The sequence below is a fragment of the Campylobacteraceae bacterium genome (genome assembly GCA_013215945.1).
GTDB lineage: Bacteria > Campylobacterota > Campylobacteria > Campylobacterales > Arcobacteraceae > NORP36.
Genome location: JABSOM010000013.1, coordinates 1 through 57,671, shown reverse-complemented (window position 1 = coordinate 57,671; position 57,671 = coordinate 1). Strand labels below are relative to the sequence as shown.

56 protein-coding genes, 3 tRNA genes and 1 pseudogene (1 of these 60 running past the window's edge) are annotated in these 57,671 nt (G+C 28.1%); 36 read left to right on the top strand and 24 right to left on the bottom strand.

Annotation, left to right across the window (positions count from 1 at the left end; all coding sequences use genetic code 11):
• The 8 genes in view from HRT41_13000 to HRT41_12965 are tightly spaced (at most 1 nt apart) and all read left to right on the top strand, a layout consistent with a single transcriptional unit that may run on beyond the window.
• Positions 1-939, top strand: the 3' portion of a protein-coding gene (locus HRT41_13000) for a TIGR00303 family protein (GenBank protein NQY24940.1). Its footprint begins 129 nt before the window's first position; 939 of the gene's 1,068 nt are visible here — the last part of the coding sequence; its start codon lies beyond the left edge, outside the window; its stop codon occupies positions 937-939.
• A gap of 1 nt (position 940) precedes the next feature.
• Positions 941-1,537, top strand: coding sequence for a MarC family protein (locus tag HRT41_12995; GenBank protein ID NQY24939.1), 597 nt, complete (start codon positions 941-943; stop codon positions 1,535-1,537).
• 1 nt (position 1,538) lies between these two features.
• On the top strand, positions 1,539-2,030 hold the full coding sequence (locus HRT41_12990; protein ID NQY24938.1) for a bifunctional adenosylcobinamide kinase/adenosylcobinamide-phosphate guanylyltransferase: 492 nt from the start codon (positions 1,539-1,541) through the stop codon (positions 2,028-2,030).
• Positions 2,027-2,767: an adenosylcobinamide-GDP ribazoletransferase gene (locus HRT41_12985; protein NQY24937.1), complete on the top strand. Its 741-nt coding sequence runs from the start codon at positions 2,027-2,029 to the stop codon at positions 2,765-2,767. The genes HRT41_12990 and HRT41_12985 overlap by 4 nt, the downstream gene beginning before the upstream one ends.
• The gene (locus HRT41_12980) at positions 2,764-3,786 is read left to right on the top strand and encodes an aminotransferase class I/II-fold pyridoxal phosphate-dependent enzyme (GenBank protein ID NQY24936.1); all 1,023 of its coding nucleotides are present in this window, start codon (positions 2,764-2,766) and stop codon (positions 3,784-3,786) included. The genes HRT41_12985 and HRT41_12980 overlap by 4 nt, the downstream gene beginning before the upstream one ends.
• A complete protein-coding gene (locus HRT41_12975) occupies positions 3,779-5,173 on the top strand; it encodes a cobyric acid synthase (GenBank protein ID NQY24935.1) in 1,395 nt (464 codons plus the stop codon). The genes HRT41_12980 and HRT41_12975 overlap by 8 nt, the downstream gene beginning before the upstream one ends.
• The gene (gene cobD / locus HRT41_12970) at positions 5,158-6,051 is read left to right on the top strand and encodes a cobalamin biosynthesis protein CobD (GenBank protein ID NQY24934.1); all 894 of its coding nucleotides are present in this window, start codon (positions 5,158-5,160) and stop codon (positions 6,049-6,051) included. The genes HRT41_12975 and cobD overlap by 16 nt, the downstream gene beginning before the upstream one ends.
• Complete coding sequence (locus tag HRT41_12965) at positions 6,029-6,448, top strand: hypothetical protein (protein NQY24933.1); 420 nt, start codon at positions 6,029-6,031, stop codon at positions 6,446-6,448. The genes cobD and HRT41_12965 overlap by 23 nt, the downstream gene beginning before the upstream one ends.
• Here HRT41_12965 and HRT41_12960 read toward each other — a convergent pair.
• From HRT41_12960 to ilvD, 4 genes are all read right to left on the bottom strand, one after another.
• Complete coding sequence (locus HRT41_12960) at positions 6,438-7,700, bottom strand: HAMP domain-containing histidine kinase (protein NQY24932.1); 1,263 nt, start codon at positions 7,698-7,700, stop codon at positions 6,438-6,440. The genes HRT41_12965 and HRT41_12960 overlap by 11 nt on opposite strands.
• Positions 7,697-8,374: a response regulator transcription factor gene (locus HRT41_12955; protein NQY24931.1), complete on the bottom strand. Its 678-nt coding sequence runs from the start codon at positions 8,372-8,374 to the stop codon at positions 7,697-7,699. The genes HRT41_12960 and HRT41_12955 overlap by 4 nt, the downstream gene beginning before the upstream one ends.
• A gap of 10 nt (positions 8,375-8,384) precedes the next feature.
• Positions 8,385-9,812, bottom strand: a complete 1,428-nt coding sequence (locus HRT41_12950) for a Do family serine endopeptidase (GenBank protein NQY24930.1) — start codon at positions 9,810-9,812, stop codon at positions 8,385-8,387.
• A gap of 160 nt (positions 9,813-9,972) precedes the next feature.
• A complete protein-coding gene (gene ilvD, locus HRT41_12945; protein ID NQY24929.1) occupies positions 9,973-11,664 on the bottom strand; it encodes a dihydroxy-acid dehydratase in 1,692 nt (563 codons plus the stop codon).
• A gap of 237 nt (positions 11,665-11,901) precedes the next feature.
• Here ilvD and HRT41_12940 point away from each other — a divergent pair.
• The 9 genes from HRT41_12940 (at position 11,902) to HRT41_12900 (ending at position 18,947) form a co-directional block, all read left to right on the top strand.
• Positions 11,902-11,988: transfer RNA gene (locus HRT41_12940), tRNA-Leu, on the top strand.
• Between the two features lie 155 nt (positions 11,989-12,143).
• A tRNA-Ser gene (locus tag HRT41_12935) sits at positions 12,144-12,232 on the top strand.
• An 18-nt stretch (positions 12,233-12,250) separates the two neighbouring features.
• A tRNA-Cys gene (locus HRT41_12930) sits at positions 12,251-12,325 on the top strand.
• A 280-nt stretch (positions 12,326-12,605) separates the two neighbouring features.
• Positions 12,606-13,865: a tyrosine-type recombinase/integrase gene (locus HRT41_12925; protein ID NQY24928.1), complete on the top strand. Its 1,260-nt coding sequence runs from the start codon at positions 12,606-12,608 to the stop codon at positions 13,863-13,865.
• A complete protein-coding gene (locus HRT41_12920; GenBank protein NQY24927.1) occupies positions 13,865-14,521 on the top strand; it encodes a hypothetical protein in 657 nt (218 codons plus the stop codon). Before HRT41_12925 ends, HRT41_12920 begins: the two co-directional genes overlap by 1 nt.
• A 327-nt stretch (positions 14,522-14,848) precedes the next feature.
• The gene (locus HRT41_12915) at positions 14,849-15,055 is read left to right on the top strand and encodes a helix-turn-helix domain-containing protein (protein ID NQY24926.1); all 207 of its coding nucleotides are present in this window, start codon (positions 14,849-14,851) and stop codon (positions 15,053-15,055) included.
• 207 nt (positions 15,056-15,262) lie between these two features.
• Positions 15,263-15,607, top strand: a complete 345-nt coding sequence (locus tag HRT41_12910; protein NQY24925.1) for a hypothetical protein — start codon at positions 15,263-15,265, stop codon at positions 15,605-15,607.
• A 203-nt stretch (positions 15,608-15,810) separates the two neighbouring features.
• Complete coding sequence (locus HRT41_12905) at positions 15,811-16,482, top strand: hypothetical protein (protein NQY24924.1); 672 nt, start codon at positions 15,811-15,813, stop codon at positions 16,480-16,482.
• Between the two features lie 275 nt (positions 16,483-16,757).
• On the top strand, positions 16,758-18,947 hold the full coding sequence (locus HRT41_12900; protein ID NQY24923.1) for a hypothetical protein: 2,190 nt from the start codon (positions 16,758-16,760) through the stop codon (positions 18,945-18,947).
• A 141-nt stretch (positions 18,948-19,088) separates the two neighbouring features.
• Here the strand turns inward: HRT41_12900 and HRT41_12895 are convergent, their stop codons facing one another.
• Both HRT41_12895 and HRT41_12890 read right to left on the bottom strand, forming a co-directional pair.
• On the bottom strand, positions 19,089-20,177 hold the full coding sequence (locus HRT41_12895; GenBank protein NQY24922.1) for a hypothetical protein: 1,089 nt from the start codon (positions 20,175-20,177) through the stop codon (positions 19,089-19,091).
• A 635-nt stretch (positions 20,178-20,812) separates the two neighbouring features.
• Positions 20,813-21,340, bottom strand: a complete 528-nt coding sequence (locus tag HRT41_12890; protein ID NQY24921.1) for a hypothetical protein — start codon at positions 21,338-21,340, stop codon at positions 20,813-20,815.
• Between the two features lie 426 nt (positions 21,341-21,766).
• Here HRT41_12890 and HRT41_12885 point away from each other — a divergent pair, with 426 nt between their 5' ends.
• Both HRT41_12885 and HRT41_12880 read left to right on the top strand, forming a co-directional pair.
• Positions 21,767-22,825, top strand: a complete 1,059-nt coding sequence (locus HRT41_12885) for a DUF4935 domain-containing protein (protein ID NQY24920.1) — start codon at positions 21,767-21,769, stop codon at positions 22,823-22,825.
• Between the two features lie 334 nt (positions 22,826-23,159).
• Positions 23,160-23,846, top strand: a complete 687-nt coding sequence (locus tag HRT41_12880; protein NQY24919.1) for a hypothetical protein — start codon at positions 23,160-23,162, stop codon at positions 23,844-23,846.
• Between the two features lie 67 nt (positions 23,847-23,913).
• Here HRT41_12880 and HRT41_12875 read toward each other — a convergent pair.
• The 3 genes and pseudogenes from HRT41_12875 to HRT41_12865 form a co-directional block, all read right to left on the bottom strand.
• Positions 23,914-24,132: pseudogene (locus tag HRT41_12875) on the bottom strand (XRE family transcriptional regulator).
• Between the two features lie 759 nt (positions 24,133-24,891).
• Entirely contained in the window at positions 24,892-25,215 is a 324-nt protein-coding gene (locus HRT41_12870; GenBank protein NQY24918.1) for a hypothetical protein, read from the bottom strand.
• Entirely contained in the window at positions 25,208-25,432 is a 225-nt protein-coding gene (locus HRT41_12865) for an XRE family transcriptional regulator (protein NQY24917.1), read from the bottom strand. The genes HRT41_12870 and HRT41_12865 overlap by 8 nt, the downstream gene beginning before the upstream one ends.
• Positions 25,433-25,579: 147 nt before the next feature.
• Here HRT41_12865 and HRT41_12860 point away from each other — a divergent pair, with 147 nt between their 5' ends.
• The 6 genes from HRT41_12860 to HRT41_12835 all read left to right on the top strand — a co-directional run bounded on the left by HRT41_12860 (position 25,580) and on the right by HRT41_12835 (position 27,798).
• The gene (locus HRT41_12860) at positions 25,580-25,720 is read left to right on the top strand and encodes a hypothetical protein (GenBank protein NQY24916.1); all 141 of its coding nucleotides are present in this window, start codon (positions 25,580-25,582) and stop codon (positions 25,718-25,720) included.
• Positions 25,721-25,731: 11 nt separating this feature from the next.
• A complete protein-coding gene (locus HRT41_12855; GenBank protein NQY24915.1) occupies positions 25,732-26,001 on the top strand; it encodes a DUF2693 domain-containing protein in 270 nt (89 codons plus the stop codon).
• 10 nt (positions 26,002-26,011) lie between these two features.
• The gene (locus HRT41_12850) at positions 26,012-26,224 is read left to right on the top strand and encodes a hypothetical protein (GenBank protein ID NQY24914.1); all 213 of its coding nucleotides are present in this window, start codon (positions 26,012-26,014) and stop codon (positions 26,222-26,224) included.
• Between the two features lies 1 nt (position 26,225).
• On the top strand, positions 26,226-26,477 hold the full coding sequence (locus HRT41_12845; protein NQY24913.1) for a hypothetical protein: 252 nt from the start codon (positions 26,226-26,228) through the stop codon (positions 26,475-26,477).
• A gap of 79 nt (positions 26,478-26,556) precedes the next feature.
• Entirely contained in the window at positions 26,557-26,877 is a 321-nt protein-coding gene (locus HRT41_12840) for a hypothetical protein (protein NQY24912.1), read from the top strand.
• A 669-nt stretch (positions 26,878-27,546) separates the two neighbouring features.
• Positions 27,547-27,798: a hypothetical protein gene (locus HRT41_12835; protein NQY24911.1), complete on the top strand. Its 252-nt coding sequence runs from the start codon at positions 27,547-27,549 to the stop codon at positions 27,796-27,798.
• A 393-nt stretch (positions 27,799-28,191) separates the two neighbouring features.
• On the opposite strand, the gene HRT41_12830 is transcribed toward HRT41_12835, so the two are convergent.
• The 3 genes from HRT41_12830 to HRT41_12820 form a co-directional block, all read right to left on the bottom strand.
• On the bottom strand, positions 28,192-29,313 hold the full coding sequence (locus HRT41_12830; GenBank protein ID NQY24910.1) for a Fic family protein: 1,122 nt from the start codon (positions 29,311-29,313) through the stop codon (positions 28,192-28,194).
• A gap of 175 nt (positions 29,314-29,488) precedes the next feature.
• Positions 29,489-29,773: a hypothetical protein gene (locus tag HRT41_12825; protein NQY24909.1), complete on the bottom strand. Its 285-nt coding sequence runs from the start codon at positions 29,771-29,773 to the stop codon at positions 29,489-29,491.
• Between the two features lie 249 nt (positions 29,774-30,022).
• The gene (locus HRT41_12820; GenBank protein NQY24908.1) at positions 30,023-30,175 is read right to left on the bottom strand and encodes a hypothetical protein; all 153 of its coding nucleotides are present in this window, start codon (positions 30,173-30,175) and stop codon (positions 30,023-30,025) included.
• Between the two features lie 379 nt (positions 30,176-30,554).
• On the opposite strand from HRT41_12820, the gene HRT41_12815 reads away from it, so the two are divergent.
• The gene (locus HRT41_12815; protein ID NQY24907.1) at positions 30,555-32,495 is read left to right on the top strand and encodes a hypothetical protein; all 1,941 of its coding nucleotides are present in this window, start codon (positions 30,555-30,557) and stop codon (positions 32,493-32,495) included.
• 119 nt (positions 32,496-32,614) lie between these two features.
• On the opposite strand, the gene HRT41_12810 is transcribed toward HRT41_12815, so the two are convergent.
• Positions 32,615-33,055 carry a DUF1295 domain-containing protein gene (locus HRT41_12810; protein ID NQY24906.1) on the bottom strand — a complete coding sequence of 147 codons (441 nt, stop codon included), beginning with the start codon at positions 33,053-33,055 and terminating at the stop codon, positions 32,615-32,617.
• Between the two features lie 177 nt (positions 33,056-33,232).
• Between HRT41_12810 and HRT41_12805 the strand changes: the two genes are divergently transcribed.
• On the top strand, positions 33,233-35,143 hold the full coding sequence (locus HRT41_12805; protein ID NQY24905.1) for a cache domain-containing protein: 1,911 nt from the start codon (positions 33,233-33,235) through the stop codon (positions 35,141-35,143).
• Between the two features lie 82 nt (positions 35,144-35,225).
• Here the strand turns inward: HRT41_12805 and HRT41_12800 are convergent, their stop codons facing one another.
• Positions 35,226-36,092, bottom strand: a complete 867-nt coding sequence (locus tag HRT41_12800) for a GyrI-like domain-containing protein (protein ID NQY24904.1) — start codon at positions 36,090-36,092, stop codon at positions 35,226-35,228.
• 201 nt (positions 36,093-36,293) lie between these two features.
• Here HRT41_12800 and HRT41_12795 point away from each other — a divergent pair, with 201 nt between their 5' ends.
• The gene (locus tag HRT41_12795) at positions 36,294-37,133 is read left to right on the top strand and encodes a PhzF family phenazine biosynthesis protein (protein NQY24903.1); all 840 of its coding nucleotides are present in this window, start codon (positions 36,294-36,296) and stop codon (positions 37,131-37,133) included.
• A gap of 118 nt (positions 37,134-37,251) precedes the next feature.
• On the opposite strand, the gene HRT41_12790 is transcribed toward HRT41_12795, so the two are convergent.
• From HRT41_12790 to HRT41_12775, 4 genes are all read right to left on the bottom strand, one after another.
• Positions 37,252-37,551 carry a DUF1330 domain-containing protein gene (locus HRT41_12790; protein ID NQY24902.1) on the bottom strand — a complete coding sequence of 100 codons (300 nt, stop codon included), beginning with the start codon at positions 37,549-37,551 and terminating at the stop codon, positions 37,252-37,254.
• Between the two features lie 60 nt (positions 37,552-37,611).
• Positions 37,612-38,172, bottom strand: coding sequence for a TetR/AcrR family transcriptional regulator (locus HRT41_12785; protein NQY24901.1), 561 nt, complete (start codon positions 38,170-38,172; stop codon positions 37,612-37,614).
• 90 nt (positions 38,173-38,262) lie between these two features.
• On the bottom strand, positions 38,263-40,137 hold the full coding sequence (locus HRT41_12780; GenBank protein NQY24900.1) for a sensor histidine kinase: 1,875 nt from the start codon (positions 40,135-40,137) through the stop codon (positions 38,263-38,265).
• 9 nt (positions 40,138-40,146) lie between these two features.
• On the bottom strand, positions 40,147-40,968 hold the full coding sequence (locus HRT41_12775) for a response regulator transcription factor (GenBank protein NQY24899.1): 822 nt from the start codon (positions 40,966-40,968) through the stop codon (positions 40,147-40,149).
• An 81-nt stretch (positions 40,969-41,049) separates the two neighbouring features.
• Between HRT41_12775 and HRT41_12770 the strand changes: the two genes are divergently transcribed.
• Positions 41,050-41,913 carry a GGDEF domain-containing protein gene (locus HRT41_12770; protein NQY24898.1) on the top strand — a complete coding sequence of 288 codons (864 nt, stop codon included), beginning with the start codon at positions 41,050-41,052 and terminating at the stop codon, positions 41,911-41,913.
• A 56-nt stretch (positions 41,914-41,969) separates the two neighbouring features.
• Positions 41,970-42,548: a nitroreductase family protein gene (locus HRT41_12765; protein ID NQY24897.1), complete on the top strand. Its 579-nt coding sequence runs from the start codon at positions 41,970-41,972 to the stop codon at positions 42,546-42,548.
• 21 nt (positions 42,549-42,569) lie between these two features.
• Here the strand turns inward: HRT41_12765 and HRT41_12760 are convergent, their stop codons facing one another.
• The gene (locus HRT41_12760) at positions 42,570-43,061 is read right to left on the bottom strand and encodes a MarR family transcriptional regulator (protein NQY24896.1); all 492 of its coding nucleotides are present in this window, start codon (positions 43,059-43,061) and stop codon (positions 42,570-42,572) included.
• A gap of 122 nt (positions 43,062-43,183) precedes the next feature.
• On the opposite strand from HRT41_12760, the gene HRT41_12755 reads away from it, so the two are divergent.
• Positions 43,184-43,750, top strand: coding sequence for a polyisoprenoid-binding protein (locus tag HRT41_12755; GenBank protein NQY24895.1), 567 nt, complete (start codon positions 43,184-43,186; stop codon positions 43,748-43,750).
• Between the two features lie 14 nt (positions 43,751-43,764).
• The gene (locus HRT41_12750; GenBank protein NQY24894.1) at positions 43,765-44,622 is read left to right on the top strand and encodes an ADP-ribosylglycohydrolase family protein; all 858 of its coding nucleotides are present in this window, start codon (positions 43,765-43,767) and stop codon (positions 44,620-44,622) included.
• Between the two features lie 227 nt (positions 44,623-44,849).
• Here HRT41_12750 and HRT41_12745 read toward each other — a convergent pair whose 3' ends face one another.
• The 5 genes from HRT41_12745 to HRT41_12725 all read right to left on the bottom strand — a co-directional run bounded on the left by HRT41_12745 (position 44,850) and on the right by HRT41_12725 (position 50,596).
• Positions 44,850-45,068 carry a cold shock domain-containing protein gene (locus tag HRT41_12745; protein NQY24893.1) on the bottom strand — a complete coding sequence of 73 codons (219 nt, stop codon included), beginning with the start codon at positions 45,066-45,068 and terminating at the stop codon, positions 44,850-44,852.
• Positions 45,069-45,223: 155 nt separating this feature from the next.
• Entirely contained in the window at positions 45,224-45,775 is a 552-nt protein-coding gene (locus HRT41_12740) for a manganese efflux pump (GenBank protein ID NQY24892.1), read from the bottom strand.
• A 30-nt stretch (positions 45,776-45,805) separates the two neighbouring features.
• Positions 45,806-46,156, bottom strand: a complete 351-nt coding sequence (locus tag HRT41_12735) for a hypothetical protein (GenBank protein ID NQY24891.1) — start codon at positions 46,154-46,156, stop codon at positions 45,806-45,808.
• Between the two features lie 178 nt (positions 46,157-46,334).
• Complete coding sequence (locus HRT41_12730) at positions 46,335-49,565, bottom strand: transporter substrate-binding domain-containing protein (protein ID NQY24890.1); 3,231 nt, start codon at positions 49,563-49,565, stop codon at positions 46,335-46,337.
• A 326-nt stretch (positions 49,566-49,891) separates the two neighbouring features.
• The gene (locus tag HRT41_12725; GenBank protein NQY24889.1) at positions 49,892-50,596 is read right to left on the bottom strand and encodes a response regulator transcription factor; all 705 of its coding nucleotides are present in this window, start codon (positions 50,594-50,596) and stop codon (positions 49,892-49,894) included.
• A 179-nt stretch (positions 50,597-50,775) separates the two neighbouring features.
• Here HRT41_12725 and HRT41_12720 point away from each other — a divergent pair, with 179 nt between their 5' ends.
• The 4 genes from HRT41_12720 to HRT41_12705 all read left to right on the top strand — a co-directional run.
• Complete coding sequence (locus tag HRT41_12720; protein ID NQY24888.1) at positions 50,776-52,587, top strand: TolC family protein; 1,812 nt, start codon at positions 50,776-50,778, stop codon at positions 52,585-52,587.
• 96 nt (positions 52,588-52,683) lie between these two features.
• Positions 52,684-54,867 (top strand): type I secretion system permease/ATPase, encoded by a 2,184-nt coding sequence (locus HRT41_12715; protein NQY24887.1) that lies wholly within the window; start codon positions 52,684-52,686, stop codon positions 54,865-54,867.
• Positions 54,868-54,875: 8 nt separating this feature from the next.
• Positions 54,876-56,228, top strand: coding sequence for an HlyD family type I secretion periplasmic adaptor subunit (locus tag HRT41_12710; protein NQY24886.1), 1,353 nt, complete (start codon positions 54,876-54,878; stop codon positions 56,226-56,228).
• A 152-nt stretch (positions 56,229-56,380) separates the two neighbouring features.
• On the top strand, positions 56,381-57,671 hold a 1,291-nt coding region (locus HRT41_12705), incomplete at its 3' end, for a hypothetical protein (GenBank protein ID NQY24885.1).

Genomic DNA, 57,671 nt, shown 5'->3' with positions numbered 1-57,671 from the left:
AAAGGTTTACTGCATTTAACCCCTGTATTGGATTTTGAATTTTTATGTGTGCAAGAAGTGCGTTCTTTAGAAAATATCGCAGTAACTCCTAGTGGTATTCCTACGCCTGCCATTATTACAAGAGCAGTACATACACTCAAAGCTTTTGCATCTTTAGAGTTTTTAGACTTAGGGGTAAAAAAACTTCCAAAACTAGAACATTTCCCTATTCATAATTTTGATATTTCATTTTCTCATGCGATTAATACAAAAACTACTATTAATGCTTTTGATATTTTCCAAAAAGGCTTAGAATTTGGAAAAACACATAAAAGTCCTGGGGAGTACACTATTTTAGCTGAAAGCGTTCCTGCAGGAACTACTACTGCTAATGCTTTGTGTTTGGCTTTAGGATATGAAGTTGAGAACAAATTTTCTTCATCTTTTAAAAATGCACCCAATAAAATTAAAGATACTCTTATAAAAGAAGCCTTAGTTTTATGTGAAAAGAAAGTGGATATTTTTGAGAAAGCGGCACAAAGTGCAGATAATATGTTGATTTTTAATGCAGGATTTGTTTTAGGACAGAGTTCAACAAATAAAAAACTAATTTTAGCTGGGGGCACTCAAATGGCCGCTGTTTTATTACTGGTTAATTCAATAGTAAAAGAAATGAATGTAGCATTTGATGCAAGTAATTTAGCAATTTGCACAACTAAGTGGTTAGAGAAAGATGAAAATTCTGATTTTATTGGAATTTTAAAACTCTTGGATTTCAATATTAATGCTTATGCTTCCACCTTTGATTTTCAAAACTCTTCTTCAAAGGTTTTAAAAAAATACGATGAAGGTGAAGCAAAAGAGGGTGTTGGTGCAGGAGCAGCTTTATGTTATGCTGCTATTAATAATATAAAAGAAGAAGAATTGTTAGAAAAAATACAACATTTTGTAGGAGAGTAAGATGGATTTATTTATATCGTCTTTTTTAAAAATATATTTTATGATGGCACCCTTTTTTGTATTAACCGTATTTATAACCGTAACAAAAGATGCAAGTACTGCTGAAAAGCGTTTATTGGCGATAAAAGTTACTTTATCTGTTATTGTAATGTCTTTGGTTTTTATGTTTTTTGGAAAGAATATTTTTGCTGTTTTTGGAGTTACTTTGGATGCTTTTAGAATAGGTGCAGGGGCTTTATTGTTTTTAACGGCGGTTGAGTTAATACATGGTTCAAAAGATGGTATAAAAGTTGAGAATACAAAAGTATCTGATTTGGCAGTAGTGCCTTTAGCAATACCAGTTACTATTGGACCAGGTACTATTGGTATTTTACTTGTTATGGGTGCTGAGTATGAAAATGCGACAGAATTATTTACAGGGGCAAGCGCATTAATTTGTGCCGTTGTATCTATTGGATTGATGTTATATATGTCAAATATTTTTGAAAAACTTGTAGGAAAACAAGGTTTACTTATTATTTCTAAAATTACAGGCTTATTTTTAGCTGCAATTTCTGCCCAATTTGTATTTTCTGGAATTAAAAGTTTTATGGCTTAAGATGAAAAGTTTTTATTACGGAGGCCAAAAATCAGGAAAGAGTAATTTAGCTTCTATAAAAGCACTTAGTTTAAGTAGAACTAAACCTTATTATCTTGCAACCTATGATAACTCTTACAATGATGAAGCTATGCATGAGCGTATTTATAAACACATCAAAGAAAGAGAAAATGATTTCCTTACACTGGAAGAGGCATATGATTTAAATGCCGTTATAAAAGAAGGCAATACGTATTTAATTGATTGTATGACGATGTGGATTTTTAATAATATGGACAAAAAAGAAGACTATTTAATAAAAGAGCTAAAAAAACTCTTTTTACTTCCTTGTAATATCGTATTTATTTTAAACGATGTAGGTTCTGGAGTAATTCCCCTTGATAAACAATCAAGGGATTTTGTTGATTTATCAGGAATAATAGGACAATTTTTGGCAAAAAACTGTGATGAAGTTATAGAAGTAAAATACGGCATTGAGAAAAAGATAAAATGAAAATAATTTTAGATGGCTTTTTTTTAGCCCTGTCTTTTTTTACTGTTTTACCTTCTAAAAAAGAAATAAATATTGTTTCTTCTACTTATAAATACATGCTTTTGTTTTTTCCCTTAATTGGGGCTATTTTGGCTTCTTTAACAATACTTATTTATCTTGCTTTGCAAGAATATTTCCATTCTTTGTATGCAGCTCTTGTTGCAGCTATTATATATCTGTTTTTATATGGATTTTTACATTTAGAAGCTATATGTGATGTAGTAGATGCTTGGTTTGCGAAATACTCGAATAAAGATGTTTATGAAATCATGAAAGAACCTCATATTGGCGCTATTGGTGGGATTTTTTGTTTTGTTTTTATTTTGTTAAAACTAGCTATCATTGCTTATATCTTATATGAAGAACATTTTGCCTTATTGTTTTTTGCTTTGATTTTTTCACGCTTGAATGTAATTTTTGCCTTGGGTAATTTTACTTTTCATAAAAATAGCTTTATGGCACTTAGTCTTAAAGAGCATGCAAGTTTTAAACTTCTTTTGTTTTCTTTATTGTATGTTTTGTTGATGTTTTTTATAGATAGCAGTTCTTTGTTTTTATTTGTTCTTTCCCTTATTGTCTTTTTTTTAGTCTTAAATGTTTTAAAAAAACGCTTTTCTTTTTTAAATGGCGATTGTATTGGTTTTACGCTTGAAGTAAATGAGCTAATTATATTAAACCTAGGATTTATTTTATTATGAAAATGTATGAACATGGGGGAGATGTAAAATCTTTTGCCCTTAAAAACAAATGCGAAATAAGTGAAGTAATTGATCTCTCTTCTAATATTAATTTTCTTAAACCAGAGATTAGTCTTGATTTTAATGCTTTAGATATAAGTGCATATCCCTCTTATGATGATTTATACAAAGCGTTGGCTAAAAAGTATGAAATAAGTGAAAATCAAATAGAAGTATATAATGGCGGAAGCAGCGCTATTTTTTCTTTATTTAGAGCCTTGGGTTTAAAACATTGTACGATTTATGCCCCTGCTTATTTAGAATATAAAAAAGCGGCTAAAAATTTTTCTTATACTTTGGACTATGTGAACAGACTTAATAATATCAAAGAAAACATAGAAGAAAATACCTTTGTAATATTTGTAAACCCTTCTACTCCTGATGGAAAGTATTATGATATTGATGTTTTAATGAAGTATTGGATTTCAAAAAATGCTACAATTTTAATTGATGAGAGTTTTTTAGATTTTACATCTGCCACATCGTGTAAAAGTTATTTAAATTCTTATGATAAATTATATATTTTAAAATCCATGACAAAATTTTATTCGTCTGCTTCTATTCGTATAGGAAGTATACTAAGTACAAAAGAGAATATAAAAACCCTAAAAGCAAAAGAACCTTTATGGAAAATATCTCATTTTGATAGTATGTATTTACAAGAAGCTCTAAAAGACACACACTTTCCAAAATTAAGCAGAAGTATCACCGCTAAAAACAAAGCTTATTTAGAACAAATATTAAATGAAAGCACGTATATAGAAGAAGTATTTATAAGTGCAGCAAATTTTGTATTAGTAAAATTAAAAGATATTAACGCTTCTGTATTACAAGAGCACTTATCTAAATACAAGATAATGATAAGAGATTGTTCTAATTTTGAATTCTTAGATAATAGTTTTGTTCGTATTGCTGTTAAATCAAGTGATAACTTACAGGTATTAAAACTGGCATTAGAAAGCATAAACAATGATTCATAATATCTCTATCTTTGGAACATCTAGTGATGCTGGTAAATCTACTCTTACTTTTGTAATAGCAAAACTCATACAAGATATGGGATATTCTGTTGTGCCTTTTAAAGCCCAGAATGTTTCTAATAATTCTAAGGTCTGTGATGATGGTTCTGAAATAGCTATTGCTCAGTATTTTCAAGCTGAGGTATTAGGTGTAAAAACCTCTTATCATTTAAATCCTGTTTTATTAAAATCGGGACGGGGCTCCAGTGCTTCTTTAATAGTTGAAGGCAAAGTAGTACAAAATAAAGATGTAAGAGAATATTATAGAGATATTGATGGTTTAAAACCCTCTGTGAGCTCTTGTTATGAATATTTAGACCAAGAGTATGATTGTGTAGTAGCAGAAGGTGCAGGCTCTCCTGTGGAGCTTAATTTAATGGATAAAGACTTATCCAATATTTTTATCGCTACAAAATACAATACCAAAATCATTTTAGTAGCAGATATAGAAAAAGGAGGAGTGTTTGCTTCTATATATGGGGTATATAATCTTCTTCCTTTAAAGTTAAGAAATAACATTATAGGTGTTATTGTTAATAAGTTTAGAGGGGATAGAACATTATTTGATGAAGGCATAAGAATAATAGAAGAAGATTTTAAAATACCAGTTTTAGGTGTACTTCCTTATCTGCCTTTTAATTTGGGTTTTGAAGATTCTGCTTCTTTACAAAACTTTGTTCAGCACAAAAATAAGAAAAAATTAGATGTAGCAGTGATATCTTATCCTCATATGAGTAATTACAATGATATAGAGCCTTTAATAGCGGATGAAGAGGTTTTTGTAGAATTTGTAAGCTCTAATATCTCTTTGGAAAAGTTTGATCTTATAATCCTTCCTGGTTCTAAGTTAGTGATGAAAGATTTACTTTGGTTAAAACAAGTAGGTTTATACGAACAAATACAAGACTATAAAAAAAATATTCTATGTATTTGTGGGGGTTATGAAATGATGTTTAAAAAACTGCATGACCCTTATTGTTTAGAGAACGAAACAAGTATAAGCATGGATGGTTTTAATGAAATTGATGATGAAGTTATTTTTGAAAAAGAAAAAATTCTAAAAAAAGGCGAATATACCTTGTTTGGAATAAAAATGAAGGGTTTTGAGATTCACCATGGAAGATCATCTTCTTATCCCTTGTATTATGAGAACAAATTATTACAAGGTACTTTTGTTCATGGTATTTTAGACAGTGATGAATTTAGAACACAATACTTACAAAAAATCAATAGGGCGTATAAGGGTTTTTCTTTTAGTGCTTATAAAACAAAAACAATTAATACTTTTGTTAATGAGATGAAAAATAATTTAGATGTGGAGTTTATAAAAAAGTGTATTACGAAGTAGTTATTATTGCTTATATTTTTGATATGTTATTTTCAGAGTATGAGCATGTCAAGTTTATAAAACATCCTATTGTAATGATAGGATCTTATATCTCATGGTTTGAAAAGAAATTTTACCAAGATTCAGTACTAAGAGGTACATTATTGTTATTCTCTTTAATGCTCACAGTATATGCAATATCAAAAAGCATAATGTTTTTGGACTCTTTTATTCTAGAAGCCTTTTTATGTTCTTTTGCAATATCGCATAAGATGTTATATGACAAAGTAAAAGAAATTACGCAAAAAGAAAATAAAACAGACTTAATCGCTATGTTGGTTTCACGAGATACTTCTTCTATGAATGAGAGCGATGTTAATAAAGCAGCTATTGAGACTTATGCTGAAAACTTAAGTGATGGAGTAATTGCTCCTCTTTTTTATATGTTCTTTTTTGGCCTTGCTGGGGCTTTTGTGTATAAAGCAGTAAATACCTTAGATTCAATGGTTGGCTATAAAAGTGAACGGTATTTAAATTATGGAAGAAGCTCCGCACGAATGGATGATTTGTTAAATTATATCCCTGCTAGACTTACGGCTTTCCTTATTTGTATTTTGTTTAAATCCTACAAAGCTTTTAACAGCTTTTCTTTTTATGGGGCTCAACATGAGAGTGTTAATGCAGGACATCCAATAGCAGCAATGGCTTTAAGTATAAATGTAAGTTTAGGTGGACCTACCTCTTATTTTGGAAAAATAAAAGAAAAAGCTTATTTCGGGGATGGCAAAAAAGATATCACTACGCAAGATGTGTTAAAAGCGCTTTCAATTAAATACAAACTGGATTTTTGTATAATACTATTTCTAGGAGTAATTTATGTCTTACAAAAAGTGGTTTGATGCCCACGGAAAAAAACATGCAAAAATAATGGAGCGTTTGACTCATTTAAGCCCTGATGAGGTTATTAAATATTTTGTCTTTGAGAATATGGTTAAAAATGAAGTGGATTTTTGTCCTTTATACAAAGACAATAAAAAGTGTCATGATTTAGAAGATTTGAATTGTTATTTTTGCGCCTGTCCCAACTTTAGGTTTAATGATGAAGGTTTTAGATTACAAGATGATAAAACATTATTTTCATACTGTAATATTGATTCAAAAGACGGAGCACAGTTTTTTGGAGATACCTATATTCATCAAAACTGTGCAGGGTGTGGAGTACCACATAAAGAAAAATACATAAAAAGTAAATTCAAAAGAAATTGGTTTGAAGTGATGAAAAAAGTTACACCTTAAGTAAAAGCGTTTTCTTTTTTCTTTTTTTTATGGATTTTTTTAAAACAATACAAAAAATATTGTTTCCTTTTTCATACTTATAAACAAAGCTAAAACCATGTAAATCACAAATGGTTTTTACAATATACAAACCCAAACCAAAACCGTCACTTCTTTTTTCTTCTTGAGAAAAAGCTTCGGTGTAATAATCAAGCTCATGTTTTAGTTTACTTCCTTTTGAACAAACTTCAATAATGTCTTTATTTGCAAGTAAAACAGCCCTTTTTTCACTGGAAAATTTAATGGCATTGTCTAAAAGATTTTTTAATGCGATGGAGAGTAAATTAATATCTACATCAAATTTAAAATCTTTTATTTTAGAATCAATACTATTGTTTTCAAGCATTAAAATTTTTAAAGAAGTATCGTATATTTTTAAAAAACATGTATTTTGAATATCTAGCGTTTGTACTTTGGAAGTGAGTTTTTCAACCGTTGCCAATTCTTTAATAATCTCATTCATTCGTAAAAATGCACGGTTTAAAATTTGTTTGCTTTTTGATTCTTCTAAAACTTCAATAGCAAACATAGCTTTTGTTATGGGGGTTTTTAATTCATGCATCATATTTCTCATAAATAAGTTTTTTGAGCTTAAAAGTTTTGAGATATAGATTCTTGAATTGTTAAAGTTATTCGCAATTTCTCCAATTTCATCACCATTTTTAGAAGAGGTATCAATGCTAAGATTCCCTTTTGAAAACTCATTAATTTGATCATTGAGTTTTTTTAAAGGCATGAGTTTTTTCTTTAAAATAAAAAATAAAAAGAAGATAATAAAAACAGCTGCTAAAAAAGCAATAAAAACCTTGAGATAATTATAGGTTTTTGCTTTTAAGTCTTGCAGCATAATATTATAACCGTATTGTTGTACATAAATAAATATTTTTTCTTCATACTCTAAGACTCTATATATTCCTAAATAGGTTCTATGCAGTTCTAATTCTTCGGCATTGTTAATAATGTGAAGTTTTATTTCTCTGTTGATTACGGGTTTGGTATTAAACTTTGAATATAAAGAGTTAAGTTGTTCATAAGTAGGGAATTTTTGGAAAATAGATAAAAAGTTATTGGCAATTATTTCATGCCGTTTTTGTCTATCAATTTCAAAGGATTCTTTGTCTAATGAAACAAAAAGCAAAGATCCTGCACTAATAGCTATAAAAGCAATAAAGAAAATAAAGTTAATAAATGTAGATATAGATATATTTCTCATATTATTAACTGATAACCAATTCCTCTAACTGATTTTATAAAGGTTTCAGATTCATCAACTGCTGCGATTTTATTTCGTATTCGTGAAATCATCACATCAATGTTTTTTAATGAACTTTCATCTTCAATATGAATAGAATCATAAATGAAATCTTCTCTTGATACTACGCCATTGTTTCTTTGAATTAAAAGTCTTAAAATATCAAATTCAGCCAAAGTAAGATTTAGAAGTTTTTCTTTAAAATATATTTGTAAATCATCAATACGTAAATCAAAAATCTTTTTTTCTTTTTTCTCTTGATTTGAATGACCTTGGCTACGTTTTAAAATTGACTTGATTCTTGCACTTAACTCTCTTGGATTATACGGTTTTGGTAAATAATCATCCGCGCCTCGCTCTAATCCCATTACTTTGTCTAAAATATCATCTCTTGCAGAAGAGATAATAATAGGGATATTCGAAATTTCTCTAATTTTTGGAATAAGTTCAAGGCCATCAATTTCAGGCAAGGTCAAATCCAAAATTAAAAGCTCATAATCTTTATGAACTTTAAGGGTCGATAAACCCTGATAAGGAGAATCTATATTGGTGACTTCCATATCAAAAGAAGCCAAATAATCTGTAATAATTTGCGCAAGTTCTAAATCATCTTCTATCATTAATATTTTAGTAATAATAAATCCTTTATTTTATAACCAGTAAAAGTGTTTGACCATATCTGTTAATATAAACTCTTTTATGTCTTTTTTTGTATTTATTTAGGGCTGTTTTTATATTTTTAATTGAAGTAACTTCAATATCTTCTATTTGGATTATAACATCTCCTGCTAAAAATCCAACTTTTTCTGCACGTGATTTTGGTTCAACACTTTTAATTAAAGCGCCTTTTACTGTTTTACTAAGTCTGTATTGTTTAATAGTATTATCATTTATTGAAGAGAGTTTTAATCCCCCTAATACAGTCTTATTTGAACTTATGCTTTCAATAACATTTTGATTTCCTAAAATAATGGATAATTCAATGTTTTTATTGTTTCTCTCAATTTGAAGTTTTATTTTTGAATTTGGCTTAAATTGTGCAATAGTATGTTGTAATGCTTTCATGTCTTTAATGCTTTTATTGTTAATAGCATAAATTAAATCGCCACGTTTTATTCCATATTTAGAAGCAGGTGTATCAGGCGCTACATCTAAAACTAAAGCACCTTTTTTATGGCTATAAACTTTTGCTAAACTAAGACTTAAATCATCAATTACTACCCCTAAATATCCTCTGGTTACTTTTCCATCGCTAATTAGTTTTTGAACCACATCTTTTAGCATATTAACAGGAATAGCAAAACCAATACCATTATTTCCACCCGATTTTGAAATAATCGCAGAATTTAATCCAATTAGAGCACCTCTTGAATCTACAAGAGCGCCCCCTGAGTTTCCTGGGTTAATGGAAGCATCGGTTTGAATAAAGTTTTCATATTTATTTATACCTACTTTATTTTTATTTAAAGCAGAAATAATACCTTGGGTTACAGTCTCCCCAATTCCAAATGGATTTCCAATGGCGAAAATAATATCACCAATTCTTAAATCATCTGAATACCCGAATTTAATAGGAGTAAGGTTTTTTTCTTCAATTTTAATAACAGCTAAATCAGAACCTTCATCTTTTCCAATGAGTTTTGCATTGTATTCTTTTTGGCTGTTTGATAAAGATACTGTAATTTCATCTGCATTTTGAATAACATGATAATTGGTAACAATATATCCATCTTTTGAGATTATAACTCCAGAACCAAGTGATCTCTGAACTCTGTTTTTGGGAAATTGATTTCCAAATTGTTCTCCAAAGAATTTTTTAAATAAAGGATCTTTGAACATTTGTAGTGGTAATTGACCTGCTTGAGTAGAGACAGTTCTTTTAGCAGAGATATTGACTACTGAGTCTAAAGAATCTTTTATGCTGTTATTGAATGATAAAATTTGATTAGAAGTATTGGGTGCAATTCTTTGCGGATTTTTAGTTGCTAAATCGAAACTAAAACTTTGTGCAAAAATATTAGTGGCAAAAAGTGAGCCAATGAGTAATAATTTTGTAGTAGTTAGATTTTTCATTGTGTACCTTTGTAAATTGTATAGTGAAAGTTTATACTGTCTGTGTAAACTAATAACTAATAAAAGGTTAACAAAGAGTTAATGTTGTGATTAGATACCTAAGAATAGGCTTTGTGAGTGTCTTAGAGTTTGTAAGTTTTATCTTACAAACTCTAATATTTTAATATAAATCTGTTTTTAACATAGCACCTGTGCTAGCATTGGTTACTAATGATCGATATTGACCCAACCATCTTGATTTAAGTTTTTTCTTAATAGGTACGAATTTCGCTTTTCTTTTAGCTATTTCTTCATCACTGATACGAACTTCTAAGATATATTTATCAACATCAATATGAATTTCATCTCCATCTTCTAATAAACCAATCATTCCACCCTCAGCTGCTTCAGGACTAACATGTCCAATTGAAGCACCTCTAGTTGCCCCTGAGAATCTACCATCAGTAATAAGTGCTACGCTGTCACCTAAACCCATTCCCATAATCAAAGAAGTAGGAGATAACATTTCTTGCATCCCAGGTCCTCCTTTTGGACCCTCATAACGAATAACAACTACATCTCCAGCTTTTACTTTTCCGCTTACAATTCCAGAAATTGCTTTAGCCTGACCATCAAAACAAACCGCTTTTCCTGTAATTACCCTTGAACCTGTAATTCCAGCTGTTTTAATAACAGCTCCTTCAAGCGCTAAGTTACCATATAAAATAGCTAATCCACCAACGGGTGAGTAAGCATTATCAATAGTATGAATAATACTTGTATCTTTGATATACGCATCTTTGATTTTTTCTAGAATAGTCTCACCTGTGATAGTTAAGTTATCTAATAAGATATCATCTCCACGTTTTGACATTTCTTTCATAACAGCACTTACTCCACCAGCATCATCTATATCTTCCATATGAACAGTAGATAAAGAAGGAGAAATTTTAGCAATATGAGAAACTCTTTTTGAAATAGTATTAATATCTTTTAATTTGAAATCAACTTCTGCTTCTCTTGCAATTGCTAACATGTGAAGTACAGTATTTGAAGATCCACCCATAGCCATATCAACAGCAAAAGCATTTCTTACTGCATTTTCATTTAAGATATTTCTTAATACGAATTTTTTTCTATCGCTTTCATTTAAAGCAATTTCACAAATTCTTCTTGCCGCTTTTCTATATAATACTTCTCTCTCAGGCGTTAAAGCTAAAATTGTTCCATTTCCAGGAAGTGCTATTCCCATAGCTTCCATTAATGTATTCATAGAATTAGCAGTAAACATACCAGAACAAGAACCTCCACTTGGACATGCATTACACTCAATGTCAAGTAGTTCTTCATCCGTCATTTCACCTGCTTCATGTTTTCCAACCGCTTCAAATGCAGTCGCTAAATCAATAGGAGTACCATCTTTTGTATGACCTTTTGACATAGGGCCACCTGATACAAAAATAGTAGGAACATTTACTCTTAATGCCCCCATAATCATACCTGGTACAATTTTATCGCAATTTGGAATACAAATCATTGCATCTAATTTATGTGCATGCATTACTGTTTCAATTGAATTGGCTATTATTTCTCTTGAAGGAAGAGAAAATAACATTCCATCATGTCCCATTGCAATACCATCATCAACTCCAATAGTATTAAACTCAAAAGGTACACAACCGTTCTTTCTTATTTCATCTTTGATAATAATAGATACTTTGTCTAAAAAATAATGACCTGGAATTAATTCAATAAATGAGTTTGCAACTCCAATAAAGGGTTTATCAAAGTCATCATCTTTTAAACCTGTTGCTCTTAATAGGGACCTATGTGGTGCTCTGTTGACACCTTTTTTTATTTCATCACTTCTCACTAAATTTCCTTTTATATACTTTTATTGTAGTGATTATACTTATATCTGCGTTCATTTTTTATTAAACACTTTTATGCCCTTGTAAAAATAAAAAAGAGTGTAAAAATAGGGCTTTATTATATGATAATAAGACCCATTATTTATAATAAAAAGAATTTAATAATATCAATAAAAAAACCTTGACAAAATAGCATTTATCCATTATAATTCCCATCCAATTTAAGCACCTATTTATATGCGAGCGTGGCGGAATTGGTAGACGCGTTGGACTTAAAATCCAATTCTGGTTTCAGAGTGTCGGTTCAATTCCGACCGTTCGCACCATAAATTAAAAAATATCATATTATGATGTTTTTAAATTTAGTCCAATAATGTAGGAACATTATTGAGAAATGAAATGTATATTTCATTTTAGAAAACAAAAATCATAGACGATATGATTTAAAATACTTTTAACTACTTCCTACAGTTATACGGTTGGAGAATTGACAGAGTTGGTCGAATGTACCGGTTTTGAAAACCGGCGAGGGTCACACCTCCGAGGGTTCGAATCCCTTGTTCTCCTCCATTTTTAAAAAAAACTTTCGGAGCCATAGCAAAGTGGCTAATGCATTGGATTGCAAATCCTTGATCCCCAGTTCGACTCTGGGTGGCTCCTCCAAAGTTACCTCCCAATCAATACCAAATCATCCCATAAAACCCTAGATAAGCAATCCTTTATGATATACTACTCTCATACAATATCAATCAATGTATTACAATACCACCCAAAATGGATGGTAAATCGGATGGTACACTACTTTTATAAATGTTTTAATATAAACACCACCCAAATAAATACAGAGATTACCTTATGTCAAGTGTTGGGCTAACCACCCAGAATGTATAATAAATTTATTTTATACCCATATTACCACCCAAAGATTCTAAGGAATATAAAAATGGCTAATATTGACCTCTTACAAGACATTACTATCAAGAAAGCAAAAGCACAAGATAAAGACTACTATTTAAATGATGGTGGTGGATTAAGACTATGTGTGAAAAAGAACGCTAATAAAATATGGGAATTTAGATATACAAATAAAACAACTAAAAAAAGAAGAATAACAACTTTTGAAAGTTATCCCAAAGTTACGCTTAAAAATGCAAGAGATAAAAGAAACGAATACTTAAATCTAATTGCAGAAGATATGGACCCAATAGATTATCATAAGACCAAAAAACAAGAGACAGTATCAGATACAAAAGGTATGTTTAAATCTGTAATGTATGAATGGTTAGAAAAAGAAAGTGAACATACACAAGCTAATACACATAAGGGAAAAGTTAGGGTATTTGAAAATGATGTATTTCCCTTCTTAAGAACAAAACACATTAAAGATGTAAACATAGATGATATTATTAAAATTATCGACTTAAAGAAAATATCTGCTCCTGAGATTGCATCAAGACTTTTTAATAATATGGATAACTTATTTAGATACGCAGTACTTAAAAGATATTGTGATAGAAATTTATTAGCAGATATTAGAAAGTCCGATATTATCAAAGCAAGACCTGTTAAGAATATGCCTAAGATTAGTGACGAAAAAATACTAAGTGAATTAATCTCCTTAATATATAACTATAAAGGTGGATACAGTTTAAGAAATGCTTTAAAGCTTGTTTTACATCTACCTTTAAGAGCTGAAAATCTATGTCAATTAAAATGGAACTATATAGACTTTAACAATAAAACCCTAACAATCCCACGTAAAGAAATGAAACTAAAGAATATAAACTTAGATGATTTTGTTTTGCCTTTGACAGATGAAGTTATAGTAATACTCAAAGAACAAGAAACAATACAAACAAAATACACCCATTTAAAAGAGTTCGTTTTTTTAGGTAGAGATAACGACAAAGCAATAAATAAAGAAAGTCCAAATAGGGTATTAGAACGCTTGGGCTTTAACGATGAATCAAGAGGTAGAAAAATTAGACTTCATGGATTTAGAGGTACGTTTCGCTCTATGATAGATACTCTAGATACAGATAACAAGTTTAGCTTTGAAGTAAAAGAAAGAGCTTTAGATCATCATGAAAAAAATGAAGTAGCAAGAGCATATAATCATAAGGCTAATTACATAGAGCAGCTAAAGCCTTTAATGAATTATTGGAGTGATTATATTATAAGTTTGAAAAGTGAAATATATTAATGAGCAAGTTATTAAATAAAGATAATTTGTTAATTGAAATAAGTGATGTTGCAAAGTACTACTCAATTCCAAAAGAAATAGAAAAGATAATCGTTGATTATTCTCTTAGTGCTTCATTGCTTATAAATTCAATTACTGAAATTAAAAATAATTCACAAAGAATTGACCATTTTGAAAAGAAGTTAGAATTTTCCCATCAAACATTCAAGGATTTAAATAAAATAAACCCCAATAGAGGAAACTTACTATTAGCAAAAAGAGTTAAACTTTTAATTGAACAATTAAGCAAATACAGAAGAGGGAAATATATTAACTCTAAACTTACGATGTATTTTGATAAACAAACTGCTTATCATTTACCATCTATTGGTAACGTGTTATCTATTCTTAATCATAATATTGGGAAAGAAATTAGTGATTTAATTTTCAATGATGTTGATAAATATTATGATGAAAAAACAAAAAGTTTTGACAGTAAAAAGTTGTATAACGATATAGAAGAAAGAAAAACTGCATTTATGGATATACAAAAACTAAAACAAAACCCTGATTTAAAATATTCTTCTATTTCAATCAATAAGATAAAGATTGAATACAATTATAGCGATGCTACAAAAAGAACAGATAGAAAAAACTACATATTAAATAAAGCTTAAACACACAATATTATGACCTATCAAAAGACTATTTTATTATGCAAAATATATCGTCCTTAATCTAATTGAATCTAAATAACATGTTATTTATATGTAAAGAAGGATAAAGAGAAAGTTAATATAGCTTTATTGAATTTTAATATATCATTGACTCTATCGTTACCTTCTCATATAATCTCAATACGTTTAAGCTCATACCATAATATAGAAATAGAGTAAGGGAACGAAATTCTTACCCTTATTTTATTTTTATATTCTCATATAATATCAACAAGCTTAAGCGCATACCAATAATTGCAATTATAAATTAACACAAGGATTTATGAAATGTCTTACAATGAAAGTACTAATATTCAAACAAAGAAATATTATAGAGCTAAAGAACTAGCAGAATATTTAAGTTGTGGTGTTTCTTCAATATGGAGATTCAATAAGCAAGGAAAGATTAAAGCATATAAGATGGGTGGAAATATTACTGTTTTTAATATAGATGAAATAGAAAAAGACTTTATTAAGGAGGGTACTTATGAATAAGGTAATATAAAACAAACCTCAAAGAGTTACATAAGATTATTTATGAGCTTTGATGAGGTAGTTATAATCGTTTTCAGACTTCAATTATAACACACTTCAAACTCATATAATCAAAACAAAACTCAAATTTTATGATCCACGATAAATAGGTTCTTCCTTAAATGGAGTTAATAAACTAATGCCTAAAATTAGGTAAAAGGATAAATTATGAGTGTAGATGAAGGTAATAAAATTCAAAGATTTAGAAAAAAACTACCAAATGCACAAACAAATTGGAGCATGATAAATAACATGAGAACGGTCAATATGTTGGATGGATTAATACGAAAAGAATCCGTTTCTCAATTACTTAACAATTATGGGTTTAGCAAGATAACAAATCCCATTCCTGAGATTAGAAATGAAATAGGTTTTGATAGTATTTTGAATTATAAAATACCAGGACTAAGATGTGAAGAATATAGATTAATTGATAGTGATATTACAAGAGAAAAAGTAGAAATACTGAAGCAAAAGATTTTAAAACACATAATAAAAAAAGAGTGTAAATGAGTAGTGAAATTATAAGCAAAAACATAGCTTTAAGGTGGAAAAAAACACCCACCCCTATGAACTATCAGGCGGTCTCACTTTTAAATGAAATATAAGACACAAAAGCAACTAAAGCCACTAGCACATAGGGCTTTAGTTGCTATGGTTAAAAGGCTTTAAGAAATGACCTTCTTAATGTACCCTCTTTTCTTAGGATTAAATACATGAATATTTTAGAAGAAATAGAAGAACTATTAAAAGACTTTAACCATAATACTAATGAAGAATTTAATATAGATTCTATAAGAATTACTTTTAATAAACGTTACAAAATAAACAAGATAAAAAACTCAGGAAATTGGAAGAAATTACAAAAGAATTCAAACATTCTTAATAAGCTAAAAAGAAGATTATCAGATTCTCAAATAACAAGTGTCTATAAATTAGAAGAACAAAACATTTACTTCTTTAACTCATCTACTCCACCAAAATATAATCAAGCTACTTTAGTAATCTTTGGAATGAAACAATATCATAAAGAGCCACCACCAAGAAAAACTATAACTAAGCTGCTTAAGATAGTAAAAGATATTACAAATATAGACCTATGTGTTGATTTAACTTCTAAACCAAATATAAGAGCCTTAGAGCAATACTTTAATCTAAATCAATACATTGTTCCTACTAATGGAATAATTACAGATACACACTATATCAATCAAACAAACTACACCATGATTGAAAAGATAATCATATACAATAAAGCACTAAAGAATAATTTATCATTACCTCTTTGGAGAATAGAAGCAAAAATATCAATCCCCAATATTAAATACTTAGCCTTACCATTAAGTGAATTTAAAGAGATAATAGACATAGCAAGGATTAAAGAATGACCAAAGAAGACGTAGAGAAAAAGATAAGAGAGATATTGTCTAAAGATAAAAGATTCAATGATGTAACTATAAAGATTGAAACATCAAAGAAAAAGAAAACACCTGGTCATAAGAGTTGAGAATGTTAACTAAGACAATTTGGTTTAAAGGAGAGTAAAACTACTGTATGTCTTTAGAGTGTTTTTGATAGTATTTAATTATTAATATAAATGTATTTTATTTTCGATACGTATTTTAAAACATAATTTTTAAATAAATCATAGGATCTAGTCAAAATGACAAAAACTATTACTACAAAAGTAAGACCAATACGAAAACTATTTATTATTGATTCACATGATATAGGTACTTTTGAAAAAGTAATAAGTAAAATATCTACTGATATTGAGTTTATATTTAATATATTTCTTATAAATGATGAGAATATTTTCTCTGACATAAATAAAGAGTTTGTAAAAAGGCACAATATCGACATTGTATTAAATCTATCGGTATTAGAAAATAAAATTATAGAAGATAATTTTTTAATAGAGTCTATTACTCCAAATGATGACACAACTAAAATTGAAAGATTTGTAACATACTTTTATTCCATATCAAATTTACCAAGTGCATTTAGTAAATATAACGATACTACGAAAGATAAAATCTTGTATTCGAACAAATATGAGAGAGGTAATTATATATCTGCAATGAGCAGCATTAATTTTGGACTTTTGAATGAAGAACCAAAAAAATTATCATCAAATAGTGTATTCGAAAATATAAAATTTATTTCTTGTGAAACAATACAAACAATAAAAGAAAATATTTTTGATAAAGAATCCCACTATTCAAGAATCCATAATATAGTCAATCCTTTTTCTACTGGATACGGAAGTAGCATTTATGAAATAGACTATTCTCATCCTGAACATTTTAAAAAAGATATTTATATATTTGTATCTTCTCTAAATGATTTGGAAGGAATCATATATTTTTGGAATATGAGAGCTTCAAATCCTAGTAAGGAGTTTTTTTGGTTTCCAGAAGAATCTATTAAAGATATGAATTCAGTTTTAACTGATGAGATGATATTTATTGTTACAAATGAAAATCTTGAAAATAAGATAAAAAATTGCAGTTTAAAAAATAAAATTCTAGTACTAGATAAATTGTATTTTTATAGCACTGCAACAAGTTGGAATTTATATGAACATACACAAACTTTAAATATTCAGAACAGAGGCGATTTCTCAATTTCACATCCAATTGAAAAATCATTTTCAACCTTTGGAATAGGAGGTGCTTGTATTATTGAGATTAGTGGATTAAAAAATTTTTTCTATCCAACTCATTCAAAAATTGGAGAACTATTTAAAGTAGGAAAGGAGAATTCTTCGTTCCCTGAAAGATTTACTCATTTAAATAATAAGAAACTCTCAAAATACTATTTAGATTTTAATCCATTTGAGATGCAAGATTTATATGTACAGATTAAACTACCAATATTTAAAGAAGTTGTAGAATTTTTATTTGATTATAAAAATTTAAAATTAAAATCAACTAAAAAAACATTTATTCTAGAACAACTGATTAATTCAATTGGTGGGCTTTATGAAGTGAATCAGCTTTGCGATGAAAGAGTCTTTAAGTTAATAGAAATAATGACACCTACCGTTCAGACAAAAAAAATGATAACTAGTTTAAATGCTAGCTTAGATCACGACAAAGCAAATGAAACTATTGGGAATGAGTTAAATATGAGTAATATTCAGTTTAAACCAATAATTTCAGAATATTCAAATATCAAATCAGAAATTAAAGATGAGAATATAATTCAAACACTTTATAATAAAAAGTTTTTATTAAGAGGCAAAAGTTTTAACTGTAGTCATTGTTCTTCCTATATTTGGTTGCCTTTTGAAAATATAAATAGAGTAAATTACTGTGACACTTGTAATAATGAGGTTCAAATTCCGGTTAATAAAGATGGGAATGATAAGTACAGAATTAATCAATTATTGATAAATGCTTATCACCAGGGACAATTATCAACTCTTTTTTTATTGAATTTTTTTACTGAAAACACTTTTTTTACATTAGATTTTTTATCGAATCAGGAAATATTTAAACAAGGGAATAAAAAAGCTCATACTGATTTAGATTTAATTATTAAAATAGGAAATAGAATTGGATTTGCAGAATGTAAGTCTACAAGTACTTTCTCTAAAAGGCAGATTGATGATTTGTTGGATATTGGAAGAAGTATTAAATGTGATTTTTATATGCTCTCTTGCTTAAAAAATAAAGATGATATAGAGATACTAGAAACTATAAAATATATTGAAACAAAAAATATAAATAAACCAGTATTTATATTTACAAAAGAAGTTTTATTTAAGCCAAAGAGTGTGAATTTTTATAAATATTTTGAAGTAGAAGCTAATAAATTTAAACAAGGCCCAGTTTTACTTGCAAGATAAATAAGAGAATTTAGAAGTGAATATACTTATCATCAGCGCTATTTTAAGTAGTTTTAAAAGAACAGTAGATCAAAAAACTAGAATGACTCTCCTAGTTTTTTACAAAAAAGAATGAATTAATTAGCTTTAAAATGTAATACTTTAAATCTTTTTAGTAGTCCATTCACTGTTCATTCTAAAATATACTGTTCCTTCAATATTTACTGCAAAGATTGGAATATCAATTCCATCGATAGTTTGAACTTTAAATTCAATATTAATTAATGTTTTTTCTGTAATTACTATATTATATTTTTTTGATAATTCCTTTATAAAAACTTTTTTTAAGCTATCATTTATATTTATGTATCCTTTATGTATAGAAATTAGTTGGCTAAATAAATTATAGACTTGATTCTCTATATACTCTGCTTTATTTAACTCATTAATAGCGTTTATAAAAGGTGCTAAGAAAAACTTGATATTTTGAAATGATCTATCATCTATATTTGCTAGTTCAGCACATGTGAGAATAAGCTTGTTAAATTGAACTGCAAGATGAACGCATTCAATCTCAAGATAAATATCAATATATTCTTTGAATTTTTTTTCATGCTTATCATTTATAATTTTTAAGTATAGAATATTATTTCGCCACTGATAAGTATCGGAGCGGCCATTATTATAAGTTACTGTTGAATATTTCTTTTCATAATTATGCTGATAAGAATTAATTTGATAGTTAGAATTATAGTCATTCATTGTCATTATTTCTAGACATTCTCTTGGTATAGGATGAACGCTATCAAATAATTTTTTTGCCTCATTAGATAGAGAACTTATAGTATTTTTCAATGTTTCAATTTCACTTATTTTAGTCGCATGTTTAAGTTGTCTATCTAGTGATTCTTGTGCTACATCAATTTGTTTTTGAGTTGTTCTTTGATTTTCTCTAGTTTGATAAATTAATGCTAATACAGTTGCTAATCCAACAAGGATAGCTGCGAAATCCTTTCCTTCTTTAATCAAGTTTAAGGGGTTATTATCTTCTAAATAATTGCTAAGTAAATCAATGCTTAAAATAGCACCTAATGTAATTGCAATAGAGGTAGCACTAATTATTATGATGTAATCATAAGTATTAAGTTTTGATTCTTCATTTCTGTTGGATAGTTTAGCTACTAAAAAATAAATATGTAACGCAAAAAGAAAAAATAATAATAGTGAAAATTGCAAAATAGGGCTAGTCATTGAACACCTTTTAATTTTAGACATTATAATTAAATCACTTTAAAATAGCATTACCCTTAATCAAGAGTATGCAAAGAATAGTAATACCAGTAATGCATACTTTGCTGTTAATATGAAAGATATAACTATAAAGGCATCTGAACTATTAATAAGCGGTAATGTTTCGGTAAGGGTAAAACACTTCAAATACATTAGAAATAACTGTTAAGTATTGCGAAGGTTTAAAACAAATTCACTCTAATAAAACCTAACATTTATGTTGACATAAGAACTTAACAAAACTTAACCTTTAGTATCGTATTTAATTGTTATCTGTATGCTGACAAATGATTACTTTTGAGTAAATGAAAACCTTATAAAACCTAGCATTTATGTTGACAAATGTTGACATTGAAAACTTGTCAAAACTTGTAATTAAAAACCTCACAAAACCTCACTTAAGAACTTAGTAAAACTTAGTATTTAAAACTTAGCAAAACTCGACATTCATAAAAAGCAATAACCCAAAATAAGCAAACGGTTTTGTATTAAAGCAATTGGATAGTAATCGAATGGAAAAGTATAAAATTAATACAAGGGCAAACACTCAAACTTCCTAAGAGTAAATGTTTAAATAGTTGCCCAGAGTTTGTAATCTATTGAAGTTTAAAAGGTAGAATGGTTGTTATTTTGAATTCTATTTTAATAGAGTCGTTGAACTTTTTTGCTACTTCTCTGTATGTTTTTTTAAATTTTTTGTACTTTTCTATAAGTTCTGTGTCACTCATTTTAGTATCCTCTAAATTATCAAGTTTTGTTGTTACCTTATTACTAAATGTAATGAACCGGTCTTCAAGTTTGGGAAAATACAAAGCCACGTACATCTCTAATTTAGATATTTCCTTAATAAGAGAGTCTTCCATAATTGGTGTGGTAACATCTTTTTTATTTAAAATAGCAATCTTCGCATCTATGTACTCTGTGATAAGTTTATCAAATAAATTGAAACTTAGATAAATTTCTTCAAGTTTTAATCTTTTATAGTTGTATGATTGTAGTATTGTTTCTTTATTTATCTTTAGCTCTTCTAACTTGTAGTTAGCGAGATTTGTTTCCCGAACTCCAAGTAGTGTACCTAAAACAGCAGTCGCAGAAACGAGTATAGTCATTATTGTACTCTTCAAAATCATCCTTTAAATTGTTAATAAAGAATAATACAACAACAATAGTTTAGTCCTACTTTTCACTTACTTGTATTTTAAAAAAGAGTTTACTGATTTCAAATCGGGAAAGCATGTACACTACATGAAACTTGTATCGTGTAAGTTATAGTTTTTATTTCCTTAAAAGAGAAACAAAAAGATCCCCCAACTTTTAGGGAGAACTAAATCAATTCACCCTTTAGTTTTAAGGACAGCCTAAAATTGGACACTCCCATATAAACAGAGTTAAGTATAAAACTAATACACAAACGTATTTAAATAGCTGAGAAGACAAAGTTATCGTTAAAACGTATATTGACTCATCTTATGATGTTTGTTTAATTTAAGATATAGAATATAACTTATATAATAGATAAAATAATGATTAACTTCAAGGATAATACTTCAATGGCTACAGTAATATTTTTAGATACAAATATCTTTGAGAATGCAAAATTTTCATATAACTCAAAACACATGCAGGATTTCTTAAAACGTTGTGAAGAAGATGAGATTGAATTAAAAATTACAGATGTTGTAGAAAATGAAGTACAAAAGAGGATAAGAGCAAATATAGAAGACCCATTAAAGGGGATAAAGAAAGCAGTCTTTGACATTGCTTTTGCCTCTTTGGATATATCAAGAGGAAAACATGGCTTTATTGAAACTCTTATTACAAAACTGACAGAAGATTTTTATACTTTCATAAACACGAATGATGTTGAAATAATAGAATCGGATTACGAAATTAAGGAATTAACGAGCCTATACTTTTTAAAAAAAGCTCCATTCACAGAGCAAAAAAAAGATGAGTTCCCCGATGCAATTATCTTATTAACAATAGACAAATATAGCAATAAAAATCCTTCAAAAACTATATTAACAGTTTCCAAAGATAAAAGCTTTAGTGAGTATCATGCAGATAGTGAAGTGAAAAACTTTGCACAAATTAGTGAAATAACAAGTTACCTAATTGAAAATCCAGATTTACCACTTACACGTTTATTTGAAGTTTCCAAAAATAAAATAAAAGAAGAAATCATTACTTACATAAAGAACAATGATAGATTTGTATTATTTAGTTACGATTCTATCCATGATGTAGAAGTTACTGAGGAGGTTATAAGTAATGTAGTTCTTAAAAATCTGAATATTACAAGCTATGAAGAGTATGCATCTGGATATGAAATTCGACTACATGCAGACTTGCTAATAAGCTTTACTCTAAGTGCTACTTATGCTGACCCTGATTCCATAATATATGATAGGGAGGACAATAAAGACTATTCAAGTCTTTGCACATCTGTAGTAGAATTTGATGCAAGCATTTCATGTGATATAGCTTTAACTATTGATAATGATGAGTTTGACATAGAGGAGATTGAATATAGTGAAAATGAATTTGAATTTTATTTAGATGATGATTCTATTGTAGATACTTCATATGAATATGACGAAGACTTCTAGTAGTACCTTAAGATGGTATTATACATATAGGCTAATACTCTTAGAAGGGTAAAAAGTAACTACATTAAATAGTACTACCCATAAAACTGTTTAAGTTAACGATGTCCATTTTGGACATAACCCCAATTGGTGGGCTTTGCCTTTTTTAGAGTAATCCCCAAAGTTTCACGCTTCACATTTTTATTCGTCGTAAAAGATACGCTCATAATTGAGCACATCTTTTAGCGAGTCATATTTTAAATATATAAAAGTTCTCCCGAAAAGTCGGGGAATCTTTTGACTGCTGTTTAATTGATATTTTGTTATTGTTTCATAACTAAATAAAAGGACTTGCATGCCGTCGTATACATTATCACTTATTGAACTACTATTCACTTTAATTATTTTTTCTTTTGGGGGAGTGATTGTTGGGATCCTAATTAAATATGAAAAAGATTCTACTATCTTTATTAATATAGTTTTAGTCATACTATCGATATTAGTGGTATTAGCCCTAACTATTGGTTTAGTAAATATTTCAATATGTTCTACAGCGTCTACAAGCACATGTAATTTTACGATTAGTGATATTTTAGTTGGACTTGCTGCACTTCTTGCAACTGCATCAATGATTAAATACATCCTAAATACAAATAGAATTGAAAAAGAAAACAAGAAAAGAGACTTACATCCAAAAATTTTACCTTATTTAAAAAAAGTTGAACTATGTAAGACATCGACAAGAAATAATGCATCTCCATTATTTAATGCTACCCAGAAGAACTTAGATGACTTAACAAAATTCTCTGAAGAAATACTTAGCTTAAGACAATTCATTGAAATTGAGTATCATGATAAAATTAAATCTTTTTCTGACCGTATTACTTATTTAGTTGATACACAGGATAAAATAAATAAATTACCAAATACTGCCCCTTCATATCTTGATGAGGAAAAAAAATTAAAAAAATTATACGATACTACTGTTGAAGAACTAGAGTGGCTCAATAAGCTACTAAGTGAAAAGCTATACATATCTTAATTATATAGATAAAACATCCGTAGGCAGATACTAACCCCTCTGCCTATTTTTATGCTTACTAATTACCTTAATTAATATGAGGCTTCACTGCTTCGACAATTTTATCTATATCTATATCTTTACTTTTAATATATAGCGTTAACCAAGATTCTACCCAACCAGGGATAGGTTTTTTTTCATCGTTCCAATTTCCAATAGTACTATAAGCAACACTTGTTAAGTTAGCAAAGTCTTGTTTTGATAATCCAACTTCTTTTAATGTTAAATCAAAATTCTCTTTTTATATATAAATACATTCCCATCTATTAGAATCATAAATTGATTTTGAATTGTCATATTTCATAAATTCACATCTATCCCAATCACTGTTTTCTGTAGAGCCATGATTACATGATTGTCTTTTAGGGTAAATGTCACAGTCACTAAATTTTGGATATGTATCTTTGGGAATAATATCTATTAAAGGATCAAGTTTAGTTACTCTCTTTCTGTATTCTTTACTAATCTCATCAAGTATCACAACAACTTCTTCTTGTAAAGAAACAATTTCTTCTTTTTTTTGATTAATATAATCAATATTTTTTTTAGTAAACATAATGATTTTTTTATCTACATTATTAGCTTTTATTCCTGAGCACAATCCTGAATATGTTTTATATTTTAAATCTGGGAATTTATCCTTGCAGCTGATTAATGTTTTTTTTCTTAGTGAAGTTAATTCTTTTGTTATATATTCTACTTTTTCTAAACGTTGTTGGTAATCTGTATCTGTATCTGTATCAGTATCTTTATTCATATTAGTCCTTTAGTGTTTTGATAAAGTATAAGGGAATAAAGAATTAGATGCAAATGAGAAATGTTAATTTTGTATAGCACATATTAATTTTATTGTTATACATTTTATTTCGTTTTAACCTATTTTTTTAATAAAGCAATATCATTTTGTTTCGGTTAATAGAGGTTAAAGCGAAAAAATATGAAAAGGATCTCTTCTTATGAATTTAAAATAAATTGTTACATTATGAAACCAAAAATATTTGGTATATTATTTCGAAGTAAATATTAGCCAATCTTCCCAATATACTTTATTCCCAAATCTTTTCAATAAGTCTTGTACTTCAATTTTAGAATATTTTTTTATTTTTAGTACTTCCATTGAATCATAGTATTTGTTTATATCAATTAGCCTATCATTTTCAGATAAGGTCATATCAACAACAGTATTGTTACATTCAATCCATGCGTGACCTATAGTTCCCATATTAGTTTTGATATTTGCATGTACTAAAATTGCTGGAATTTTATTTTCTAAAATCTCAACAAACTTACTTAATGAGGCTTTAAAGCATTGCCCTTTAAACTCACTCATTTAATTTTTTTATATGAGGCACCACAGCTTCAATTATCTTATCCATATCTTTACTTTTGATATATAGCTTTAACCAACTTTCTACCCAATCACTTACAGGTCTTCCATCTTTTCCCCATTTACTACAAGTACTATATTTTGAGCCTGATAATTCGGAGAACTGTTTTAAGTTTAATCCGTATTCTTTGAGAGTTTTATTAAATGTTTCATATTCCATATATCATTCCTTTTTTAAATTATATCAATTATTATCATTAAATGCAATTAATTTTATAAATATTAACATTAAATGCAATTAAAGACTTGACATGATTTGCATTTAATGCTAAAATAACTACATAAAATATCATTTAAGGATAATTAGATGGAAATATCAACTTACAAACCATTCTTAAAAATACAAGAGCAAATCTCAAAAGAAGATTTAAATGACATCTTAGACATGGCGGAACAGTTAGGAAGTTTTGAATTAGCATTTGATGATTACTTAGAAGCAATAAACTAAAAGGAGTGCTTATGGAACTATCAAGATTTAAAACAGATGAAGTAATAAGAGATACGAACGGTAAGATTTTTTCTTGTTCCTTTATTAAAAAAGATGGAAGCCTTAGAACTATGATAGCAAGGTTAGGTGTACAAAAGAATCTTAAAGGTGGAAAAAGTGGTGCAAGTTATAAAAACAGTTTAGTAACTGTATATGACATGTTAAACAAGGGGTATCGAATGATTAATCTTGAAACTATCATTTCATTAAAAACGAATGGTACTAACTATCAAATAGTATAAAGGAAACATTATGGGTAAAGCAGACTTAGAAAGTATAATAGGAAAAGAAGCAATAGGAATACATAGAGTTAACTGTCTTGTTAAATCAATACGTTTGGCTTTACAAACTACATATCTCAAAGAGAATCTATGTTATGAAGAGATAGGAGAGCTTCTAAGTGTAATAGAAAGTATGACGAGTGAAAGTTATCATAAATTAGCAGATATAGCAGAAGGGGTTTGATATGATTCATTTAGAAGAAACAATAGATTTTTATAATTTAGCTCCTGCTGAGGTAGGAGTATATTTATTAGACAAAGATACAATGCAATTAGAAAATATATCTGAAAATGAGAATACAGCTTTTAGTATTATTATAGATAAGTCTACGAATGAACTGTCTTATACTATTGTGAATCTAATACATCCTAGTATTGAAAAGAGAGCAAGATTAAAAAGGTTGCAGCTTTTAAAAGATAAAGGTTTATTAACATGAAGGATTGTAAATAATGGTAATATTATAGGAAGACTTTAACAGCTAAGTAAATAATTGTATATTTACATAAAGGCCTAAAATGATAAAAATACTTATTCTTTCTTTAATTCTTGTTTCTTTTTCGTTTGGGAAATGTTTTTCATGGGGTGTAACAAATTTATTAACTAAATCAAAATCGGATACCTTTGATGGATTAATTATAAATTCAACAGTAATAAACAATAATGAATGTAAATTAGTTTTAAATATTAGTAATGTTGAGTTTAGAGGTCAATCAAAAAATAAAGACTTATGCTCGGCTAAAATTAATGATACGGTTAGTGTTAAAATTGATTTATCTTGTTGTGATGTTCTACCTTGTCCAAAAGAATTTAAAAATGGTATTACTTTTCGAAAATAAGAAAGTCGTTTTTAATTGTAAATAAGCTTACAAATATAAAGATTATAGATATACTGATATAAATTAATAGCTATTCAAATGACATACACTTTATAATAATGGGTGGTAAATTGGGTGGTTAGATTAAATAGTATTTTACTAAACTACCTACTTATAGATATTTAAAGCTAAGAGTACTGTAGAGGGTGGCCCTCCAAAGTTTCTTCTTTTTATTTAATAAAATCAAAATTCATACAAATACTTTTTTAAACAAACATCCCTTTTATTTAATCTATATTATATTTTACGAACTATTTTTATGGCTGGTTTTTAGAGCTCATGTAAAGCTAAAGCTATCCGCTCCTTACTTTTTCTTTTTCTGACAATTAAGATGCCGAAACGAAGTGACTAAATCCTGCTTGCAGACAAAAAGATGCTGGAATGCAATGACTAAATTCTGCATGCAGACCAAAAAGCGCAAAGGTTACTTTGTATGAGCTTTTAAAAATAAAAGTCGTAAGTTAGTTTTGTACATTTTGAAACAAGTAGATTATATTTTAATTCTTTAAGTAAATAAATTAAAGGTGCCATTCTTAACTGTCTCCTTTATTTTTAAAAAAAAGTAGTGAAGGTATACTTAAATGGCTTTTTATATTGCTTTTAGTATACTCCCCTTAAATAAGGGGAAATATGAACTTTAAAGACATTAATATTGATAGTGATAAGATTGAAGAAACACTAGAAAAATATGCAATTATTGAAAGCTCAAGTGGTACTACATCCAAAGCGTATCACTTGAATCAAAATGGCAAGAGGTTTACAATTAACGTGTATCATAAAAAAAATGGTCTAACTAGTCTTCTTCCTCAAAGTGAAAATATAGACATAGGAGCTAGCCTTTGTGAAAAAATCAAGGAGGAGCTAAAGAAATGTGCTCTTTAGCACATTTTCTCACAGAGAGTGCAAGCACAAGAGTAGTTTCCTCAGGCGAGTCAAACAAATAAAAATATTTAGGAACCCTAAGGACTTTCTCATTTCGTCTCTTGTTTCTTTTTACCTACAAGTAGGATTACATGTTTCTTTTTCTGACAATTAAGATGCCGAAACGAAGTGACTAAATCCTGCTTGCAGACAAAAAGAAAAAACGCAAAGGTTACTTTGTATGAGCTTTTAAAATAGTCAATAATTTAGTGTTTACATATCAAATAATTTAGTATCGTCGTATCTGCATGATATACTAGAAATAAAGAGGACTGGCACCTTTATTAAGTTATTTTAAAAAATAAGAGCATATTAAAACCTCTGATAAATAGTAGTTAGTGACTTGTTTTATTGCTAATCTATAAAAACAGAATAAGAAATATTTCTACCTGCTGTATCTTCTTTTTGAAGTAAACATTTTTTTTGTACTAAGTCTTTAATATCTCTTGCTGCTGTAATTTTACTTATTTTTGTAATAGCTGCATATTTTCTTGTATTTATGCCACCTTCGTAATTATTGACTCCTATATCTAAGAGTTTATTTAAGACTTTTATTTGTCGTTCATTTAAAAGTGTTTCTCTGTGTTTGTCCCAAAACTTTGTTTTTTGTAATACATAAGAGATATTATCTTTAGAATTTTTTAATGACGTTAGAATGGTATTTAAAAACCACTCTAACCAAAGAGTGATATCAGTATTTCCTGTAGTTGTTTTTTCTAAGACCTCATAATAGTTTTTTCTATCATTTTTAATAGCATTTGAAACAGAATACATTTTATTGGTATCTTTTGATTCTTTAGCCAATATCATGTCTGTAATAGCTCTTGTTATTCTTCCATTCCCATCATCTAAAGGATGAATAATTACAAACCATAGATGTGCAATTGCAGCTTTTATTAGAGATGTATTTGAATCATCATTTAACCATTTTAAAAAAACTTCCATTTCTTTTTTTAAAATATCTCTTGGCGGTGCAATATAATGTATTTTTTCTTTTCCAATAGCTCCTGAGACTATTTGCATATCTTCATTTCCTCTAAAAGTTGCAATATTTATTTTTGTTATTGAATTATATCCTTCTGGGAATAATGCATTGTGCCAACCAAATAAGCGTTCAAGTGTAAATTCTTTTTCATTATTTATTGTTGCATCCAATAAAATATCTATTAATCCATCACTTCTTTTATCTGATTTATCAGCAGTGTCTGTTTGGATTCCTAGTTTATTAGATATCGATGATCGTACAGAAGCACGATTTAGAATCTCACCTTCTATTGCAGAGGTATCAAGTGCTTCAGTTGTTAAGACTTCAAGTTTTGCAAGGGCTAAATCTTTTTTATTTATATTTTGATATACACCATTTAATAAACCTTGATAATATTTTATATCAAGTAATATTTTTTGCAGTTTATTTTCATCATAAGAAAAATTTGGATAGTTCTTATCTTGCCATATCCATTTATTTGTGTTTTTCATTGTTTATCCATGATACGATTAATTACAATAATCATATCATAATTTGATATGATTAACTGTTTTAATTCTATCATTAAAGACTAAAACCTAAATAATAAATCTTTACTGTTTCATTTTGCCTTGATAAATAATTCATTTTTACTATTTTAGTGCTTGAATTTTGAGCTCATAATCATTAAATTAAAATAACCACTAAAAGAGTCAGTTGTAAACTAAGGGCAATGAAATTTGCAATAATTATAGCTGGTCGCTTAAACCTCAAACCATAGAAAAACCAAAATGCATAAACTAATAAAAATCCAAATACAAATGCAAAAGATAAGCTACTTTCATTTTCTCTTTGAAATTCACTTACAAGTTGGCTCAATATAGCAGCACTAGCTATCAAGCCGAAAAGTGTTCCTGCAAAATCCCACTGTTTATCAGAGCCTACTTGTAATGCGTTAATTAATTTTTTCATGTAATTCCTTACTACTTAGTAGTACATTCTCTTAAAATACTTATGAGAGTCGATGCCTGTTTATTAAACATCAATATTTTTATGAAGGTCAACTACCTTTTAAATTTTATTTTAATATAAAACCTCTTAATTTTCCTTCCAGTTTTAAGTCTTTTGTTTTCAGTGTAGATTTATTGTTTTCTACTATAAATTACGCCTCTTCGAATGAATCCCCATTTTTTATAAAAGAGGTTCATCGCTTTAAAACAATTACGAATAAAACTTATAAAATAAAGGGAATAAACATCTTTTTTTGCTTAAAAAAAAAGAATTATAATCAAGAATAGAGATTAAGACAATGTTCTCTGAGCTTATATCTCTTAAACCAACAGCTAATAACATTAATAAAACAGAAAAATACATGGGATGGTGTATATATTTATACGCACCATTTGTAATTAAATTCGAAAATAAAGGAGACTGCTGCCTATATTACTATTGTGAATTTAATATATCTAAAGTTCCTTCTTTTTATTTAATCAAATCAAAATTCATACAAAGCATTTTTTAAACAAACATCCCTTTTCTTTATTACACTATTTTTTTGGCTGAACTTTAAAGCTCATGTAAAACTAAAATTTTTGCGCCTTCTTTTTTATTCATAAATTTATTATTTTTATCATAGGTATCTTTATGTGAGCCATATATATGATTTTATAAAATTATTTTTATTGATAGGTATCAAGAGCAAAAGTGTCTTTTTAAGTTAAAATCCACCTTCAAAAAAACGTTAAGGAAGAACATGTTTAAAAATTTAAAACTTACAACAAAAATTATGGGAGTTGTAAGTATATTAATTCTTTGTATGAGTATTATATCTGCATCGGCCTATTTTGGGCTTAGTAAAATTGGTGCTGAAATAGAAGAAATAGCGGAGTACCAAATTCCAATTAATACCCTTATTACAGAGTTAGAAAAAGATATTTTAGAAGAAGAAATTCTTACGTATGAATTGATTATTGAAAGCAAGGATGTACACAGTCAAAAATTCAAAGATATAGAAAAGAAGATATCTTTACTTGAAAAAGAGACAGATAAAACTATTAAAGAAGCAGAACATTTAGTTGAAAAAGCAATTGAACATAATAATGATGTAAAAACAAAAAATACCTATAAACTATTTCTAAAAGAATTAAACGTCCTAGAACATGAACAAAACGCATTTAAAAAAACCTTAGGACAATTCGAAAATGATTTGGAAAGTGGCAAGGTGAAAAATATTGATCATGAAAAAGAAGTACTTCATGAAGAATTGGATTCAATGGATAAAAATATCCAAAAACTTATGCATCAAATGGAAAATTTACTTCAACATTCTACACTTCAAGCAGAAAAAGATGAACGCTCTATTTTAAGAACCATAGAAATAATTTCAAGTATTGCTCTTGTTTTAGCTCTTGTCTTATCATTCTTTCTTGTTAGCTCAGTTAAAGTTTCAATGCATAATTTTCAAATTGGCTTACTTGGTTTTTTTAAGTATATCAACAAAGAAAACAAAGAGGTAGAACTTTTAAAGTATCATTCTAATGATGAACTAGGACTTATGTCAAAAGTAATTAATGAAAATATCCTTAAAACAAAGAATATTATTGAAGATGATAATCAATTTTTAAAAGAAGTTACTTTCCTTGTAGAAGAAATTAAAAATGGTAAACTTTCTCATAAATTAGAGAATAAAGTGTCTTCTTTAACCCTTGAGCTCTTAAGAAATAATCTCAACGAAATGATTGAGAGTTTGAATAATAATATTGGAAATGACAGCAATGAAATTTTATATGTACTGGAAAAATTTGAGAAGCTTGATTTTAGACATAAAATTAAAAATGATAGTGCAAAAGTCTGTATGGCAGTAAACAATGTTGGAAAATTAATTACACAGATGTTACTGGAAAACAAAGCAAACGGGTTAACTCTAAATAATAGCAGTGAAATTTTACTTGAAAATGTGAATACCTTAAATAAGAACTCAACAGAAACAGCAGCTGCACTAGAAGAAACCGCTGCTGCTTTAGAAGAAATGACTTCAAATATCAGAGGAAATACGCAAAACATAGAAAAAATGTCTTCTTATGCAAATTTATTAACGGTTTCTGCTAATGAAGGCGAAGAACTTGCAAATAAAACAACGAAAGCTATGGATGAAATAAATATGCAAGTTTCAGCGATTAATGATGCTATTGGTGTTATTGATCAAATTGCTTTTCAGACAAATATTCTATCACTTAATGCAGCCGTAGAAGCCGCAACTGCAGGTGAGGCTGGAAAAGGTTTTGCTGTAGTGGCTCAAGAAGTTAGAAACCTAGCAAGTAGAAGTTCAGAAGCTGCAAAAGAGATTAAAGATTTAGTTGAAAATGCCAATGCAAAAGCAAATGAAGGAAAAACTATTTCTGATTCTATGATCATTGGGTATCTTGGATTGAATGAAAATATATCAAAGACATTAGAACTTATAAAAGATGTAGAGTTTTCTTCTAAAGAGCAGCTTTCAGGCATTGAGCAAATCAATGATGCAGTAACTGAACTTGACCAACAAACACAAGAAAATGTTTCTATTGCTAATAATACACAAGATATTGCAGAACAGACCAATGAAATATCGACCTTAATTGTCTCAAATGCGAATGAAAAAGAGTTTGATGGAAAAGAAAATATTCAAGCAAAAACAATATCAAAAGTAGTTTAGAAAAATTATTTCTAAATAATCAAATAAAAGAATTCATAAAAAAATGTTTTAAGTAATGATTGTTCTGAATCAGGAGAGAGACTTTAATCTCTTTCTCTTTAATATATCTATTCGTAAATTTACAAAATAAAGGGAATAAACATCTTCGTTTTTTTCCTATATTCCATGTATTGTGGATTTTCATTCATCCATAAATCTTCCTCTTTTTTAGCTTTTAAAAAAAGAACTACAATCAAGAATAGATATAAGACAATATTTTCTGAACTTATCTCTCTTAAAACAACAGCTAATAACATTAATAAAACAGAAAAATACATGGGATGACGTATATATTTATAGGCTCCATTTGTAATTAAATTCGCATCTTTTTTTATTAAAGGGGAGATATTAAAATTGGATAATTTATTAAACAAAAGTGTATAAATACCAAAACTTAGCCCCAGTATAAAAATAACAAGAGAGAGGGGTTTTGAAAAAATGGATTCATTTATGCTTAAGAGGATAAGGATAAGGAAAAATTGTAAAAATACTAAAGTGTAAGAATATATTTTTGTTTTCATAGTAAAGTCTAACATAAAAAATGGAAAAAGGTCTGTGTCTAATTGCTAACTTTATTTATCAAAACTTAAATATAGTAATGATGTTGATAGAGACTAAAGAGAGAACTTTTTTCAAGCTGTCTTAAGTTTTGATTTTAAAAAATAATAAAAATCTATGGTATTTATGTATAATTAATAATGGAATATAAAAACGAACAACAATTATTAAATGTAATTAAATATGCATTACCTTCTTTGGTTTTATTATTTTCTCTTATTGTCACTACATTTTTATATAATAAAAATAAAACTGATTTTGAGAGCATTCAAAAAAATACTGAAAAAGAGTTCATTAAACAAAAAAAAATATTAATCAAAGAGCAAATAGAGAATCTTTATGACTATATAATTCAAGAACAAAAAGATACAGAAAAAAATCTAAAAAAAACGCTTATAGGGCGAGTTCACGAAGCGCATACTATCATACAAAATATCTACAAAGAATATCAAAATACTCATACAAAAAAAGAATTAACCTTAATGATCAGAACAACATTAAAAGATATTCGATTTAACAATAACAGGGGCTACTTTTTTGTCTATGATAAAAAAGCTACGAATATAATACACCCTCTTATTCCAAAACTAGAAGGTAAGAATCTGATAAATTACAAAGATACAAAAGGTACATTTGTATTAAGAGAATCTATCTCTTTGTTAAAAGATAAGGATGAATCCTACCAGCAATGGTATTGGAGAAAAACAAAAGGTGATTTAAGAGAATACAAAAAGATTGGTTTTGTAAAAAACATTTACGAACTGGATTGGTTTTTAGGAACAGGAGAATATGTAGAAGATTTTTCTAAAGATATACAAAAAAAAGTACTCTCACAAGTTGAAAAACTTAAATTTGGTAATAACAGCTATTTTATTGTTACAGACAAAAACAATAATTATTTAAGTCATATAAACAAAGGTTTAATAGGAAAAAATGCCTTACAAGTATTAAGAGATATGAATGATAGCACTTCACTTGAAAAAATAAAAAAGGTTATCACAAAAAAAGAGGGTTATCTTGATTTGCGTTTTTTTAAGCCAGACAGCACAAACGCATCTTTAAAAATAATATATTTTAAAACAATTCCTAGATGGGGATGGACTATAAGTACAGGTTTTTATGAAGACGATATGAATATTTTAGTTGATAAAGAAAAAGAAATTCTGACAAAGAACTACAATGAGAATTTGAACAGTCTGCTTAAAGTTACCTCTCTCTTTACCTTGATATTACTGATTCTATCTTTTTATATTTCAAGAGTAATTGAACAAAAATTCAAATCATATAATGACAGCATCAAAAAACATATTGAAGAAAATAAACAACAACATGACTTATTATCCCAAAAATCTAAGCTTGCATCTATGGGAGAGATGATGGAAAATATTGCCCATCAATGGCGACAACCTTTGTCTGTCATTACAACAGCTAGTAGCGGTATTAAAGTATATAAAGAGATGAATCTTTTAAGCGATAAATTCTTGGAAGAGGCTATTTCTAGTATCACTTCTTCTTGCCATCATTTATCTCAAACCATTGATGATTTTAGTGATTTTTTTAAGCCAGATAATGAAAAAAATGAGTTTGTTTTAAAAAACAGTATAAAAAAAATATACGGACTTCTTTCTTTTCAATTTAAAGACTATAAAATTGAAATTATTGAAAACATAGAAGACATATCTATTATGAATTCAGAGCGAGGACTATTACAAGTTTTATTAAATATATTGAATAATGCAAAAGATGCTTTGTTGCATTGTGAAAATACTAAACGATATATATTTATTGATATTTATAAAAAAGAAGATAAGGTCATTATAAAAATTAAAGACAATGCAAATGGAATAGATGAAAAAATTATCAAAAGAGTTTTTGAACCTTATTTTACTACAAAATATAAAAGCCAAGGAACAGGTATTGGTTTATATATGTCTCAAGAGATAATAACACGCCATATGGAAGGATCTTTAAGTGTAGAGAATATAAGTTACGAATATAAAGGAAGTAATTTTAAAGGTGCTTTGTTTACTATTGAGTTTCCCTTGTCCTAAGGAAACTTGTTTTATTCAGATACAGTCTTTATATTGTCACTTCTTCTTATCCGAAAGCATGAATAACTACTTATAAATAAAACTAAACGACAGAAATCGGAACATAAAAATCTAGAATAAAATCTTTATTATTATCTAAAAAATGATTTTTTTCATAAATTGCGTAAGCCGGTAGGGTTTTGGCTTCATAACCACTATTGGGCAACCAAAAATTATAGATGTAGACCATTAATTTGGTTACATCTCCATACACACCTTTATAATGAAAAACAGCACATAAAGACTCTTCTATTTCAACTTTACTTATAGAATTCGTAGAAATAAACGAATCATCTACTTCAAAAGCAGCTATATATTGGCAGTCTTTATAGGGGGTAATAACCGGATTATCATGAAATACTCCGACTTGAACAGCGCTTTGAAGCTTTTTTTCATAAGCAAATGCCATTAAACGCTGCCATGTTTTTTTAACTGAGATATCGTAACCTTTATGTCTAATATATGCACACGTTCTTTTTTTGCCTACTTTTATTAGAGGGTCAAGCGTATAAAAATCCTTATTTATTTGTGAATCTATATTTAAATTCTTTTTTGAATAATTTAGATAGCCCCCATTTTTCCATTGTGTTGGAGTAAGGTTAAATCTTTTTTTAAAGGCTTTTATAAAAGGAGAATGGGAACTATAACCGCACATAAATGCAATTTCACTGATAGTTGAATATCTGTTAGAGATAAGAAGGTTAGCTGCTTTTTGTAAACGTATGGCTCTGATTCGCTCAAAAAGTTTTTCACCTGTTTCTTCTTTAAATATTCTGTGAAAATGATATTTACTTACACTACTTAAGCGTGCTAGTTCATCTAAAGTGATATTCGTATCAATATATTTGTAAATATAGCCTAAGGCTTCATTGATTATTTGCGCTCTTGCATGTTTGGTATCTTTTTTCATAAAATATTATAACAAATAACAATTAAAAACTACAATAATAGCAATATAGGTTGATTAAAATGAAATTAAAGATAAAGAATAAAAAGTTTGAATTCTCTATAATGTTCAAATAAAAAAAGAAATACATTAGAATCAAAATTTTAATCTGGGTTTAGTTTATTCTAGAGATTTGATTATAATGTATTAAATAAAGGAAGAATTATGAAAGTAGAACGAATAGCAGCATTTTCTTATAAAAATAGTGGTGGTAATCCAGCAGGTGTTCATTTTAGTGATGAAATGTTAAGTGAAAAAGAAATGCTTCTTATTGCAAAAGAAGTGAATTATTCAGAAACAGCATTTTTAGTCAAAGTTGGTGAGTCTTTTCGAATACGATATTTTTCTCCTGAAACAGAAATAGCTTTTTGTGGACATGCAACAATAGCCAGTGGTTCTTTTATTGGTGAAAAATTTGGTTTAGGAAGGTATGAGCTAATTTTAAATGATGGAAGTATTCAAATAGAAGTAAGTCAAAATGAGGGTGAAAACTATACCAGTATTTCTTCTTTGAAAACACATTCAAAAGATGTAGATGAAGAATATATTAATAAAATCATTGATGGTTTTTCTTTTAACAAAAAAGATTTAAATGAAAAATATCCTATACGAATTGCTTTTTCTGGGAACAATCATTTAATTATCTTTCTAAAAGATAAAACAAAACTGCAAGAAATGCAATATGATTTTGAATCAATAAAAGTTTTAATGGAACAAGAAAAAATTGTTACTATTAATATTTTATGGGAAGAAAATGAAAATCTCTATCATTCAAGAAATGCTTTTGCTTATGGGGGAGTAGTTGAAGATCCAGCTACAGGTTCAGCAGCTATTGCTTTGGGTGAATATTTAAGAGATACAGGCTTTAAAAAATCAGGAAAGATTGAAATTTTACAAGGTTTTGACATGAAACAACCTTCTCAACTTTTTGTTAGTTTTTCAGAAGTATCAAACAGTTCTATTAATGTATCAGGTAGTTCTAGACATATAAGTGAAGAAGTATAAGCGATTAAAGTTTTGACTCCTTGGATCTTTGCCCAAGGAGTTTTTTTATTAGAACTTATTGTAATGTTTTTATTTATTTTCTTTTTTAAGTATTTACTCTTAAGTTTGGACTTAAAAACTATTTTGGCAATAAGATTTTCACATCTTTAAATATAATATCTCTTAAATAGATAATAGATAAATACTCTTCACTCATAAAAGCTTTTTTTGCAGCATCTTTTGATGGGAAGTCAAGCAGAATAATAAAATGAGGTGTATCCCCTTCAACTAAATTTTCGTCTATCATAAATTTATTATTAACGCTCCCACCATGTGATTTGATAATTTCACTTGAACGTTTTGAATACTGTGCAAATTCTTCTGATTGCATTTTATTGTCATTAAATGTACCTTCTATTACTACTGTATACTTTTCCATTTTATTCCTTTTTTTATAATCATTATTAAAGAATGACTGTTCTATAACTATTTAAAAAAATTACCTGATCATCTCAAGTATATTTTTTATTATAGCGTCGCTGTCTTCTTTTGATGTATTCAATTTACCATAGATACTCAAACCTTGAAGAATAGTCATTAGGGTCAAAGACATAGCATAAGCATTGCCTTTAAACTCACCAAGCTTAATAGCTTGTTCTAGGTTTTTTTCTAATTGTTGTCTTACTTCGTGATAAAATTTTTTTACCATTTCAAAAGACTCAATATTTACAAACTGTTTTGAAACAATAGTATTTGTATATAAACAACCTTTAAAATCTTTAGAAAAAGAAAAAGGTTCAAAGAACATTACAATTCCTTTTTTGCCTTCATTGTCTTTTAATACACCCAATTGATGAGAGGACATTTTTACATAATAGTTTTCTAAAGCGTCTTTATACAAACCATCTTTATCTTTAAACAAAGAATACATAGTTCTACGGTTCATTCCAGTATATTCGACCAATTCAGCCATTGATACAGCCTCGTATCCTTTTTCCCAAAAGATATTCATTGCTTTATCAAGTACATCATTTAAATCGTATTCTACAGGTCTTGCCATATATATATCTCCATTTATGTAATTATAGAACTATTGTTCTATAATGTCAAGTAAAAATAAAATGGGAATTTTTTATTCCTTTTCTTACTTCTAAAGAACGATTTTAAATTGAACACCTTCTTTATGGTTTTTTATTTTTATACTTCCAAAAAGTTTTTCTTCAATTAACATTCTGACAATAACCATACCCATACCAAAGTTTTCAATATTCTTTTTAGTGCTGATATTGTATTCAAAGATAGACGAAATAGGATTTATCTTAATTCCCCCTGCATTGTCTTCATAAAGAATGATTATTTTATTTTCTTGTTTATAGCTTGTGATATCTATAGTATTTTTTTTAAAACTGGAATCAAACTCATCTAAAGAATTATCAATAAGATTTAGAAGTATATTTGAAAAGATATGATTATTAATACGAATATCTTTATCTTTAATTATCAAATTTATTGTGACATTTTTTAATGTAATTTTAGATTGAATCATCTTAATACTATTTTGAATACATTCTTGAATTAATGCATCGTTATTAAGCAAGGTGCTAGAATAAAAATTGCTAAGCTCGTGCAAGGTTTTACTCATATGATGTATATTATTTTGGATTAAAGGCAATTGTTCTTTTAATGTCGTATTTACATTTTCTTTTTGATGATTTAAAACTGTTTGAATAAGTGTTGTTGATGTCCCTATCTGCGTTAAAGGGTGTTTCCATTGATGCGTCACATGGGCAATGGTTTGACCAATGGTACTGAACCTTGACTGCTCTAATAAATATTCTTTATTTTGCAAATCTTCTAGGTGTTTTATTTGAGTTCTATCGTACAAAGCAATAGAAAAGAAAATTAAATCTAACATAATACCAAGAGGGAAAAACATCTTAAACCAGAGAAAATAAGGAACTAAACCATTCATAACTAAAGTGTAAACAATAATACATATTAAATATAAACCTTGGCCAATTAAATAATATCTTGAACCTTTCTCTTTTTTATAGTACATATATATTGCAGTTATTAACAAAGAAATACAAGAAAAAACAGCTGAGAATGCTACTACCCTAAAAACATAAAAATACGATTCATCAAAGAACTGCGCATAGAGTAGTAAAATAATAATAGATGCAGCCAGAAGTATTTTGAACCTAAAGTACCATTTTAGTTTGGGGTAGGTATTTTTTATATTAAAAAAATAATAAGGTAATAAAAGCAAGCCTATTAAAAGAAAAATAGATGAATTCCACGTTATTGCAGTAATCAAATCTAAGTTTAATCCCAAGTCCATTTGATATAAAATACCACTCACTCCCGATAAGTATAATAAAGTAATAAATACGTTTAAACTTAAAATCAAATAAGGAATACTTCTTTTAATATTAAAAACAAAAAAATTATACAAACTATATAATATAAGCATGCCTGCAAAAATACCAAAATATAATAGAAAATGAAGTTCTTTATATATATAAACATTTCTTTGTTGAATCTTCCATCCAAGATTGTAGATATAGTAGTTTTTTACTCTTGAAATGATAGTTACTTCTTCATTTTTATCTAAAGAGAGATTAAACATAGAAAACCTACTGATTTCTTCTCTTTTATTTTGTGCTTGTAAATCTCCTAAATGATGTAAAATAACTTTTTTATTTTTTTTAAAAACATAAACATCAATGTAGTTTGTACCAGGAAGGATATTAGTTAAGGACAAAACTTGTTTTGAATTTGAAGTGTTTTTTAATGAAATCTTTGTCCAAAAAGCACTTTTTGTGGAGGTAAAATGATGTTTTTTAGAAAGTTTAAAATCCTCACTGTTTAACACATTATTTATAGTTAAAGCGTCATTATTTTCTATAAAGTATAAATAATTAGAAGAGTCATGTTTTATAAAATCTTTGTTGATTTCTAATACTTTAGTAGCAAAAAGATTTAAAGAAAAGAAAAGGAATGTTAATATTAATTTTTTATACAAATTGTTTTCTTATGAACATAAAAGACTATACCCTAAGGCTTTATTATTTATTATCATATTTTTACCAATTTTTAACCGTAGTCTATAAAATAAATTTTTTATTGCTTGCTCACTTTTATTGTGTTCTGCATCCAAGGTATATTTTATTTGATCTACGGTTGTAATATTTGTTTTATTATTAATTAAAAGTTCTAAAACTAAGGCTTCGTTTTTAGTAAGTTTTATAATTGTATCGCCTTTTTTTATTTCTTTACGTAGGAATGAGTATTCTATATCATTAATGAATACTGAATCTAAAGACTTCCTTTTTATGTTATTGGCTATTTTTAATAAAGTAGTAGACAAGGTTGTATATTCTATTGGTTTTATTAAATAATCAATTAAACCTAAAGGAATGGACTTTAATAGTTTCTCTTTTTCTGAGTAATTGCTCATCATAATAATTGCAATATCATTATCAATGCTTCTTATTTTTTTGCACAATTGATAACCACACATCTTAGGCATTACATAATCTGTAATTATTACATCAATTGATGAATGCTCTTCATAAATTTTTAAAGCTTCTATTCCATTTTTAGCACTAAGAACTGTATCAAAAAAAATAGATAATGTAAGCTTTAAATTATGCAGTATTTGTTCATCATCATCTACAATAAGTATTGCAGATTTTTTTAAAATTAAAAGTTTATTTTCTTTCATTTGTCTTTCATTTGTAAATATTATTTTTTCATATTGTATCCAAAGTGAGTCCCATAATAGTCCCAAATTTAAAATAACTTGAAACCCTAAAAAGAAGATTAAATGATAAAATATAAATGTTTTATTCATAGAACAGTCTTTTCTTTCCTAAGAAAAGATTTTTTAACTAAAAAATAGATAATAAAATATATTTATAAATATAGGAACATAATGAAATTAATTTTATTTTTCTTTGCTTTTGTGAACTTGGCTTATTCAGACACAAACGGTCTATCTCCCTTAAAAAACACTAAAGTAGAAGCACAGAATACTTTCATAAGTGAAGTGAAAAAAGAAGATGTCACTCTTAAAAATGCGAATAGTAATATTAATTTTGAAAAAAAAATACTGTTAATCCTTACACAAAAGATAAATGATAAACAGCAAAAAATAGTCGATATAAGAAACGAAACTCAGTTTTTATTTATAGAAATAAAAAACCTTCAAAAAGATTTGATTAAAAAAGAATATATTATTTTTATTCTTTTACTTCTATTTTTATTTATTATAATATTTACAATAAAGATATTAAAACAAAATAAACTGTATAAAAAGTTATCTCAAATAGATGTTTTAAGTGGACTTTTTAATAGAAGATTTTTAGTAAATAGAATGGAAGAAGAAATGTCAAAATATAAAAGAGATAAAACACTTTTTTCTATTCTTTTAATTGACATTGATTATTTTAAAGCAGTTAATGATAAGTATGGTCATGCTAAAGGTGACGAAGTTATTAAAAAAATATCTAGTTTAATGAACACATACACGAGAAGTACAGATATTTGTGCAAGATGGGGTGGAGAAGAATTTATTATTTTGGCTACAAATACTGATCTCTCTGGCGCTTTGAAATTGGCTGAAACTTTTCGTGAGGTTATAGAAAAAAATGATTTTGATATTAAAATTCCTCTTACTATTAGTACTGGAGTATCTACTTATATGGAAGGTCAAGAACAAGAATTAGTATTAAAAATTGCTGATGAAAGACTGTATAAAGCTAAAAGAAATGGAAAAAATAGAGTTGAGATCGATTAATTTCTAGTATATCTACCTATCTTTTGCTATTATGCTCAAACAAAAAGGAATAGTAAATGACCTACGATAATTTTAAAAACTTAGTTAAAACCACAAGAAGTACACGAAGATTTTTACCAAATATTGAAATAAAAAAAGAAGAACTTGAAGAAATAATTGATTTGGTACGCGTAACATCAAGTGCTAAAAATATGCAACCCTTAAAATATGTTACTGTTACTAACAAAGATTTGGTTAAAAAAATCGCAACTACTGCTAAATGGGCAGCGCATCTATCTCTTTGGAATCAAAAAGAAGAAGAACAACCTTCTGCTTTTATTATTGTAATTAATGACAGTAGTATTGATGGTTTTGCTATGGTTGATTGTGGTATTAGTTTACAAACTATTATCTTAGGTCTTAAAATAAAAGGTTATGCTGCTTGTCCTATGGCATCACTAGATAAAGAATTATGTATAAAAGAATTTTCTTTAGGAAAGAATCTTAAACCAATGTTAGCTATTGCTATTGGAAAAGAAGCTGAAGTACTTAATATTGTAGTGCCTAAAGACGATACGAACTATTACAGAAATGAAAAAGACGAACACTGTGTTCCAAAACGAGAACTTAATGATGTATTATTGGGATCTTTCTAAGGGAATAAAGGGCTAGGCCCTTTATTTGTCTTTTAGTACTTTATAAATTAGTTCTTTTAAGGTTTTTTGTTCTTTTTCATCTAAGGGTGAAAAAAAATCTTTTTCTAAATCCACTACATCTTTTAATGCTTTATTCAATAATATCTCACCTTTTTTACTTAATTGAACCAGTTTAGATCTTTTATCATTTTGATTATCTACTCTTGTTATATATTCTTTTTCTTCGAGTTTTTTTAATACTTTGGTCATTCCTCCTGATGAGAAAACCATAGTAGAGTACAATTTTGTGGGAGATAATATGTAATTTTCATCGCCTACAAGTTTTAATGAAGACAAAACATCTAGTTGCGTATTACTAATAGAATATTTTGATTCATGCATAATACATAATTCTTCGGTTAATTTTTTATGCGCTATATAAAAAGGTATTGCAACGTCTAGGACCTTATCATAGGTCTGGGGTGATTTGTTTTTGTGTCTGATTATACTGTTGTTTATTTCATCTAAATCCATGCTGTAGTATATAATAATAATTCTAAATATTCAAACTATCTTTCTGGAAAGGTATATTTAAGTTAAAGCTTGTTATTATTTCAGAACAAATATCTTTCTAGAAAGATAAAAAAGGAAAAAAGATGAATTTTAAAAAATTAGTAGTAGCAAGTTCTTTATTGGTTTCAGTATTAAGTGCGGGAAATTATGAGGTAGATAAATCACACTCAAATATTGCTTTTAAAGTAAAACACTTAATGTTATCAAGTGCAAAAGGAAGCTTTGATAACTTTAGTGGTAGTTTTGAATACGATGAGAAAAGTGGAGTATTAAAATCTCTAAGTGGAGAGGTACTAAGCAATACAATTTATACAAATAATGAAGGCAGAGATAAAGATTTAAAAGCAGAAGATATGCTTGATACAAAGAAGTTTCCTAAGATTTATTTTACTTTGACAAAATTTGAAGATAATTTTGTTTATGGGGATATAACAATAAAAGGCGTAAAAAAGAATATTAAACTTGTTTATGAAAACAATGGACATGCTAAAGATCCTTGGGGAAATTATCGAGCAGCTTTTGAACTTAGAGGTAAAATAAACAGAAAAGATTTTGGGCTTACGTATAATAAGTTATTAGAATCAGGTGGATTGATTGTTGGTGATGTAGTAAAAATATCAATTGAAATTGAAGGCATCAAAAAATTATAAGACAAGGATAAAAAATGAAAAATAAATTAAAAGATATTGTTTTAGGCTCATTGTTAGCTGATACTTTTACACTGGGTGCTCATTGGATTTATTCTCCTAGTGAAATAGAAAATGCAAAACTAGATTGGAAAGGGTTAAATAAACCTTTAGCTAAATGGCATGAAGGTAAGAATAAAGGTGATTTTACACATTATGGGGACCAAGTTGTATGTTTATATGAATACATCAAAGATGAAAAGTCCTTTGATATAAAAAAGTATATGCATAGATGGCAAATATTTATGCAAAGTTATACAGGATATATTGATGGAGCAAGTAGTGATACGCTTAAAAATCTACAGAATAATAAGATTATTCCTTCGGGCTCAAATTCTCATGATTTATCTGTAGTGGCAAGAATTGCTCCTTTACTTTTTTTAAGTGCTAATGAAAAAACTTTTTTAAAGAATGTTCATTCTTTTGTAGCAGCTACGCATAATAATGAAGAAGTATTAGAAGCTGCAAGTTTTTTTGCAAGCCTACTTTGGAAAATAAAAGAAGGAAACTCTATTATTCATAGCATAGAGGACATAAGTAAAGAGTATTCCAAAAGATTGCAAGGCTATGTACAAGAGGGATTAAACAATTCTAATAATACCATTGATGCTATTAATGAATTTGGATCTGCCTGTGCTACGGATGGTGCTTTCCAAAGTACAATATATTTACTTAAGAAGTATGACAATGATTTTGAGAATCTTATGATCCAGAATGTAAAAGCAGGGGGAGACTCTAGTGTTAGAGCTATGATTTTTACTATGATGCTGATTGCTAGTAAGGGAATAGATATTCTTCCTAAGACTTGGCTTACTCAAATGAACTATAAAATTTAATTATTCAATAAACGTAGGCATAAAGACTATATAAGATTTATGAAAAAATACAATCAATTAGTTTTGATGGAAAAGATACACATTTTTTTAAAACCAGTTATTCTGCGAGAGAACATAGGTATTTCATTAAAAAGTTTCATTATTATAAGATGACTGTGGGTGTTGAATTAAAAGAGTATGTTAGGTAAAAAAAGAAGACAGTAAAAACTGTCTTCTAGAGGTAGATATTAAAGACCTGTAACGTTTTCCGCTTGAGGACCTTTTTCACCTTGAGCAACTTCAAAAGTAACTTTCTGACCATCGTTTAAAGAAACTCTATCATAACCATTACTGTTAATTTGTCTAAAATGTACAAATAAATCTTTTCCACCATCTTCAGGTTCTATAAAACCAAAACCTTTTTCACTGTTGAACCATTTTACTGTTCCGTTTACTAAAGTTGCCATTGCATTTCCTTGTTGTGTTAATATATCGTCTAATCTTAAATCATAAATGTTTATAAGAATTCGGAGCACATTATAGCAAAACTTATGCAACAAATAATTAATTTTGACCATAAAATCAAAAGAAAGCTAATATTCGTCTTTTTTAAGTATTTATTTTAGAATAAAGTATGCTCTATCAAAATTTTAAAACCAATCAATATTAAGACTACACCTCCCAATCTTTCGGCCTTGCTCTCTAAAAAAGCACCACCTCTTACTCCAATATACACAGCAATAAAAGAAAATACAAAAGTTACCATTCCAATAAGGAACATGGACAAAAAAGGACTAATAGACATTAAATCCAAGCTAAAACCAGCAGCCATGGCATCAATACTTGTAGCAACAGCTAAAATTAGTAAAATTTTATTTGTTAATTTTTTGATTATTTCTTCTGTATTTTGGGAAAAACTGTCTATTATCATTTTTATTCCAATAATACTTAAGAGTATAAATGCAATCCAATGATCAAAGGCCTCAATAAAACTTCCTAAACCAATACTCGCAAGATAACCAAACAGTGGCATGATTCCTTGAAAGATTCCAAAAAAGAAGGCTATTTTAAAAGCCAGATAAATATTGAATTCTTTTGATTTTACACCCAATCCAATAGAAACAGCAAAAGCATCCATACTTAAGGCAAAAGCTAAGAGCAAAACTTCAAACATATATATTCCTTTTATGATTTAAAATTAAAATTAAAATTCTGGTGTAAAACCTCTTTTAAGGAAAGCCTGTCTTGGTTTATGTACTTTTATAGCTCTTGGTGATAATTTTCTTGCTTCATAAATAAACCCAAAAAGTTCAAGGCTAATCATACCTGTTGTTGCATTTACGATGAAGTTAAGGACATGACCTCTTTGCACTAGGCCTGTTGATGTTAAGTCCATACTCTCCCAATCAAAAATTTCACCGCTTACGCCTTCGTATGGAGCTTCATATCCACCTTGTGTTCTATCCATTGCTTTTATGTCTAAATACAATCCATATGAAAACATGATGGTAAAAAGAAGACCTATGCTTGCAAAAGTTTTAATTAAAAAGTTCATGATCTTATCCTTTTATGTTAAATGCATTATAGTGTTAATTTTATAGGAAATAATTAAAGAAAAAATAGTGTAGATATTATAAAAAAATGCAAAGAGAAGGTATTTACATTTTTTAGACAAAAACATAGTATTAATTTATAGATATAAGTACACTTATTAATAGAAGCTATAGAGTATGTTATATTTTTAATGCAATCATTGTTATATCATCGTTTTTTATTTCATCTCCTTGATATTCTTTCATAGTACTAATAAAAACCTCTTTTTGTTCTTCATAGGGCAAAGTATGAACTTTTTTAAGTAGTTCTTGAAATTTTCTTTTTCCAAAGGGAAAGGCTTTTTTTCCTCCATTTTGATCTAAATAACCATCTGTTGATAAATAAAACTGCATACCCTCTTTAACTTCAATTGTATGTTCTGTAAATTCATAGTTAATATCACTTTTTTTGTATCCCACAGAATGCCTATCACTTTTTATCACTTTTAATTCATTTTCTTCAAAATAAAATAAAGGTGTTTCTGCACCAGCATATTTAATGTACTTTTGTTTTTTATTGTAATATAAAATCCCTCCATCAAAGCCTGCATTTGAAAGCGAGTCTTTATTGTCTTGTTTTAGAATTTTTTTCATACTTTTATTAAAATAACTCAAAATCCAAGCAGGGCTTACTTCTAAATTTTCATTGTTTACTATTTTTGAAACGACTTGTCTCTCTATTGCTTTTACCAGCATGGTTACAAAAGCACCAGGAACTCCATGCCCAGTACAATCAATTACCATTAAAAGACACTCATGCTCTCCTCTTAATTCTTCAAATAAATATATATCTCCACCTACTACATCTTTAGGACTCCATAATGCAAAATGTGTTTTAAAATAGATATCAAAAGTATCTTCTTCTGGAATAAGTGCATGTTGAATAAGTGCAGCATAATTAATTGAATCACGTGTTAATTTGTTACTTTCTTCAAGTTCATTTTTTGCATCTTCTAATGAAATAGTTCGAAGAGAAACCAGATTTTCTAAGTTTTTATTAAAAGATGAAAGTTTATCTTTTTCTTTTTGTAAGTCTTGCGTACGTTTTCTTACAAGCTGTTGTAATTTACGATTAGTAAATATAAAAAATATTATTAAAACAATGACAGCAAAAGCAATCTTGTAAAAAATCGTATAATCAATTTCTTTATTTATTTTTAATCCAATCCATCGCTGACGAATGGTATTGAGTTCATTTTTATTTATGCTGTTAAGCGTTTTATTTATAATACTTAGGGCTTCTTGAGGTAAAGATTTAATTAAACCTATATGTAATTGACGAGTGTTTTCAAGTTTGAAAACTACTTTTAAATTAAAAAAATGTTTTTTAATAATTATATGACTGGCAACTTCTAAATTTCCAATAAAAGCATCAATTTCATCATTTTTTAATTTATCAAGACCTTTTTTTATACCTTTAATAGGTTTAATAATTAAATTGGGATAGTCTTCTTTTAACATAGCATGTAAAGAAGTTCCATCTGAAACACCAATTCTAAGACCTTTTAATCCATTTAAGGAAGTAATAAATGTACTATTATTTTTCATAATAACACCATCTGACAGAACAATAGTTTTATCAGAAAAGTTTAAAAACTTTTTTCTTTTATCTGTAATACTTATAGCTGCTAAAATATCAACGTCGTTGTTTTTAGCAAGTTCTAGGGATTTACCCCATTCTTTTGTTTCTACAAGCTTAAATTTAATACCTGAGGTCTCTGCAATAATATCTAAGATATCGGCCATCATTCCTTCATACTTTTTTGATTTTTTATTAATAGCTTCAATAGGAAGCCAGTTTGGATCAACTGCAAATTTAAGTATAGGTTTTGTTAAGAGCCAAAGACTTTCCTTTTTTGTTAGGTCAATTGATTTATGACTTACTTCGCTCATCCAGTGTGAAGCTATAGTTCTTTTTTGCTCTTTTGTGATTTTTACGAAGGCTTTATTAATAATTGTGGCAAGTATTTTGTATTCTTTTTTACTTGCCATGTGTAAGGTTAATGGCATTCGGTTTTTAACTACATTATTAAACTTAAGTCCAGAAATGAAATTTTTTTCAATAGAATAAGAAGAAGAGGGATTATCGTTTAAAAAAGCGATACTCTCACCTGCTTCAAGGCTTTGCAAAGCTTCTAATAAGTTTGATACTTCATGTATAGAGATTTTTGGGTGTTTTTCTTTTAACCAAGAAGTGACCTCATAACCTTTTATTGCAACAACAGTTTTTCCATACAAAGAAGTAATTGATTTTATCTTTGGGTAGTTTGCTTTGGTGATATAATAGTCACTAATAGAAAGGTAAGAAGAGGTGAAATTTGCAAATTTTTCTCTTTCTTCGGAAAAATAAATAGCTGGCAACATATCTATTTGTGAATTTTTAAGTGCCATTAATAGTTCATTCCAAGTTTGCCCTGTTTTTACTTCAAAGTTTAATCCTGTAAGTGAAGAAATTACGTCAAGATAATTTTTTGAAAGACCATTATATTTTCCATTTTCATCAACAAAATCAAAAGGTGCCCAGTCCTTTTCTCCTCCTACGGTAATTACAGGATGACTCTTTATCCATAATTTTTCTTCTTTTGTTAATAAGAGTTTATTTATTTGGACGAATTCATTTGATTTTTTATAAACAGTTCTTTGTATTTTATTGAATTCAAATTGCGGAATAACTGCCATGATTTTATTGATTATAGTTTGTAGTTCTTTATGTTGATGTGTTATTCCAATATGTATGTTTGTATATTTTCCATACACTTTTTTTACAATTTTTAAATCATACTTTTTTAGTTGTTCTTTATCTACTTTATAAATGAATACTGCATTAATCTTCTTGTTTGTTGAAAGTATCTCAAGCATCTTCTCATTATCTGTATGCTCTATTAGATTAATTTCTGAAGAATAATTTTCTAAGATTGTTTGTGTAACAGCATTCTTTTGAACATATACGTGTTTATTTTTTAAATCCTCTATAGAATTTATGTTTCTATTTCCTTTTCTAACAACAAGAAAATTTGCTTTTGCATCATAAGGCATAGAATAATGAAAGTATTTTTTTTCTTTTTCTTTACTCCAACTAAGGTACATGATTCCATGAGTTGATTCCCCCTTAAGTGCATCGTTATAAGCGGCATTCCAAGTATCAAAGGAAAGAGGAATTATATTAATATTGCCATAGTGAGAAAGAAGGCGAATTAATTCTGTATGAATATTGTTATTTTCATTGTCGCTGTCCCAATAATCAATAACGGCAAGTTTAATTATAGTGTGTGTTTTAAGCCATTTTTTTTCATTTTCATTGAGTTCGATATATTTATGAGTGGAAGCAAAAAGGCTTAATGATAAAAGAAGAAAGATTAATAATTTTTTCATAATATTATTCCTTATAAATAAGTAAGGAATATTTTAGCATATAAGTGGTGTTAAAAGTTGATTTCATACTTAGTTATAGCATTTAATATATTACTTAAATGAATAAATATTAAATGAAATAAACCTTTTATTGGTAATTTTATTTTTTGCTTCGAAGATTTTATTAAATATTTTAGTCACAAAGAATTATTTCAAGTAATTTCAAATTTATAATTGTTATTTATTACTTAAAAGCTCATTTTTAAGTAATAAATAATTTTGGAATAAAAAAGACACATAATTGGGAATCCTTGAGTACAAACATAGTATTGAAAAGATTAAGAATATTAGTGTTGATAAATTAGTCTAAATCCTACCCCAGAGATATTATCAATTGCTTCTTTCCCTATTTTTTTTCTTAATTTATTCAGTAAATTTTTAAGTGCAGAATCACTCACTTCTTCTGGTTTTTCCCATATTTTTGTTTTAATTTCAAGATGGGGAACAACACGATAGGAATTTTTTATGAGGTATTCTAATAAGAGTAGTTCGTTGGAAGTGAGTTTTATATCTTCTTTCTTATTATTTAGCAAGACTTTCATATTAATATCAAATTCTGTCTCATTCATAAATTTTATTTTAAACATGTTTTGAACCAAAAGTTCATCTACACATTTTATTAATACATTATGTAGAGTCTTAAAATCAATAGGTTTGATTAAATAATCAACCAATTTAAGTTTTGTTGCATCCAATAAATAGTTAGTATCTAAGTGTGCAGTTAACAAAACTATAGGAATTACAAGGTTATCTACTCTAATCTCTTTGCAAAAATCAAGACCTGTTTTCCCTTGAAGGTTAATGTCTGAGATAATGATATCAATTTTATTAAGATTAAAGGCCTCAATGGCTTTTTCATAAGAAGCTACGGCAAAAACTTTGAATACTAACAGTTCTAAGGTTGCTGTAATATTTTTGCGTATATTTTCTTCATCTTCGATATAAAGAATACTTAAGTCCCTAAGAATGGTGTTCTTTGTATGTTTGTCCATAGTTTCACTTTTTAATAATTTTACATGCAGAGTATAAAAAAGTTATTATAAATAAGATAATTAAATAATATTTAAAGTTATACATGCTATAATTTTGATAATTAAGAATATTTATTATTATTTGTGTTACAATAGCATAAAATAAATTAATATTTTATTTTTAAATATAAAGGTACATAATGTCTCTATCTAATAAAATTTTCATATTTTTTATTCTTTCTTTTTCTACGTTGAATGCATTGTCTTTAAAAGAAGCTGTACAAAAAACATTTGATAACAATCCTGAAATAAAAGCAGAATTACACAATGAGGAAGCGTTTCAAGAGTATGTAGATGAAAAAAAAGCTGCTTACTATCCTACACTTGATTTAAATGCTGATTTTGAAAAAAATAAAAAAAAGAATGATCCTACTAATAGTATTAAAAATACGGTAAATAAAACAGGGTGGAAAGCAACACTTTCATTAGAACAGATACTTTATAATGGAGGCTTGACATCTGCTGAAATTGATGAAAACCAGGCCAATTATATTGAAAATAAACATAAACGAAAAGAAAATATTGAAAAAATTATAATTAAATCTTTGAATGCTTATTTAGGAATTGTTCAATACAAAGAATTAATGAGTTTATCAGAAGATATTATTGTTATTAATGAAGATAACCTTATAACAGCGAAAGATAAAGAAGAAATTTCAGGAGAAGTTCTTGAAACTTACCAAGTTAGTTCCAAACTACATTCTACACAAGAAAAATATCTTGAACAAGTAGACTTATACCAAAAAAATAGAAATAACTTTAAACGCTATGTATTAGAAGATGCCCCTGAATTAATCTGTCGTCCAATAATACATGCAAAAAATATTCCAAATACACTTACAGAAGCTCTAAAAGAAGGTGTGTTAAATCATCCAAAAGTACTTGCTGCTATTGAAGGAATCAAAAAACAAAAAGCAAAACTTGCACAAAGCAGTTCAAAATTTTTACCTACCATTAAATTACAATTAGAAAGCACATGGGACAGTGATTTAGAATTAGCAGATAATGGGATGCAAAAAGAGTATTTAGGAAGAATTAATCTTTCCTGGAATTTTTTTAGTGGAGGAAAAGATCAAAGTATTTCGCAAAGAGAGCGTAAGTTTTTATTAGAAGCACAAGAAAACTTAAATGCAGTTACTGACGAAGTTAAAGATGAAATCGAAACTGCCTATTCTAAATACCATAAAAATCTTAAGCGTGTTGAATTATTAAAATTGAATGTGGAAGATAATTTTAATATTGTTGATGTTTATAAACAAGAATTTGATGCAGGCACTAGAACTTTTATTGATATTTTAAATGCACAAGCAGAATTATTTCAAGCAAACAGTTCTTTAGTAAACAGAGAATTTTCATTGTTTGTTGATTATTATGATTTATTATTAACACTTTCTACTTTAAGTACAAGTATTTTAGAAGAAGACAAACAAGTATGTCAAAAGATAGTTAAAAAAGAAAAAAAGAAGGAAGAAGAGAGTGTTGATGATTTATTAAATGAATTATTCAAAGATGAGCCTGTAAGTAATCAAAATATAAAAGAGGATGCTTTAAATATTTCAAGTATCAAAAGTGAGAAAAGCTCTCAAGAAAATCTTTCTTTAAACATGAATAATAATGCAAACTCAATGCTTACTTCATCAAAACAAATTGATGGTTTCTTAGAAAATAAAATTTTATCCTTAAAAAATGATAATCATATTATAAATCTTGCAACAATATCTGCAAATACAGATGTAAATGTGTTTATATCGGAATATGAATTGAATGAATCCTTAATAACTGTTTTTGTCTATGGTGAAAACAGTCAATACAAAAAAATACTTTATGGAAATTATGAAACTTTTGATGAAGTGACAGAAATCTTATCAAGTTTAAATAAAAAAGTGTTGAAAAATAAGCCATATATTAGTAGAATATCAAAGAACAAAGATTTGTATAATAAATTCCACTAAAGGCACGATTTGCAAGAGAATCCTGAAGTCCAAAATATTCAAAATAATGAGAGTGAAAAGATTGTAGATAAATCTCCTGATAAACCCTCAAGTGAAATGGATGATTTACTTAATGCCGCGAAAACTATTGATGACTCAAATCAAAGTTTAGCAAAACTTCAAAACAGAAGACGAGTTGATTCTCTTTTAGATTGCCTTCTTTTTCTTACTAAATATCACAAACGAGAAACATCTGCAGAATCGATTATGTTTTCTCTTCCTATGCACAATGAAGTTATGAATTATGCGATGTTCACACAATCTGCTCAAAGAATGGGTTTATTAACCAAAAATGTAAAACGAAAAAATATTGCAAGCATTACAAAATTAGCATTGCCTTCTGTTTTATTATTAGATAAAGACAGAGCCTGTGTATTATTGGATTATGACCTTGAAAAAGGTACGGCTACTACAATTATGCCTGGAATTAGTTTAGGGCAGACAGAACTAAGTATTGAACGCCTTGAGGGAGAGTTCTTAGGCGAAGTCATCATTATAAAACCAGAGTACAATTATAAAAATAGAATTAATAATGATATTGTAATTGAAAATCCCAAAGATTGGTTTTGGGGAACAATGAAAAGAAATATGAGTATTTATAAACAAGTAGCTTTAATTTCTTTGTTTATTAATATTTTTATCATAGCAACTCCTTTATTTACAATGAATGTTTATGATAGAGTTTTACCTAATAATGCGATGGAAACTTTATGGGCTTTGTTTATTGGTATTACTATTATTATGATTTTTGATTTTATTATGAAAATGGTACGTAGCTATTATTTAGGAATTGCAGGAAAAAGAGCAGATACAGTAATATCCAATAAAATATTTAATCATTTATTAAATATTAAACTGGATGCAAAACCCGCTTCAACAGGACAGTTTGTATCAAGATTACAGTCTTATGAAAGTGTAAGAGAATTTTTTACTTCAGCTACCATGGCTGCTATTGTTGATTTACCCTTTGTTATCATTTTTATTATGGTTATATTTTTTATTGGTGGTCCTTTAGGATACATTACTTTAGCTATTGTAATTATTTTAATACTAACGTCTTGGTATATGCAAAAACCACTTAAAAGTATTGTGGAAAAATCAGTAAAAGAAGAACAATTAAAACAAACTACTTTAATTGAAACAGTTACAGGCCTAGAAATTATTAAAAGCATACGTGCTCAAAATAGAATGAAAACACATTGGGATAAATCCGTTTCTGCAACAGTTCATTATGCTGAAGAAGGGCAGTTTTTATCTCATAGTATTAATTACTTTACGGCATTTATGTCACAGTTCTCAAATATATTAATTGTTGCTGCTGGTGTTTATTTAGCAAGTAATGGAGAAATGACCATGGGGGGAATTATTGCTTCTATGATGTTAAATGGGAGAGTAATAGCACCTGTTTCACAAATTGTGGGTATGATTATACGATATGATAGAACAATGTTGTCCTTAAACAATTTAGATGAAATCATGCAAATGCCGCTTGAAAAAGAGGATAAACTGTATATTTCAAGACCAAATTTAAAAGGTGATATTGAATTAAAAGATTTAGAATTTACCTACAGTGAAAAAAATTATAAAATCTTAAAAGACATAAATATTACTATTAAACAAGGTGAAAAAGTTGCTATTCTTGGTAAAATTGGTTCTGGTAAGTCTACTTTATTAAAACTTATTTTGAATTTATATGAACCAAACAGTGGGTCTGTTTTGATTGATGGTGTAGATACTAGACAAATTGATCCTGTTGATTTGAGAAAATCAATGGGAATAGTACCTCAAGAACCTTTTTTATTCATGGGTTCAATAAAAGATAATATTACAATTGGTGAACATTTTGTTACAGATGAAGAATTATTAAAAGTAGCTAGAATTGCTGGTTTAAATGAATTTTTAGATAAACATGAAGCCGGTTTTGATTTAATTGTAGGTGAACGTGGAGAAGGACTTTCTGGTGGTGAGAGACAAAGTGTTACTTTAGCTCGTGCATTGATTTCCGATCCTGCAATAATAATGCTTGATGAACCTACTAATGCGATGGACAAACAAGCTGAGTCTTCATTTATTGAACGTTTGGAAGATATCATTGAAGATAAAACACTGGTACTAGTAACTCATAAAACTTCTTTATTAAAATTAGTAGACAGAGTTATTATTTTAGAAAATGGAAAAGTAGTCGCAGATGGAACAAAAGAAGAAATTTTTAATAAAGCAAGTCCAAGCACAAAAAGGTAAATAATTTTATGGCAGATGATTTTAAAAATGACATGAACTTTGTTAATACAATGTATGCGAATGCAAACGAAGCACCCAATTCAAGATCAGGTTTTTTATTTATGATAATTGCAGCTTTGTTTGTAAGTGCTATTTTATGGGCAGCATTAGCAGAAATTGATGAATTAGCTAGAGGAAACGGAAAAGTAATCCCCACAGATAAGATTCAAAAGATTCAAAATCTTGATGGTGGAATTATTTCTGAAATATTAATAAAAGAAGGTCAAATTGTTAAAAAAGGCGATGAATTAATGAAAATTGATACTACGCGTTTTCAAGCTTCTTTCCAAGAAAATAAAGCAGAATACTATAGTTTATTGGCAGTAAGAACAAGGTTATTAGCTGAAACTACCGTTAAAATTAATAGAAAAGTTCCTGTTTTAAAATTTGATGACATTATCTCTTTGAAAGAGAATGAAGATTATGTACGAGCAGAAAACAGACTTTTTAAAAACAGATTTACTGAGCTAAAAGTTTCAATTAGAGTTTTAGAAAATCAATATGAACAAAAAAAACTTGAAGTAAAAGAAATTACAAGTACCATCAGAAAGTTAAGAAAATCTTTAAAAATTATTAAAAAACAGCGAGCTACTATTGCAAAACTTGTACGTTCAAGAATTAAATCTAATTTTGATTTATTGAATATTGAAAAAGAGTATGAACAAGCTTTAGGAGATTTAGAAACAGCTTTAATTTCAGAACCAAGAGCAAAACTAGGTGTTGATGAAGCACGTAATAAAATAGAAGAAAAAGTACAAGGCTTTAGAACAGAAGCTTCAGATACTTTACAAAAAACACAAAGTGAACTTAGAAAATATAAAGCAAGATTGGTTGCAGAAAAAGATAAAGTAGACAAAACTACAATTGTGTCACCAGTTGATGGAATTGTGAAACAAATTCATATTAATACTATTGGTGGAGTAGTAAGGTCTGGTGAAGATTTAATTGAAATTGTTCCTCAAAGTGAAGTTTTAGTAATTGAGGCTAAAATTGATCCCAAAGATATTGCTTTTATTAATCCTAAACAAAAAGCTATTGTAAAAATTACGGCATATGATTTTTCTATTTATGGGGGATTAGAAGGAAAAATAATTGAAATATCAGCGGATAGTATTGTTGATAAAGAAAGTAAAGATCAAAAGACCTATTATCGAGTCCTTGTTAAAACGAATAAGAACTATTTAGAACGAAATGGTGAGCGTTTGCCAATTATTCCTGGAATGGTTGCTAGTGTGGATATTATAACGGGTAAAAAATCTATTTTAGACTTTATTTTGAAGCCTATTTTGAAAACAAAAAATAACGCCTTACATGAGCGATAACTAGTATTAAAATAATAAATAAATAGTATAATAATATTTAAAATACATCAAAAAAAAGATTAAATGTAAAAATATATTATTTTATTATAAAAAAAACTTTTTAGAGACTTTTTTGTAGTAATATTACTGTAATTATTCCTAGGAGTCTTTTCATGTTAACATTAATACTAAGCGAGCAAAATTTATCCACATCATATAAAATTGATTCTGATTTATCTAAAGATATATTAAAAAACATTAATACTATTGTTTTACAAGATAGTAATACCACTATGATCATAAACAGTTTGGGTTCAAAAGCAGAAGCTGTTTTCTCAAAAATCGTTGATGTTATTACTGAACTTAAACTTGTAAACATTAAACAAGTACAAGAATATTTTGATGATGCACTTGCTGGAAAAAGTTTTGAAATAGATATCTTAGAACAATTAAAAGAGCTTCTAAGTACTAGTGATTTTGATTTTGAAGTTATAGATTCCCTTGAAGCTGCTGCTGGTTCAGTAGACATTAAAGATGAAACAACTTTTGTATCTGGGACATCGACTCAAAGTGATAAAAAAGACTATGATTTAAATGAAAGATCTTCAGACTCTGCTTCTTCATCTGAAGCGGCTGATTCTAGTGCCCCTGATGATTCAAGTGACTCTAGTGCTTCAGCTGATTCTCCTAGCTCTTCTTTTTCAAGTTTTTCATTTGGCGGAATAGGTGGTGGAACAGACTCCCCAACGTCACCCCTACCTGTGGTAGATGAAAACACTAATGATAATACTCCAATAGTAACAGTAGATGTAAGTGGATTAGAAGCAGGAGATGTAATTGATTTAATTGATACAATTTCTGGTTCAGATGTAATAATTGGAACATATACAGTAACAGGAACTGAAACAACTCCAAACGCTGTAGCAATTCCGGTAACTACAGACTTAGCAGAAGGAGCACATACTTTAGTTACAGAGGTTACTAATGCATCAGGAAATGCAAGTGACTCTTCAGCAGAAGTATCAGTATATATAGATAATACAGCTCCAAGTGAAACACCAGTAGGAACAACTGATACAAATACACAAGATACAACACCAACAATTAGTGTAGCATTACCAGTAGATGGAGCAGGAGATTCAACATTAGAAGCAGGAGATGTAATTGAGATTACAGACTCAAATGGTGAAGTAATAGGGAATCATGTTCTTACACAAGCAGAAATAGATGCAGCACCAGCAACAGTTGACGTAACAGTAGGTGAAATTGATGGCGTAGTAGTAGATCCTGCAATCACATTAGACCCTGATACAGAAACAACAGTAAATGTAGGCTTTACCGATGAAGCTGGAAATGCTGGACCAACACAAGCTATTGATATTACAACAGATAATACAGCTCCAAGTGAAACACCAGTAGGAACAACTGATACAAATACACAAGATACAACACCAACAATTAGTG

What these genes read in the sequence shown, in the direction of transcription:
- HRT41_12855 (NQY24915.1), top strand. Translation starts at nt 25,732, where the DNA reads ATGGAACTATCAAGATTTAAAACAGATGAAGTAATAAGAGATACGAAC.
- HRT41_12965 (NQY24933.1), top strand. Translation starts at nt 6,029, where the DNA reads ATGTCTTACAAAAAGTGGTTTGATGCCCACGGAAAAAAACATGCAAAA.
- HRT41_12840 (NQY24912.1), top strand. Translation starts at nt 26,557, where the DNA reads ATGATAAAAATACTTATTCTTTCTTTAATTCTTGTTTCTTTTTCGTTT.
- HRT41_12920 (NQY24927.1), top strand. Translation starts at nt 13,865, where the DNA reads ATGAGCAAGTTATTAAATAAAGATAATTTGTTAATTGAAATAAGTGAT.
- HRT41_12715 (NQY24887.1), top strand. Translation starts at nt 52,684, where the DNA reads ATGGATGATTTACTTAATGCCGCGAAAACTATTGATGACTCAAATCAA.
- HRT41_12910 (NQY24925.1), top strand. Translation starts at nt 15,263, where the DNA reads ATGAGTGTAGATGAAGGTAATAAAATTCAAAGATTTAGAAAAAAACTA.
- HRT41_12850 (NQY24914.1), top strand. Translation starts at nt 26,012, where the DNA reads ATGGGTAAAGCAGACTTAGAAAGTATAATAGGAAAAGAAGCAATAGGA.
- HRT41_12760 (NQY24896.1), bottom strand. Translation starts at nt 43,061, where the DNA reads ATGGATTTAGATGAAATAAACAACAGTATAATCAGACACAAAAACAAA.
- HRT41_12835 (NQY24911.1), top strand. Translation starts at nt 27,547, where the DNA reads ATGAACTTTAAAGACATTAATATTGATAGTGATAAGATTGAAGAAACA.
- HRT41_12770 (NQY24898.1), top strand. Translation starts at nt 41,050, where the DNA reads ATGAAATTAATTTTATTTTTCTTTGCTTTTGTGAACTTGGCTTATTCA.
- HRT41_12755 (NQY24895.1), top strand. Translation starts at nt 43,184, where the DNA reads ATGAATTTTAAAAAATTAGTAGTAGCAAGTTCTTTATTGGTTTCAGTA.
- HRT41_12825 (NQY24909.1), bottom strand. Translation starts at nt 29,773, where the DNA reads ATGAAAAAATTAATTAACGCATTACAAGTAGGCTCTGATAAACAGTGG.
- HRT41_12925 (NQY24928.1), top strand. Translation starts at nt 12,606, where the DNA reads ATGGCTAATATTGACCTCTTACAAGACATTACTATCAAGAAAGCAAAA.
- HRT41_12905 (NQY24924.1), top strand. Translation starts at nt 15,811, where the DNA reads ATGAATATTTTAGAAGAAATAGAAGAACTATTAAAAGACTTTAACCAT.
- HRT41_12710 (NQY24886.1), top strand. Translation starts at nt 54,876, where the DNA reads ATGGCAGATGATTTTAAAAATGACATGAACTTTGTTAATACAATGTAT.
- HRT41_12810 (NQY24906.1), bottom strand. Translation starts at nt 33,055, where the DNA reads ATGAAAACAAAAATATATTCTTACACTTTAGTATTTTTACAATTTTTC.
- HRT41_12950 (NQY24930.1), bottom strand. Translation starts at nt 9,812, where the DNA reads ATGAAAAATCTAACTACTACAAAATTATTACTCATTGGCTCACTTTTT.
- HRT41_12795 (NQY24903.1), top strand. Translation starts at nt 36,294, where the DNA reads ATGAAAGTAGAACGAATAGCAGCATTTTCTTATAAAAATAGTGGTGGT.
- HRT41_12805 (NQY24905.1), top strand. Translation starts at nt 33,233, where the DNA reads ATGGAATATAAAAACGAACAACAATTATTAAATGTAATTAAATATGCA.
- HRT41_12865 (NQY24917.1), bottom strand. Translation starts at nt 25,432, where the DNA reads ATGGAATATGAAACATTTAATAAAACTCTCAAAGAATACGGATTAAAC.
- HRT41_12820 (NQY24908.1), bottom strand. Translation starts at nt 30,175, where the DNA reads ATGTATTTTTCTGTTTTATTAATGTTATTAGCTGTTGGTTTAAGAGAT.
- HRT41_12750 (NQY24894.1), top strand. Translation starts at nt 43,765, where the DNA reads ATGAAAAATAAATTAAAAGATATTGTTTTAGGCTCATTGTTAGCTGAT.
- HRT41_12880 (NQY24919.1), top strand. Translation starts at nt 23,160, where the DNA reads ATGCCGTCGTATACATTATCACTTATTGAACTACTATTCACTTTAATT.
- HRT41_12900 (NQY24923.1), top strand. Translation starts at nt 16,758, where the DNA reads ATGACAAAAACTATTACTACAAAAGTAAGACCAATACGAAAACTATTT.
- HRT41_12745 (NQY24893.1), bottom strand. Translation starts at nt 45,068, where the DNA reads ATGGCAACTTTAGTAAACGGAACAGTAAAATGGTTCAACAGTGAAAAA.
- HRT41_12885 (NQY24920.1), top strand. Translation starts at nt 21,767, where the DNA reads ATGGCTACAGTAATATTTTTAGATACAAATATCTTTGAGAATGCAAAA.
- HRT41_12765 (NQY24897.1), top strand. Translation starts at nt 41,970, where the DNA reads ATGACCTACGATAATTTTAAAAACTTAGTTAAAACCACAAGAAGTACA.
- HRT41_12720 (NQY24888.1), top strand. Translation starts at nt 50,776, where the DNA reads ATGTCTCTATCTAATAAAATTTTCATATTTTTTATTCTTTCTTTTTCT.
- HRT41_12960 (NQY24932.1), bottom strand. Translation starts at nt 7,700, where the DNA reads ATGAGAAATATATCTATATCTACATTTATTAACTTTATTTTCTTTATT.
- HRT41_12990 (NQY24938.1), top strand. Translation starts at nt 1,539, where the DNA reads ATGAAAAGTTTTTATTACGGAGGCCAAAAATCAGGAAAGAGTAATTTA.
- HRT41_12735 (NQY24891.1), bottom strand. Translation starts at nt 46,156, where the DNA reads ATGAACTTTTTAATTAAAACTTTTGCAAGCATAGGTCTTCTTTTTACC.
- HRT41_12830 (NQY24910.1), bottom strand. Translation starts at nt 29,313, where the DNA reads ATGAAAAACACAAATAAATGGATATGGCAAGATAAGAACTATCCAAAT.
- HRT41_12815 (NQY24907.1), top strand. Translation starts at nt 30,555, where the DNA reads ATGTTTAAAAATTTAAAACTTACAACAAAAATTATGGGAGTTGTAAGT.
- HRT41_12725 (NQY24889.1), bottom strand. Translation starts at nt 50,596, where the DNA reads ATGGACAAACATACAAAGAACACCATTCTTAGGGACTTAAGTATTCTT.
- HRT41_12860 (NQY24916.1), top strand. Translation starts at nt 25,580, where the DNA reads ATGGAAATATCAACTTACAAACCATTCTTAAAAATACAAGAGCAAATC.
- HRT41_12740 (NQY24892.1), bottom strand. Translation starts at nt 45,775, where the DNA reads ATGTTTGAAGTTTTGCTCTTAGCTTTTGCCTTAAGTATGGATGCTTTT.
- HRT41_12870 (NQY24918.1), bottom strand. Translation starts at nt 25,215, where the DNA reads ATGAGTGAGTTTAAAGGGCAATGCTTTAAAGCCTCATTAAGTAAGTTT.
- HRT41_12785 (NQY24901.1), bottom strand. Translation starts at nt 38,172, where the DNA reads ATGGCAAGACCTGTAGAATACGATTTAAATGATGTACTTGATAAAGCA.
- HRT41_12985 (NQY24937.1), top strand. Translation starts at nt 2,027, where the DNA reads ATGAAAATAATTTTAGATGGCTTTTTTTTAGCCCTGTCTTTTTTTACT.
- HRT41_12775 (NQY24899.1), bottom strand. Translation starts at nt 40,968, where the DNA reads ATGAATAAAACATTTATATTTTATCATTTAATCTTCTTTTTAGGGTTT.
- HRT41_12790 (NQY24902.1), bottom strand. Translation starts at nt 37,551, where the DNA reads ATGGAAAAGTATACAGTAGTAATAGAAGGTACATTTAATGACAATAAA.
- HRT41_12995 (NQY24939.1), top strand. Translation starts at nt 941, where the DNA reads ATGGATTTATTTATATCGTCTTTTTTAAAAATATATTTTATGATGGCA.
- HRT41_12845 (NQY24913.1), top strand. Translation starts at nt 26,226, where the DNA reads ATGATTCATTTAGAAGAAACAATAGATTTTTATAATTTAGCTCCTGCT.
- HRT41_12980 (NQY24936.1), top strand. Translation starts at nt 2,764, where the DNA reads ATGAAAATGTATGAACATGGGGGAGATGTAAAATCTTTTGCCCTTAAA.
- HRT41_12800 (NQY24904.1), bottom strand. Translation starts at nt 36,092, where the DNA reads ATGAAAAAAGATACCAAACATGCAAGAGCGCAAATAATCAATGAAGCC.
- HRT41_12730 (NQY24890.1), bottom strand. Translation starts at nt 49,565, where the DNA reads ATGAAAAAATTATTAATCTTTCTTCTTTTATCATTAAGCCTTTTTGCT.
- HRT41_12895 (NQY24922.1), bottom strand. Translation starts at nt 20,177, where the DNA reads ATGACTAGCCCTATTTTGCAATTTTCACTATTATTATTTTTTCTTTTT.
- HRT41_12915 (NQY24926.1), top strand. Translation starts at nt 14,849, where the DNA reads ATGTCTTACAATGAAAGTACTAATATTCAAACAAAGAAATATTATAGA.